This window comes from Cellulophaga sp. F20128, assembly GCF_023015805.1.
Taxonomy (GTDB): Bacteria; Bacteroidota; Bacteroidia; order Flavobacteriales; family Flavobacteriaceae; genus Cellulophaga.
This window is the reverse complement of the sequence record NZ_JALKBA010000009.1, coordinates 115,344-168,516: the sequence shown is the minus strand read 5'-3', so window position 1 is coordinate 168,516 and position 53,173 is coordinate 115,344. Positions and strand designations below refer to the sequence as shown.

Genomic DNA, 53,173 nt, shown 5'->3' with positions numbered 1-53,173 from the left:
ATCTGCGCCGATGGTACTGCATTTTTGTGGGAGAGTAGGCCGCTGCCTTTTTTTAAAGCCCTTATCTAACGATAAGGGCTTTTTTTATGCCCTATTTTTAATGAAATTTATACGTGATAATAGGTTGCTTATCTATAAAAACTTTTTATTTTTACACTCTATACGGGATGTAGCTTAGTCCGGTTAAAGTGCTGGTCTGGGGGACCAGAGATCGGAGGTTCGAATCCTCTCATCCCGACGAACCGCCATTGTGGCAATATCAAAGCACTGTTAATTTTATGATTATCAGTGCTTTTAATTTTTGTTGATGTCAAATGATATCATATAAAACCAATATAGGTGAACGATTCGGTGAACTCTCTGGTACACTAATTGTTGTAAATTTAAGGAGCTTTTAAAGCAATTTGATTTTCGTCTTTGTTAAAAACAAAGTTTAATCTAAAGACGTACAACATGCAGACAGACAACACTTTTTCCGTTCTTTTCTTTACAAGGAACACACGTAAAAATTCAGAAAACCTATCCATTTATGCCCGTATCACGGTCAATGGACAACGCACGGAAATCAGTTTAAAAAGAAGTGTTCCAGTGAACCATTGGGACGCTTCCAAAGGTAGGGCAAGAGGAAACACTCAAAACCTCAAAATGTTGAACAACTATTTGGATCAATCCTATGGTCAAATATTGAACAGCCAAAAGCAATTACTCGATGAACACAAAATGATTACCCCACAAGCCGTAAAAGCCCGTTATCTGGGTGAGGATGCCCAACACAAAACGCTTATGGAACTGGTGGAGTATCATAATACTACCATGCAAAGCGTTTTAAAGCCAGGTACAATGAAGAATTATTATTCCACCAAGAAGTACCTAGATATGTTTTTAATAGAAAAAAGAAAAACAAAGGATATTTACCTTAAACAATTGAATTACCGCTTTATAACAGACTTTGAACAATACATAAGAAGATACAAACCAAAAAAAGCAAGAAAGACCTGTACCAATAATGGTACGATGAAACATCTGGAACGGTTGATGAAAATGACCAATCTTGCAGTAAAGTTAGAATGGTTGGACAAAGACCCTTTTAGAAACTACAAGCTCAGCTATATTAAGAGTGAAAGAAGCTATCTGACCCAAAGAGAAATTGACCTTATTGTCAATACTAAATTTAGGAGTGAAACTTACGAACGTGTAAAAGATATATTTCTTTTTAGCTGTTATACAGGATTGTCCTATGTCGATGTAAAAGAACTGATGCCCATACAACTAATGATTGGCATAGATGGGAACTATTGGCTACATACCAAAAGGGAAAAGACCAATGAAGTTGTAAATATCCCTTTGCTTCCTAAAGCAAAACAGATTATAGAGAAATATAGGCAAGAAAGTGAAGCTACTGATAAACTACTTCCTGTACTTAGTAATCAAAAGACCAATAAATATCTAAAAGAAATTATTTCAGCTAGTGGAATCCACAAACATATTACATTTCATTCTGCAAGACACACCTTTGCGACAACTGTAACATTACCCAATGGTGTACCTATAGAAACGGTATCGAAGTTATTGGGACATACCAAATTATCTACTACTCAGATTTATGCACGGGTATTGCAAAAGAAAGTAGGAGAAGATATGAGCCTTTTGATTCATCACTATAAGAAAAGGGAGCAAAAGTTGAGCGAAGTAAAACAAAGCTTACCATAACTAATCTTGCACAAGGTTCCTGTCTGGTTTTTGCAGCGTTCGGAAAGATAAGCGTCATGCAAAAATCGGATAGGGTGCAATACTTAATACTAGGTTTAATTACACTTTGTTTTTGTATTCAAAATTTAGTAGCGCAGCGGATAAGATTTGAATAGCAAGAGGGTAACACGCTTCGCGATGTTACTGTTTATTCAAATAATTGATTTTCAGTTATTTACAAAATTATTTAATCTTTTTTGATTAATGAATTTTGCAACAATCTTCTTGGAAAGTACTATAAACATTGGGGGAATTTACAGTAATGAAATTTTATTGATTCAAAATAATTACGGCAAAATACTGATTATAAGACATTTATCTCGTTGTTGTTTTTTATAAGAAAGAGTTTATCATTTAAATTTTGCACTAAAAACATTGCAACCCATTATTAATATTGAAAATATTTACAGTAATGAAAGTAAAAAAACAGCAAAAAAACACATTTTCAGCAATTAGTATAAATCGTATCACGGCTGAACGGTTTCGGGAATATTCCAAGACCGTTGCTAAATCACATACAGAGACTATCGATACCATGATTGATTTCTTTGAAAAAGCTAACATCACTCCAAAAAGTAAATTTATGATGAGCTTCTATAAATTTCAGAAGTATATGGTAGGACGTTTAGATTATATCATTGAACTGCTTCGGGAACATGAACGTAAATATCACAAACCCACCCATGATATGCTAAAAGCTTTGTTCGAGGGTAATACTTGTTTGGAATGTGCAGAACGGAAAGAGCCACTATTCATTGAACCTATGTTTGAAAAACTCACTAGGGAAGAGTGGAATATAAAAGAAGAAACCGTACCTAAAAAGAAGTATGACACCGTGATAAATGAAAGAAATGAGGAGCGAAAAAAAATGTTTGAATTATTAGAAAAAATCACCCTAGTCAAACCTCGGTTTAGTAAAGCATACCATAAACTGGAAATAGATGCAACAGAACTTGCTATTTTTAAAAGGAATCTTAAAGATTATTGATTCTTTGTTTACATACCAATCTTTATTTATCAGCATTATGTGTCGCTGCCGCTAGGGCACATACCAAAACTTATCGAATCGGAGATTCGCCAAGTTTTGGTATGGTTGATAAATGCACTTGACAGCAAGTTCACGTTCTTAATTTTATCAAAAAACCAAGATCTTTTACTGCTTGGTCTTTTGATTCTTCTTCGTTTAAGATTGTATAATTTTTTGTTATTCAATAAGTATCTGATGGACTTCATCTACTTCTTTGCTCACAATACGAAGAAAGTAATTGCCTTTTGCCAAACTAGAAACATCCAATTTACTTTCCTTTGTTTTGTTAGAGTCTAAATCTAGATTCCGTACTTTGTTTCCCGTAAAATTATAAAGTTCCAGTTTAATGTTGGTAGGAAGGTCTTTAGACGTCAGATTTGTATTCTGAGAACGTTCGGACTGTATTTCGGAAACAAAAATATCCGATGATGCAGGATTGGGATATACAGAGTAATAATACCCTCCACTAGTGACATTTATAGCTACTGGTCCGCTCCAATTACTCCATCCACAACTTGTCTTGACCTTAGCTTGTATATTATATGTGCCAGGAGAATGGAATATGATACGTTTTTGGCTATTATTGTTTGATAGACAGGAAAAACTTCCGTTCATTATCGTTGAATTGGGCATATACCTCCACTCTACGTCCAATAAATCACAATGGAACATAGGAGGATAGCCTGCAACAGCTTCTATAGGGGTATTAACAGGTATGGAAGAAGGGACGTTCCCTATGGCAATGTTATTTTCATCTATACCTATTTTTATTAATTTTTGGACAATGTAGGTAGATTGTCCAATTATTTGGGCGCTTATCGTAGCATTTCCTGTGAATGAACCACTCCTATTAAAAACAGTCACTGTCCCGTTGGAGGAAAAAGTCCCAGCATTTGAAGGGCTGACAGACCAATTAATGGTATTAGTATTATTAGGAGTTGGGGATATTGAAAACGTAGCACTTGGACAGAACACATTCTCACCATTTATTTTAAACTCTGCCTTTTGCAAAGCTGCATGGGCATCAAGAAGACCATACCCCATTTCATCATCCCACTTTCCATTTGGACGACCAGTTGTGGTTGAGTAATTATAGCCCCCAACTTTTCGAGCCGTACTCTCAATTATGTCGTTCACTTCTTCTACAGTCAAATTGGAGTTTACGGATAATATCAAAGCGGCAACTCCCGCAACATGAGGTGTGGCAGATGATGTTCCATTGAACCAAGTTGTATAATCAGTATTTGCATAATCTGTAAGAACCAAATTTCCACCGTTATTTGTATGAATAGGTATATTTGGATTATAGCCATTATTGCCTTGTCTGTCAGTGGTAGGTATCAATACACCTGGTGCAACTATATCAAGATCAGTTCCAAAATTACTACCCCATGTATTCTCACCATCGCATGAACTAGGTGACTTTCTCTCACCACATTGGCTTATTGCCCCAACAGCTAGTATCTCTGGATTTGAATTTGCAGGATACGACACATTGCCATCATCATTACCAGTGGCGAATACAACTACACAGCCCAAGCCATTTCTTCCTTGATTAAGCGCATTTGTAATTGCATCATCTATCAATTGGCTTTGTAAGGCATTGGAGCCCCATGAATTGCTTATAACACTGGCACCATTCTGCCAAGCAAAATTCAAACCATTAGCAAGCTCTTGTCTAACATTAATGTCAAGAACTAATCCATTACTAATAGACATTAATGTGCAATCTGGAGCGACCCCGACGATTCCAATTGAATTGTCCGATGCACCAATTATGCCCGCACAGGCCGTTCCATGATCTCCTAAAACCACACTAGGAGCAGTATTTGATTCCGTATCAAAACTAATGGGTGAGATGTTCAATAAATCTGGATGATTTAATTCAACACCATGATCAATAACTGCAACAACTATATCAGGTTGTCCAGTAGAAATACTCCAAGCTTGTGGTGCATTTATATCAATTCCTGATGTACCATTATATTGACCAGTGTTGTTTAAGCCCCATTGGTTTGGGTAATTAGGATTAAGCATAATATCATCAACAAGAATATCTGGTTCTGATGCCGAAAATTTACCAGTTTCAAAGAAGTAATTAGCCATTTGTAAAGCGTTACCCTCTGAATCTTTTGAGCATGCTAGGGTATACCATAAAGGCATGAACTCATTGTGCCCCAAAACTTCAACATTTTTTTTCTTGGCTATTTGGTATAAAATTTCTTTGTCCTTTTCATTCTTTAATTTGACATAAAATAAATGAGATAGACCAACCTCAATATTGTCCTCCGTTTTGAAAAAAGGAGCTTTATAAATTATCCAATCATAATTTTCTAAAGTTCTTTCCCCTTTAATAATTGCCCAATTGCCATATTCGTTAGATTTCCTAGATTTTGAAAATGTTTCCTTTACATTATTTGGAATAATTTTTTCCAAAGCAAACCCATCTTGTCCCAATTTAAACTCTATTTCATTTAATCTTTTTCCCAGTTTTGTTAATATGTATTGGCGTGTATTTATTTTATTTAAGTTGACTTTTTTAGATTTATAATAGTAGTAATCCGAAGTTTGACTTGCTCCAATAATGGACATCATTAAAAATGCTGCAAGGACTAAAGTTTTTTTCATAATAGCCAGTTAATTGTTGGTTTTAGTTTCTTTTATAAATTTTCCTGATATAAGATTATTTGGAAAAGGTGTTTGTGCCAGAGTATAAATGAATTTATCAATAATTAATTCGTTTTCATTTTGAAAACTAAAGTTGACTTTAATAACACTAGTTTCGTTTCCGATTTGCCAAGTTAAATTCATTTCATTTGTATTTATTATTTCTATTGCGACAATTTTCTCTTCAAGCCCTTCAGAGGGAGAAATGACTTCAAAATTATTTGAGCTATCAATAACTAAAACGTAGTTAACTTTTGGATCATGGATATCAGCGTTTAATTGTCTATCGAAAAACACCCCATTCCACACTACTTCGTTGTTAGAATCATCATTAGAACAACCTAAAGAAGTAAAACATAATATTAAAAGCACGAATTTCATTTTTGTAAGATTTTCCATAGGAATAAAGTTAAGAATATTCTTTAAACAGAATAAGTTTATACTTAATAAGATGCTCTTTTCTTAAAAAGGTTGCGTGTTTTTGCAAAAAAACCTGTTTATAGAGGCTAAATTTAGTATTAATACAATTTGTTAAACTTAGAGTATTAAGGAGGTGAATTATTAAGCTTTGATGTATATTTACGGTAACAAAGCGGTAATACATTTTGTTTTAAAATAGTTCTTTTTGCATTTAGTGAACGATTCGGTGAATCGTTTTCAAGTTTGCAGTGTAAATTATTGATATATAGTTTATTGAGGGTGCGAGGAAGTTTCCTGCCACCCCGACAATAAAAAGCCTCAGGAAACTTAGTTTCTTGAGGCTTTTTATTGTTTAATACACTGCCACATTTAATAACTTTCAATAACGATTACTCATGTATGTATTAATTGTTCTCGCTACTTTAATTACGCGATTTCTTATTATAGCTGTAACAGAATCAGTTTTAATTTTTGGCCATGGTTTACCTAAGTAGTACCTCTAGCTCCAATAATTACTTTACCTTTTTATTGGTTCCTTTTGTCAATTACACCTATCATTTTATTCTATCTAGCTTTAGTTCTAAATTTTCTGAATTTTCAAACCAATATTTTTAAGATTTCTATTTTACGATCCATAAAGGCACTTCCAGATCCTGATTAAAGAGCTCCTCGGTAACGCTTCCTACAAGTAAGGAAGAGAAAGTGTTTCTACCTTTGTCTCCAACAATAATTAGATCTACCTGTGAAGTTTCGGCTTTGGATCTTAGTGTTTCTGCGACTCCTTTCTCCCTTCCAGGAATAATTTCAGAAGTTAAGTCACCTTTGTATGCCATCTTTTTTATAAATTTCTCATATTTTCCAATTAAATGACTTTCGATCTTCTTATCCAAATTTTCTTTAGGAATGTAAGGGGAGAATTGTACAGGAACATTGTATACGTGTATGGCTTTTACCATTGCCGTTGTGGCGTTCTGTAAGTTTCCTGCCAAATTAAAAATTTTATTGGAGACACTAGAAAAATCTGTTCCCACCCAGATATTGTTAATATGTGGTTGCACGTTTTTAGGGATAGACAAAATATCGCATTTAAGTAGACGCAATAGTTTTCCACTAACGACACCAGTACCTTTGGACCTGTTTTTATTTCCAATTAAAGCGAGCTGTACTTCATATTTGTTGACAATGTAGTTGATGAGGGATTCAGAATAGGGATCTTCAGAAATAAGTACTTCCCATTCTGTTGATGACCTAAATTTTTCTTCTACTTTTTCATTTAACTCATCCCCAATTATTTCATCCAGATTAATATCCTTTAACTGTTCATCAAATAATTCTGAAATCTCATATTTTTTAATATTATGTACAAAGTACACTTTATCAGCTTTAAGGGTATCCGCAATAAATGATGCATACTCAATTAAGGTGCCATCAATATCTGATAGGTCTAAGGCGACCAAGATGTTTTTTATTTCAGTCATTTTTTGAATTATTTAATTTTTGTTTGCTCATTCATATTTCGCTTTTTTACGATTGTAGAAACTATTTCCTCGTAATTTTCAAGTTCTTTTTGAGATTCCCTCTTTTTTAGTTTCCGCAAGTCTTCCTTTAAACCTTTGTATAGTGAAAAGCACATAATTATTAATATCACGGCAAAGGGCAATCCCGTAACTATTGTGGCCGTTTGTAATGCCTGTAATCCGCCCCCTAATAAGAGAACTGCAGCAACACTACCTTCTGCCAGGGCCCAAAAGATTCTTTGGCCTACAGGCGCATCCAATTTACCTCCGGAAGTTAAATTATCTACAACCAAGGATCCAGAATCGGAGGAGGTTATAAAGAATCCAGCAATTAAAATTACAGCAATAATGTTAAGAATAAATGCGAACGGATAATCTTCTAAAAACACGAACAAGGCTGTGGCAACATTATCATTTACTGCATTTACAATGGTTTCATTTCCTAAAATTGCCTCATGTATCGCTGTGCTTCCAAAGGCTGAAATCCAAAAAAACGTTACAATTGAAGGCACTATTAAAACACCTAAAATAAACTCGCGCACGGTACGCCCTTTAGAAATACGGGCAATAAACATCCCTACAAATGGAGACCAGGCAATCCACCATCCCCAATAGAAAATAGTCCAGGCATTTTGCCAGTTGGAACCTCTGAAACTTTCTGTCCAGGATGCAATTTCAAGAAAATCGGAGAGATAATTCCCTGTATTTTGCAAGAAGGATTTAAAAATAAAGATTGTTGGTCCTAATATCACTACTATCAGAAGAAAGAGCACTGCTACTCTCATATTCCATTCACTCAAAATTCTAACTCCTTTATCTACTCCCAAAACAACTGAAACCGTGGCAACTAGGGTTATTCCAATAATTAATATAATTTGCGTTTGCACTCCGCTATCTACATCAAAGAGGTGATTTAATCCTGCCGCAATTTGTTGTACCCCCATCCCTAAAGATGTGGCCAGACCAAATACAGTGGCAAGTACAGCGAAGATATCAATGGCATCGCCAATTTTCCCATAAATTCTATCTCCTAAAAAAGGATAAAAAACGGACCTAATGGTAAGTGGAAGTCCACGGGAATAGGTAAAATACGCTAGGGATAACCCTACCAATGCATACACTGCCCAGGCATGAAAACCCCAATGCAAAAAGGTGAATTTCATGGCTTCTTTGGCTGCTTCAGCAGTTCCGCCTTCCGCCATTGGTGGACTCAAAAAATGATAAATCGGTTCCGAAATACTCCAAAACAATAATCCTATTCCCATTCCCGCACTAAATAGCATTGCGAACCAAGATATGGTCTTAAATTCAGGTTTGGCACTTTGTCCTCCAATCCTTAAGTGTCCGTATTTACTAAAGGCCAGATAAATCATAAATATTAGAAAAACATTTACACTTAATATAAAAAACCAACCGGCTTGCTTAGCTACAAAATCTTGGATTGCGGTAAAATATTCTTCGGCCTCGTTTTTGAACATCAAGGTCAATGTTATGATAATGATGATGGTTATGGATGATGTAAAAAATACAGGACCATTCACTTGCAATCCAAAAATGGATTTTTTTTCATCACTTCTTATAATTTTCTTAGCCATAAAGCGTGTTGTTTTTTTTGGTAATTCAATTTTTGTGAAAGGTTAGAAACCTTCCTATTTATATCTTAAAAATAGTAGCCAATATTAATATTAAACCTTGCTTCCCATTTGGCATCTGGATTCCCTTTAGCGAAATCGTCCACAAAATTTCCTCCTAACCACGAATGATTGTATCCGGCGGCATAATCAATATAGGTATATACACCTCCGGCAGAGACTAAAACCCCGGTTACATTCATATAGGAATCTGTAAAACCTAATGCTTTTTTCTCCATAAAGCCAAAATCGTTATACAACTGTAAATTGGTTATAGGTCCCCATTCTACGGGTACATTTCTGGAGATTGCTAACGAATACAGATTAAAATTGGAAGCAACTTCATAAGGCGCTCCATAGGCGGCCATCGTAACCACTTCATTAGGTTCTTCAACTGCATTCTCCGGGTTATGGGAAGCAGTAATAAATTGTGTTTTTACATTCCATTTCCCTTTGGTTAATTCGTAATGCACGGCAAAAGCAGTGTGATTTCCAATTTCTTTGGTATCTAGATTATACAGTCCTCCATATTCCAAGGAAACCCCCAAATTACTTGCAGATTCTTTTTCAAAATTGTAGATAAATTTTCCGTTGAATTGATTTACTTCTTTGTTTCTGCCTGTGATATCATAAGAATATCGGTTTGGAGAAGTTTCGGTATTGTTTCCAAATCTCAATTCTTCCGCATTTTTGAAAAATGCAAGTTGATATTCAAATTTTTCTCCTGTATGTATGTATTTTACACCCATATCATGGTCATCTTCCAACCCTACGTAATATGTTAGGTTGAAAAACCAGTTATGAGAGTTGTATTGTTGAATTCCAAAAGGAACCTGAGTTAAACCAATATGAATTTGATTTAATTCATCGAAATTGTATCCTAACCAACCCTGCTTCAAAAAACCACCACCAAAACCTTCCGAATACAATCTGTATTCGGCATTCAGAAATATTCCTTGATATGCAGCTTCGGCATTTACCCTGAACATATCATAGCCAAAATCTCCCCCACGTTTTTTCTGACCTTCTTTCCAGGAAGATAAATTATAGTTGAAACGCAAGGCTCCTCCAATTTTGAGTTCCGGTTTTTCTTGTGCCATTATAGGAAATGCCAATAGCAAGGCTAATATTGCACAGCAATAAGATTTATTGAATTGTAAATACGTAATTTTTTCTATCATAAAGTGATTTAAAAAGATGGAAATAGTAGAGACTTAAGCTCTACGAATAAATGCAACTTTTTATGGTATGATGACGTAGTAATTTTTACAGAAGAAAGAAGAGGATTAACCGATCCTCTCCTAAAATGGAGGTTTATGTATATTGTGCTCCATGAAAAATTACAAAATGAGTCAAATAACTCTTGTGTAAAGATAGGGAATTTAAGTTCCGTGCTGTAAAGGATAAATAATGGAGGCCATCAGCAAGTGACAAGTGCACCATACGAAGGGAACTGAATAAGAAACCTGATACGGATAGAGGGGGAGTTAGGGTGCTAATCGCCGCGAAAAAGTGTATGATAAATCCATTATTAAGAGCTGGTACAATCCTAATTAAAAATAGAACTTCTATACAAAAGAAAACGATATCACTAAAAGGTTAATCAGGGAAAAACAAATAAAAATATTAAACAGAAAATAGGCAATTATCCCAAAGTTCCTCCATAAGGTATCGAAAGGATACGACGAATATTATTTTCACGGCCGCCTGAGCGCAGCAGGCACAATTATCCAATAAAAGACGATGGGATAAGTTTTGTTAGATACTTCATAATGCTTTGGAAGAGATACTCTTAGTTGTTTCTTCTCTTTTACTATTTTTGATTGGAGGCTGACTTTAATTTCAATTTTAACAGTAATATCTTGAGAGTAACCAATTCCTGATTTTAAAATTCAAAGAAGGACAAAAAATAAATTACAGTTTCTTCTTTTGGGAATTTTCAAGTTGTTACCAAGGTGTTTGTGTTTGGCAAAGCACTTAATTTAACAAATAATACCCGAATGGAATCTGGATGCCTTGAGATTTGGAAGTAGATAAGTACTAGGTAATTAATTAGTCACGGTGCTTTAGGGTGTTTAATTTCAGAAACATTGAAATGAGCTATACCATCAATGAAGTTGAATTGTTTTTGGGAATCAAATAATCATTCAGGTTAAATAAGGGTAAGTTTTTAAGGTAAAGTTTTCAAGGCTTCAATAATTTCATCAGGCTCTGAACGCGTTCTATAGTCAACATTAACATAACGCCATGAAACTACTCCGTTCCGTCCTACTATAAAGGTGGCTGGAATTGGTAATACATTAGCGTTACCATTATTTATTTTATCTAAGTCAAGTTTGCGACCTACACGCATGTGTTCCGCCAAAAACTCTGGCACTTCCCATGCAACACCATATTGTAAAGCAACTTTTGCGTCTTGGTCAGACAAGACAATAAAGTCCATCTTACTAATTTCATCTTTTGTCAATGATCCATCTGGAACTTGTGGGCTTATGGCAACCAGTGTAGCACCTAATGCATAAATATCATCTAGTCTAGCTTGCAAGGCTCTTAGCTGTAAGTTACAGTAAGGGCACCAATTACCTCTGTAAAAAGTAATAACAACAGGACCTTTCGCTAATAAAGCAGGTAATGATATAAATTTCCCTTGAGGATTTGGCAGCTCAAAACTAGGAGCTTTCTGTCCAATTTTAATGGCATTTTTTCCTTGTTCAAAGGCTTTTTCTTGTTTAATAATAGCATCAACACCACGCATAAACTCAGGATTAGCTTGTCGCCCAGATTCAATTTTGGCATCAGTAAGTTCTTTTAATTTTTTCATTGAATTGTATTAGTTATATATCCGTTTTTAGCTTAAAATTCTTTGTCGTTTGCCCTGCTAAATTTCAACGCCTCACTTCTAATAGCTACAATGTGTTTGTAAAAGGCTTGTTGCGTGTTTAATAAGCTAATTTAGCAAATAAAAACCGAAAAGAAAATGCGTAATTCCCTACGCTTCGGGGTTCTTAAGTAGGCTTGTCCCTGCCATAAATTTTAGGCAGGGTTGCTAGTATTTTTTATTATTTAAATTTATCAATTACTTTCTTTATTAACTCTGATATTCTATTGATGTCTTTTTTTATTGAATTCTTTTCAAATAAACTGACTTTATTTCTTTTGGTTTTAGCCCAGTTTTCTTTCAATGTAGCTATGTCTGAATTAATAGAATCTTTCTCGAATTGACTTACCTTTCCTTTAAATTCACTTATTAGCTGTGATACCTGAATATTAATTTTTTCAGATTGAGGTTGTTTATTCCAAGTATCTTTAATTTCTTGCCAAATATTTTTCTGTTCCCTATTCCACATGTTATTATATTTTATTCGTTATACAATCCAATAGAATTTTTTTAATTCTTTTCATTTTTACTGCAATATGATTTTCTGTTAACCCTGTTATTTCAGCAATTTCTTTATATTTCAATTCTTCTAAATAAAGGATAATGATTGATTTATCTTCATTGTTTAGTTTTGAGATACAAGAAGTCAAAGCATTATACTTTTCTTGCTGATTATTTTCAATTGGAATTTCTACAGGCATGAATTGAATAGATTCTAGTTGAAACGTCTTGTTGTAAATTTTATCTGATTTTTGTTTTGAACGAAGACAGACATTTAGTGTAATTCTATAAATCCAAGTGTCAACTGTTGAATTGCCATTAAAAGTTGGAAGAGATTTCCATATTGAAAAAATTACTTCTTGGAAGAGGTCTTGAGGTTCTAAAGGGGAAACTGCGTAAATTTTACAAATTCTATAAATTTTTTCTTTATTATTCTCAAGTAGCTGTTCAAATGTTTCTGTCATTGGTTTTTTATCTTTCATTATTACGCTCTACTTGTTTAGTGACAAGAATTTTCTAAATATGACAGATTTTTGAAATTATTTATGAATTTGTTTAAATTACTAGTAGCATGTTTGTATAAGGCTTGTTGCGTGTTATATAAATTAATTTAGCCAATAAAAACTGAAAAGTAAATTTGTAATCCCCGACACTTCGGGGTTCTAAAGTAGACTATAACTAGGGTTTAGTTATACACCTTATGAAAAAAGTTTTTACTTTATAGCAATGACAGCACTTGAAGGCCCGGTCAATGGTATTATGGATGTTTGTGTAAAACCGCATTCTCTTGCCCAACCATTAAAATCTGCCGCAGAAAAGTCGAACCCTTCGGAGGTTTCTATATTCATATTTAATGACATCATTAGACCAAAGGCATTTTCACTTCTATTATCATCTATAATATTTTCAATAACAACCAATGCACCGCCTTGTGGTAACGCTTTATATGCTTTTTTGATGAGTGCTTTTTTTTCTTTTGTTCCCCAATCATGCAAGACATTTCCCATGGTAATAACATCAGCTTTAGGAAGGTCTTCGGTTAAAAAATCACCCGATTGGACAGTTACCCGATCACTTAATCCCATCCTATTAATATTTTCTCTGGCAACCGGTTCTACCGGTGGTAGGTCAAATGTAATACAGCGCATATGTTTATTATTTATAGCTACTTGTGCGGCAAGATATCCGCCTGCACCTCCTGCATCACAAAGTGTATGGTAATCTTTAAAATCGAACACTTTAGAAAGCATCTGAAAATTAGCTATTTGGATACCGCCCATCGCGCTTAAAAATTCTCTTAACCTTGACTGATCTGCATATATCGCTTCAAAAATGGGTGCGTTACCTGTTTTGGTTTCATTCTGTGGTTTTCCTGTTTTTAAACCTTCCTCTAGGTTATTCCAGAAAGGATACAAACGATTATTTGCCATTTCTAGCATTCCTCCAATGTAACTTGGTTTGTTCTTATCAAGAAATAGATCGGCATCTTCGGCATTATTATAGACAGCAGTTTCCTTGATGCCAGTTCTTTTCAAAAAGCCTAAAGCAACCAATGTATCAAGGAAGTCATAAAGACCGCGAGTGTGTAGTCCTAATTTTTCTTTAATAGATTGCCCTGTTAAACCGGCCTTTGCCAGATGGGTGAATAATCCTAGGTTTACTGCGGTTAACATTGTTTTAGATGCGAAAAACCCCATGCCAATTTGCATTATTTTGGAAGGGTCTACTAGTGCTGTTGTTTTCATAATTGTATTGTTTTAGATGAATATTAAAGAACATTCATTTAAAATACAAAATCGTTGATCTACATCAAGACTATTCTGAAATTTTGAACTTTCTTAAACGGCAGAGTGCCTCTGGGGTGATTTGGAGAAATGAAGCAATTTGTTTTTGTGAAATCCTTTGTTGGATTTTGGGATATTTTTCAAGTAAAACTTTATAGCGGGTTCTAGCAGATTCAGATAATTCAGATAGTTTTAATACTGAAGCCGTCGTTGCTTTTGAACGTAATTTATTGGTGTATTCTCTAAAGCACTGAGATCTCTCTAATAAATCGAAATGGTTCTTCGCTGTAATTGTTAGCAGCGTTGTGCTTTCAAGAAATTGTGTATTAATTAGGGTCGGCGTTTGGTTTACAAAACTACTAACATCACCAAGCCACCAATTTTCAAAACCAAACCCAGTATTAACTTCTTTTCCTTCGGTAGAAAGCATATAATTTCTATAGCAACCTTCAATAACGAAACCGGCACGAGTGCAAGTGTAGCCTTGCATTAAAAAATGTTCTTTTTTTTCAAAAATCTTTGGCGTAAAATAAGCCTCTATAATTTGCTTCTCAATGCTGGCGCCTGGAACATTTTGTTTGATATGATCAATTAGCTTATTGTACATTAGTTGATACTCTAGGATATTTTTTGTTCTCGCTAAGGTGTTCGTATACCGTGGGTTACGTTGGATAGAGCTAAGTTAATAAAAAAATAAACATGAGGGAAATTCGTGGGATTTTCCGAGTAGGAAAGAACCAAGCCATTAATTATATACTTCTTAAGTTTGATCCTTATTAAATTGACAGTATAATCAGAAAGAACAAAAAAGAGAGAATTAAGGTTGTTATGTGTATTGAGACTTAATCCTGTATTCAAATTTTTGTGTGATTCTTGGTAAGGTATCCATAAAAATACAATACATCATCCTCTTATCACTTTCCCATCTTGAAGTTCAATGATTCGCCCCGTTTTCTCTGCAAAATCCATATCATGCGTTACAACCAATAATGTTTTGTTGTAATGCTCGGTAAGTTCTTTAAATATATTGAAAACAATGTCAGCGTTTTTACTATCTAAATTACCGGTGGGTTCATCACACATAATAATTAATGGATCGTTGATCATAGACCTCGCTATTGCTACGCGTTGTTTTTCACCTCCTGACAATTGATATGCCATTTTTTTAGCTAACTTTTCAATGCCTAAATCCTTTAATAATTCATACGCATTGTATTCTAGTTCTTCCTCGCTCAATTTGTTTCGTTTAAAACCTGGTAACATAACATTCTTTATGGCGGTAAACTCATTGAGCAAGTAATGGAATTGAAAAACAAAACCAATTTTCTCATTTCTTATCGCCGCAAGTTCCTTATCGGATTTTTCACGAACGCTGATGCCATCTAATAAAAGCTCACCTGTATAATCTGTATCCATGGTAGAAAGAATATAAAGTAGGGTTGATTTTCCGCTTCCTGATCTACCAATAATTGATGCATACTCGCCACTATTAAGTTTAAAGGAAACATCCTTTAGAACATCAATTTTAACCGGGTCGTGGAATGATTTGTAAATTGACCGTGCTTCAATTATAGTTTTTTTTGCCATTTACTTTCCTCTTATAATGTCTACTGGGTCAACCTTACTTGCTTTTTTAGCCGGCATCCAGCCTGCCAAAAATGTGGTTAGCATTGCGAAAATTATAGCAATAATATAGTATTGTAGGCCATAATCAATAGGATAGGTCTCTACCGCTGGGAGTGAAGGTGCGCTAAACGGTATGGCATCAATACCCAGTGACATCAAAAAGCCAATTAAAACGCCTCCAATAGCACCTGCAACACCGATACTAAGCGATATAGAGATAAATATTTTTTTGACATCACTCCCTGCAAATCCGGTAGCTTTTAAGATTGCTATTGTATCCATTTTTTCATAAATCAACATGTTTAAGATATTGTATATTCCAAAACCTGACACAATCAACAAGGTAATTCCAACAGCATATGAGATGATGGAGCGTACACCACTTCCAGTTTCAAACTGGGCGTTGGCCGTTTGAATATCTTCTGCATCAAGTTTAAAAAGTGATTCATAATCAGCCGCCAATTTAGGCGCCATATTTAGGTCTTTCAGTTTTATTTGAATGTCACTTATGTAATTGTTATTCACACCGAGTAATTTCCGTGCGGTAGACAAACTGGCAAAGCTTTGTACCTTGTCTATTTCTGAAATCCCGGATTGGTAAATACCAATCACTTTTAAGGAAAACTGCTCGCCTTCGGTAGAGGTAACGGTTATCATATCACCTAATTTAGCATTGATAACGTCGGCCACTCCTTGTCCAAGGATGATACTATTTGTAATAATTTCTAGCTCTTGGTAGCTTCCCGCTATGACATAGTCGCCAAATGCAAAAAGCTTAGCCTCTTGATCTACTTCTATCCCGTTAATAATTCCGTTTAGATCAACATTCCCAAGGTTGTAAAAAACTTGAGTAGCTATTTTGGAAGCTGTACCGGCGACATGTTCATCTGTTTTTAACTTACTTATTATTTGTTGAGCGTTGTATATCTCCTTCCGTGTATTAACGGGTTTTACGGAACTTATAAAATGGTGGTAACCGATGAATTCATCACTTAGATCTATAGGTTGTAGTTTAGAAGGCTTGATGTCATTGTACAGCCGAATATGCGGAGTTCGATTTAAAACGATACCATCTAACAACTGGTTTAAACCTTCCATAAACCCAAGAAGAGTTACAAAAAGTGCAATACTAAACGTAACACCAATGGCGGCTACCAGAGTTTGCCTCCATCTAGCAAGCATCAGTGCAATAGCAATTTCTGTTAGGTGTTTTGTTTTCATTTTTGCGGCAATTCTAGTAAGGTGGTTTTATCGATACCGCTTTTGATTTCAACAAGATCATAATCCATTAGGCCAACTTCTACTTTTTGAAGTTTACCTCCTTCCAAAATCACAGAAGAATCAGAAACCAAATAGTTTCTAGGTATGGTTAAGGCCTCTTGTTTTGTGTTGATTATAATATTTGCTTCTACCGTTAAATTAGGGTAGAGTTCATTTGGATTTTTGATAAAAATGGCTTCTGCTTTAAATGAGCGAGTTCTACTATTCATCATAGGGTAAATGGTTGTGATTTCTCCTTCAAAAACCTGAGACTCATAGCTATCCATTCGGATGATTACCCGTTGCCCCTTTTTAACTTTTACAATATCAAGTTCGTCAATACTTAACTCTATAATGAATTCTTTTGTTCCAAGGATCACAACGGGCTCTTGCGTATTACTTAATTCCCCTTCTTCATTATTAATCTGATATACCACACCATCTATCTCGCTTTTAACAACAAAATCATCTTCCATTAATAAGGCGATTTCCAAATTGTTTTTACTTTGATCTGATGCCAATTTAAGTTGGCGCTTAAGATCTTCATAGTTCGTTTTAGCTCTAGATAATTCAATGGTTGAATTTTGATAAATCAATTCTTTTCTTTCAAATTCAACCTTACTTCCAATGTTTTGATTCCAAATATTTTTTTGCCTTTGGTATTGTATGGAATCATTGATTAGATTTTTTTTAGCAAGTTCAATAGCTTTCTTAGCATCGAGAAGTTTGTTGGTATTTTTCTTATAGTCAGCAGAAGCAGAAGCAAGCCTAGCATTTTCGGTAGACAACTTTAAATTGCTATTGTCTAATTGAAAAATAGGATCTCCTTTTTTAACCACAGCTCCTTCTGTTACATATATTTTTTTAACAATACCATTGGTCTTGCCAAAAGCCTCATATTGGTTTTTACTTTTTATAAATCCTGATGCATAAACACTTTCGGTAATATTTTTAACTTCTGGGGTAATCAATTCAATTTTGTCAGTGCAGGATGTTATCATCATTGAAATTAATACTGAAAAGAGAAAAAGTACTTTATGGTTCATGTAACTTAGCATTTATTTTCGTTCGTTTAGAGTTCTAATAGTTAATCTTTTCTATATGTCTTGTCCTGAAATATGGCTACAGGTACAAATTGATTTACGCTGTTAATTGATATATCAATAAGTTATTTTAATATACGTCAAAGAAATCATTTTATCCTCAGTAAATTCTTTAATCATAGTTGCATTTCCGTAATTGTCGTAAATATATTTATAATTGATTTGTGTTGGTTGTTGGTTTTGGTTATAATTAATCTGCTTAATTAAGTTTCCTTCTTCATCATAGTCATATGTCACAGAACTTGTTATTTTATTTTCAGAATCTATAGACTCTCCTTTTATCTCAAGCCCTTTTTTATTGTAGTAAGTTTTAAAATAATCATTAGAACCATATTCGTTATTAATAGAATATTGTCTGTAAGTCCTGTCTTTGTAATTGTAAACATTTTTAAGAATTTCGCTCTTTTCGTCTTCTGTACTAACATTAAAAATACTTCTAATTTCAACGGGGTTGCTCCTAGAATCATATTTGTAAGTTTTATAAAATTTTAAGGTATCATTCTCAAAATCTTTATACTCAATTATAGTGCCTCTAGAATCATATTTATATTCTGTCCTATCTATTCTACCATTTATTTCAGATACCAAACTAATTAATAAATTATCTGCGTAATTAAAATTAGTGACATTCAAACCATTATAATACTCATCAATTTTCTTTGAAATTTTATTTTCATCATTTAAAATAATCGTGCTTTGTGTTTTTAACTCTTTTATTTCACTTGTCCCTTCTCCATTTATTTTAAAGCGTGAAGATGTAATTTCTAGCATTTTCACTTTCCCTTTTAACCCTTTTCCAGTATTCATTTCATTAACTTGTATTTTAAGAGGGCTACAAGACAATAAAAAAAAGATAGGAATAAAATAAATTTTTTTCATATGAATGTTATTAAATTCTAAGATACTTATGTAAATTACACCAACGTGTTTCTTTAGTTTGTAGTAAATAAAAACCGAATAGAAACTCCGCAATCCCCCATGCTTCGGGGTTCTAAAGTAGACTACAACTAGGGTTTAGTTATACACCTTATGAATTTTTTTTTTACTTTATAACAAGTACAGTACTTGCAGGCATTCTAAAAAAAAAGAATTATTCACTCACTTTAAAAAACAAACGGCCTTAAAAGGCGGTTATGTAAGTGCTTGCTTTAGTAATTAAGGACTTGTGCAACGGTTATCATTGTTATACCCAGTTATTTATTCTTAAGTGCCGGAATTATTCGGTCTTGCAAAACGCGCCAAGACGACTTTTCAGGCTCATCATTAATATTCCAGCCATTAAAGACGATTATTAAATTGTATTCAGGTGCCATCATCAAATACTGTCCACCATATCCATTTCCTGCATAAATTCTCGTTTTGCCATTATTAGAATATTCAGGAATCCACCATTGATATCCATATCCCATATTAGGTCGCCAGTCAGGTTTTACGTCTTTTATTTGAGGGCTCGTGGATGTTGTAACCCAACTTTTAGAAACTATTTGATTGTCATTCCATTTTCCATTGTTCAAAAGCAAGGAACCAATTTTAGCCAAGTCTTCTGCCTTAAGATATAGACCTCCTTCTGTATCAATTTCTCCATGAGGCGTTTCTTTCCAATAGTAATCTGTAATGCCGAGTGGCTCAAATAATTTTTCTTCTGCCCAATCGTCAATTCGTTTGCCTGTAATGGTTTTAACGATTTTACCTAGTAGTACTGTTCCTCCACCATTATACACGAATTTTGTTCCTGGTAGTGTATCCATAGGTTTGCTTAATACATATTCTATCCAATTGTCACTTGATTCCAATAAAAAACAGTCATTTGTATTGTCATTATGATCAGTCTCTTCATTCCATTGTAATCCACTTCTCATAGTCAATAAATCTTCAATGGATATATTTTGTTTTCGTTTATCTAAAAAGTCAGTATCATAGCCAGTCAATAAAGGCATTGCTTTGTTTCTAATATTATAATCCTCATTCAAATCTAAAGCAATACCTAAAAGGATTGAGGTGATACTTTTGGTTACCGATTGAAGGGTGTGCAATTCACTTTTCTTGTAGTAAGGATGCCAATCCGTATTATTGAAATTGAATTGATGATTGGTTGTGTCATATTTTTGAACAATGGTTTCATAGTCCTGTTCATATTTATAATCTGCCAATACCTCATCATTTTGTATGATCATAAAACGGTCAATTAATCCATAATCGCCATTATTTATTTCCGAATTAATAGAATCAATTACAGCGGAAATTACATTTTGAGAAGTTTCTATGGGTACTCCTTTTAAAGACTCCTTACTCTTGTTTTTTGTGTTACAGCCAATAAACACTATTATAAACAAAATTGGAAATGATAGGGATTGGATTTTATTTATAGTTGTTCTCATTATTTTTGTTTTATAATTGGGTATACCGCAGGGCTAAATGGATTTTCCCGACGTTTCGGTACTGGAATTTTTTAGAGCTGTGTATCTAAGATACGTAAAAACAAAAAAAGACAATTAGCTCTTGATCAAATTAAATTTTAGCACTTACGACAAAGAAGTTTGGGTAAAAGGCAACAGGAGAAGAAGTTTAGTAACCAACAAAAAAGGAAAGCCTACAAAGTGACCGAGTTTATTGTAACTTATAATCATTCAGATGCCGATGCCGTGTCTATTTTTGAATTGATCACACTTAGGAAGCGGAGCAAGTACTATAAAAAGTAAAAAAGATAGTTTAAAGTAAAAAAGAAAGTATTACTACTCTTTAAAGCACTGTACTAGGACTTTTCATAGGAGGCCTTGTTAGGCATAGTTTTTAATTTTCAATCCAACTGTAGAATTTAATATTATTCCAACTATATATTGAAATAGTAACTCCAGAATTTTCTTCAATATTTTGAGAAGAATAATCGTTCAGTAGATTAGCTAAATTGTTAAATTCTTCGAAATTTGAATATTTATAGTATTTAGAAGGGTGATTGACCCAATTTCCATTGGTCGTTTCAGGATATGGGATTCTTCCATCTCCTTCAAATTCGAATTCTATGAAATCAGGGATTTGCTCTATAATTTCTGAAAAATCAGAATAAATGTCAGTATTATTTGTGTTAGTTCCGCACACATAGGCAAATGAATTTTCAGGAATTCTAAAAGTTTTATCGTACAATGAACTTGTGAAATTATTTTCGATAAGCGTTATTGAAATTTTATCTTGATTAATTTTTAGTGAATATTTGTCAATTGTATTTCCATTTATAAAAGTTATCTCATTTATGTTTAGAGGTAAATCAATATAAGAAATAGCAGGCCCAAATGCCGTTAAACAAATTCCTGGTTCAATTATTTCATCAAACCTTATAATTAGTTCACTGCCCTTAGTAAATTCTGTTGTAGATAAACTATAATTTACACAAGGGAAAATTTCAGAACTCATTAATTTTAGTTTTAATGAAGGTTTTTGTAATTCATTAGTATTATATATTTCTTCAGGCATAAAATTTATTTCAGTTTCAATTAAGTTTCCCGTAATAAATTCAGAATATTCTGATTCATTTCTCACTTCATCATTTGTATTACAACTGAAAGTAATGATTGATAGGATTAATAGTATAAGTTTTTTCATTAGTGTTCTTTTTAGGATAGATGACTAAACTCCAAAATGGTTGCCTCAAATTATGCCCATCTTGTTTATATACGTAACTTAATTCCATATATCTTGGCATATAGCAAGGTATCGATGTTTTATAAATTATCAAACGCCTTTTTTGATTTTTAGAAAAATAAAGGGGAGGTAGTTTTTCGCTCATCCCAACGAAAAAAGCCTAAAGAAACGAATATTCTTTAGGCTTTTTATGTTTTAACTATCCGCTAGATTTAATCGCTTTCAATAATGGCTTCAATGGTTTTTGCCATTTTAAAATCTTTGTCGGTTATACCATCTGCATCGTGGGTGTTTAAACGAATGGTAAGCGTATTGTAGACATTACTCCAATCTGGGTGGTGGTTTTGTAACTCACACTCAAAAGCAATACGTGTCATAATACAAAAGGTTTCTTTAAAATTCTTAAATTCAAAAGTTGTTTCTATGGCGCCATCTACATAGTCCCATCCTTCTAATTTTTTTAATTCACTTGTTATTTCTTCTAAAGTATATTTTTTCATTGTATAAATTTTTAGTGCCTTATAAAGGTACTTGTTTTTTTGTAGAAATTATAGGAGGTAAATGGTATTAGACTACCCAAAAATATGATGGTCTATGGTATCTTGGTAGGTGGTGCGTAAGTGTTTTGGTAGTTTGTTACTCTTGGGTAATACTGCCAAATAACGGTCTTCATTGGAGGTATACACCCGTTTGTAGATAGGGTTGTATAACCCTATTTTTTTAATGATATCTTTAACAAAATCTTCATGATGAACCAAATCGTTACTACCTAAATGAAAAATACCAGTTTTGTTTTGGTTGATGATATAGTGTATTTGTTGGGTAAGTTTTTCTATATGGGTTACATTAAAAATTAAATTGGGAAAAACTTCAATGGGTTCTTTAGCGTTTAGCAAGGTTTTAATCTCTTTAATTCTTGGGGAATTATTTCCAAAAACCATAGGTAAGCGCACTATTATAGCTTTGCTTTTAGGCAAACGAAGCAACATGTTTTCGATCTTAATTTTTAAGCGGCCATAAATACTTAATGATAATGTTTTGTCTAGTTCATAGGATGGATATTTGCTATAGGCATCAAAAACATTGGCCGACGATAAATAGAGCAATTTGCAATTATAGGTAGAAATGAATTCTACGATGTGCTGATGTGCCAGCACTTGAGCCGCAAAATTACCACGGATGGCTGAAATGATATAATCTGGTTTAATACGGTCTAAAAGTTCATATATATCTGTCTGTTCCACATCGTATTTAAAAAATTGTCCATTGCCTTTAAACTCTTTTTCATTGAAACAGTAAGTGCCGTAGGTGTCGTAATAGGCGCATAGCTCTTTGTATATGGCATTGCCAATAAAACCACTAGCGCCTAGTATTAAAATTTTATTCTTTCTATCTCCATCCATTGCATCACAACACTTAGTACGGTGTTTGTATTAGCGTATTACCCTTTGTAAAACGGTAATTTAACCACAGTTGCCGCAACTGCTTTTTTTCTAATTTGTATGTGTATTTCTGTGCCAATACTAGACAACACCGTTGGTACATAACCAAGGCCAATTCCTTTGTTTAATGATGGGGACATTGTTCCTGAAGTTACCACCCCAATCTTTTTACCTTGGGTGTCTACAATGTCGTAATCCTGTCTTGGAATTCCTCTTTCCGTAAGTTCAAAAGCTATTAACTTGCGTTCTGGTCCGTGTGCTTTTTCTTTTGCTAGAGCTTCACTATTTACAAAGTCTTTTGTAAATTTTGTAATCCATCCTAAACCAGCTTCAAAGGGAGATGTGGTATCATTAATGTCGTTTCCGTACAAACAATAACCCATTTCTAAACGTAACGTATCTCTTGCTGCTAGGCCTATGGGCGCAATTCCGTAACTGGCACCTGCCTCAAAAATTTTGTCCCAGATCTGTTTTGCCTCTTCATTTTTGCAATAAATTTCAAAGCCGCCTGAGCCCGTATAACCCGTGGCAGAAATGATAACATTTTCTACTCCTGCAAAATCTGCAACTTTAAATGTGTAAAATTTAATGGCCGCTAAATCAACCGAGGTTAAAGACTGCATGGCCTCTATGGCTTTTGGACCTTGAATGGCCAATAGGGAATACCCTTCAGAAATATTACGCATTTCTGCACCTATGGCTTCATTGTAGGTAGAAATATGATTCCAGTCTTTGTCAATATTAGAGGCATTAACAACCAATAGGTATTGCTCCTCCTTTATACGATATATAATAAGGTCGTCTACAATACCACCATCTTCATTTGGTAAATAGCTGTATTGTGCCTTGTTTATTTCTAATTTCGAGGCATCGTTAGAGCTTACTTTTTGTATTAAATCGATTGCTTTGGGTCCGCTAATTAAAAACTCTCCCATGTGAGAGACATCAAAAACACCAACGCCCTTGCGTACAGTTTCATGTTCAATATTTACACCCGCATAAGAGACAGGCATGTTATAACCAGCAAAAGGAACCATTTTTGCTTGAAGCGCTTCATGTGTTTTTGTAAGGGCAGTATCTTTCATTTGTAAGTTATTTTTTGAAGCACAAATTTATTGAAAATAAGTGGACAATAATATTCTAGATATAATCTTTTTAAGGGAATGATGCTTTCTTATCCTTACCTTAAAAGGTACTCCTTTAATTCTTGGTAGGTAGAAATTTTAATGGATTTCTTTTCTTTATCCATAACCTTTTCTATTTGTGCAGGAATCCCTAATTTTTGGTTTATAGTTTCTTCAACCACATCTAAAAACTTAACGGGATGTGCAGTCTCAAGAAATATTCCGTACGTATCTGGATGCTTCTCTTGGTATTTTTTTAATCCTAAATAGCCAACTGCTCCATGGGGATCCGCAACATAGTTGTGCTCTTTATGCAATTTTTTCATCGCAACTTTTGTTTCTTCGTCTGTAAAGGAATACGAAGAGACATTTTTGCGAATGCTTTCTAAGTTGTTCTTATAAATATGCTGAATTCTAATAAAATTACTAGGGTCACCTACATCCATCGCATTAGATATAGTAGCCGTAGAGGGCTTAGGTTTGTAGTTGCCCGTTTCCATAAAATGGGGAACCACATCGTTAACATTGGTAGCAGCGATAAAGTGATGTACAGGCATCCCTAACTGTTGCGCCATAATACCGGCACAAATGTTACCAAAATTACCACTAGGAATAGAGAAAATTATTTCTTTTCCTTTGGCAATACTCTGCTTGTATGCAAATAAAAAATAAAACAACTGTGGTAGCCAACGCGCCACATTGATAGAATTGGCAGATGTTAATTGCATATTTTTTAGCAAATCACTATCCAAAAAGGCTTTTTTTACCATAGCCTGACAATCATCAAAAGTGCCATTAACTTCAAGAGCTGTTATATTTTTACCAAGCGTGGTAAGCTGTTTTTCTTGAATGTCGCTCACCTTTCCACTAGGATATAGTATCACAACATTTACACCTTTTACACCTAAAAATCCATTGGCCACAGCTCCTCCAGTATCTCCAGAAGTTGCTACTAATACTGTGACTTCAGAATTGTTTCCCTGAGAAAAGTAACCCAAGCATTGTGCCATAAAGCGTGCGCCTACATCTTTAAATGCCATTGTTGGCCCGTGAAACAACTCTAAGGTGGCTACGTTTTCTTCAATAGGAACCACTGGGAAGTCAAAATCGAGTACGGCGGCTATGATATCTTTTAATTTGCTTGCGGGGATGTCATCGCCTACAAATTGTTTTATGGCGGTATACGCAATTTCATGATTGCTCAAGGAATCTATAATCGAAAAAAATTCATGCGTCAGTGGGGTAATACTTTCTGGGAAATACAATCCTTTGTCTGGAGCAATACCTTTAATTACAGCATCTTTAAAAGATACACTTGGAGCTTTTTTGTTTAAACTATAATAATTCATTGCTAGTTATGTTGTTTTTATCGTGTTCACTATTCCAAATCTTCCAAGCTTCTTCGGCCTGGTATTCTAACATATGCTGCCCATTACATATACCAGTACCTTGGGTTTCACCAGCACTTAAAAAAGCTGTTTTTTCTGGATTGTAAATCAGGTCAAAAAGTAAATGTTTCTCGGTTAGAAACTGATAGGGAATGGCTGGTTTGTTTTGTATGTCTGGATATGTTCCTAAGGGTGTAGTGTTTACAATTACGCTATGTGCTTCCATTAGTTGCTTGTCTAATTGTACATAGCTAATTTGATTTTCCTTAGGAGTCCTAGAAACATAAGTGCACTGTATGCCTTTTTCTTCTAAAACATATTTGACCGCTTTTGATGCACCACCAGTTCCTAAAATAAGGGCTTTGGTGTGGTGTTTTTTTAAATGTGGCTCTATCGATTTCTGAAAACCATAGGCATCTGTATTGTAGCCTATGCGTCCATTTTCTGTAAAATGGATGGTGTTTACGGCGCCAATTTTTTCTGCTTTTGGATCTAATTTATCCAAATAGGGGATAACACTTTCCTTGTATGGAATGGTAACATTACAACCTTTAATGTTGTCACTGTCTTTTAGAAGGATTTTGAATTCTTCTATAGCTTGAAAATCGAAATTCTCATAAGAATGACTATCCAACCCTAATTCCTTGAATTTTTGAGTAAAATATCCTTTCGAAAATGAATACGAAATATTTTTCCCTATCAATCCAAATCTAAGATGTTGCTTTTCTATTTTTTCCATACCAATCTAGTCCTAATAAAATACTTATTCCAATAATAACAAAGAAAACGGCCCACCAAGTTTCAGAAATTCCAAAATCAGGAAAATAACGAGAATAATTTTTAATAATCTCATTTCCATTAGAATCCGTTAAAATAGTGCCAAGATCATCTGTTTTATAAACCGTTTTCTTCCATGGCCAAACAACACCTAAGGACCCGGTAATAAAACCTAAAAGAACAGCAGTAGTTATGTGTTTGTAGTGCTTTAATACATAGCTAATGATATGAGAAAGGGTCACTAACCCGGTTGCGGAGCCTAACGTAAATACCCCTAATATTTTTAAAGCACTGATGCGTTCTACATTTTTTGTAAAGCTAAAATCTCCCTTGATAATTTCTAAAAAAGTATCGTATAAGGCATTTACTGAATCCACCAATAGGAGCACGTAATTGCCGAGTAATATTAAAATAAAAGAGCCGGATAAGCCGGGTAGGGTCATGCCCGAAACACTTATGATACCACAGAAAAAAATAAAAATGAGATTGTCATTTTCTTTGGCTGGGCTAAGGAAACTTATGGATATGCCCACAGTTAACCCAATAAGAGCAGCAAATATTGTTCTCTTTTTCCAATGGTCAAAATCTTTCCCAATATAATAGATAGAACCTAATATCATTCCAAAAAAAGCCGACCACACATAGAGTTCTTTGTGCACCAAAAAATAATCGAGTACCTTGGATACACTAAAATAGCTTACCAACATTCCAAAGATTAAGAGAAATAAAAAAGACCCGTTAATATAAGCATAGAAGCTTTTAAATCTTCCGTTTACGAACAATTTAAAGGCCTTATAGTTTACTTTTTGTAAGGAGTAAATAAATTCTTCATAGAAACCGCCAACAAATGCAACAATGCCACCGGATACCCCGGGGACTTTATTGGCTGCACCCATACAAAGTCCTTTTATAACAAGGAAGATCTTGTCGATAAATGTTCTTGTACGTGCCATTGTTATTTTCTTATTTTTTGGAAGCTACTTTTTCTAAGATAAAAATAAGCGAAAACCCTACTAAGGCTAAAACTAGTGCAGCTATTAATTGATTATCTCCCGCAAAGGAAAATGGGGAAACATTTTGTTCAGAAACCGTTATTATTTTCTCTCCAAAAGTTTTGGTTTCCAAAACAGTTTTCCAAGGCCATATTTTTGCTAAGGAGCCAATAATAAACCCTGTTAGTACGGCTAAGGTTAGGTTTTTTTGGTGATGAAACATCCACTTTAAAACCCGGGCAAAACTCAGTAAGCCAAATATAGCGCCAGCTCCAACAATTGCAATTGTTTTTAGATCATATTCGTGTACCGCATCTAAAATAGTTTTGTACGACCCAAGTAATACCAGTATAAAGGCGCCAGAAATACCGGGTAAAATCATTGCACATATGGCTAAAGCTCCTGATAAGAACAAATAAGGAAGGCTTGTCATATTTTCACTAGGTGGTAATGTAGTAATGTAATAAGCAACTGCAGCACCTAAAATTAAGCCTATTACAGCAGCTATATTCCATTTTTCAATAGATTTAGCAACAATGATAATACTGGCCACTACTAGTCCAAAAAAGAAGGACCAAACCAATATAGGTTTGTTTTCTAATAGCCAACTAATGCCTTTTGCCAAAGACAATACACTAATGGCTATACCCAAAAAAAGAGCCGCTAAAAAATTTCCATTTAATTTCTTCCACATTGCCTTTAAACCCTCTGTTTTAAGAGTTTTAAAAAGTGAAAAATTGACATTGTTTATGGTTTCTATTAGCTCTTCATAAATTCCAGAAATAAAGGCAATTGTGCCACCAGAAACACCTGGAACAACGTCTGCCGCCCCCATCGCTAATCCTTTTAATGTAATATAAAAATACTGTAGTAAGTTACGCTCTCCCATGATTTATTTAAAAAAAGTAAAAATATGTATTTATTTGGAAGTGCTGTTGAATTCTTCAATAATGTTGTTAATCCAAGCATTATTTTTAAACTGTGGAAACTCCATCTTAAAAGTACCCAATTTTTTTGTGCTGTATTGCAATGCTTGAACCAAATATTCTTTCGCTTTTATAGTTTGATCTAAAATTAAATGGGATCCGGCAATCTTATATAAGATATCTGCATTTTTAGGATAGAACTCTAAGGCTTGTTGTAGTATTTGCAGGGCTGAACGGGAATCTCCCTTTTTAATAACCAAGCTACTCCACATGAGCCAAGTTTTTAATTCGCAGTCTCCCAAGTCTATCATTTTTTGATATGCCACTTCAGCTTCTTCATATTGGTTTAATGCTTCACTGATACGAGCGCTTTTGCTCCAATATACTAAATTCTCATCGTCTATATTGGTGGCCTTTGTAATGTATTCCTTGGCTTTAAGGTAATCTTTTTGTTTAATGTAAAAGTCGGTAATTGCCAACCACCCCTTGTCTAGTAGCGGGTCTTCATGTACGGTTTGGAAAAAATAGAACTTGGCCATTTCTACATTTCCTAATTTCTCATAACATTTGCCAATTCTTAAATAGGCAAAAGCAGAAGGGTCTTCAATTTCTATGGTAATTTCATAATTCTCAATGGCCTCTTCATAACGTTTCAATTTTTCTAATACTTTTCCTTTTTCAAAATAAGCGCCAATAAAAGTGTCTTCAGAGATGATAGCAAAATCAAAAGCAGCTAACGCTTCCTTGAACATTTTTTTAGAAAAATATTGGATGCCTAATTGCTGCCAAGCAACTTCGCAATATGGATTTTTCTCTAGGTATTCGTTGAGGAATAGGATGGCACCGTCAAAATCTTCTAAATATTCAAAACAGTAGATTATGTTGAACAGCGACGCATAATCGTATTCATCAAACAAAACACATTGAATAAAATGTTTTTTGGCTTCCTCAAAATTATCCATAAAAAGGTGCTCCATTCCTAATAAAGCATGAATGTCTATGGTGTCTTCTGAAAGAATCAAGGCTTTATTTAATAAGGCTATGGCCGTTTCGTGATCATCTTTTTTAGAAAAAATGTTGGCCCGCTGTATGTATATCTCTTCGTTATTACTATCTAAAATTTGTAGACTATCTAGCATTTTTTCAGCAACTTCTAGGTTGTTTTCAAAAACGTGAACTTCTACTTCTAATAACTTTAATTCTATAGTACTTGGGTGTTGGGTTAGTCCAATTTTAATGGCTTTTTTTGCCAAAGATACTTTGCCATTATTGAGATAGTGGTGAATAATATCTTCAAAATCTTCAGCGTCAAAGAAATAGACATCATCTGTCTTTAACATTGACTCAAATTTTGCAATTGGTCTATCAGGTCTTTCTTCAGCATCTAACGCCATAAATTCTTTCTTGCTTGTAAGATTAAAATAAAAGTAAGGTATTAGGGTACTTTTTTAAGCGCTATTCAGTGTATATTATTAACAATTTAGTTAACAACCTAATCATTGTACTGGTTTAATGCTTCAATAATTATCTCGCAACCCGCTTTAATTTCATCGGCTGAAATAGTTAAAGGAGGTGATATTCGGATCGCTTTCGGTTCAAATAACAGCCAAAAAAGGATTAGTCTGTTTTTTGCGCAATACATTACAACGTGATTCGCAATTTCGGCACTTTCTAAGAGGATAGCCAACATTAAACCTTTGCCACGAATTTCTGTGATATACTTATGGTTTAAAAGTGTTTTAAAAAGCTGTTCTTTTGCTAAGCAGTCCGTGATTAAGCTAGTGGTAGTAAGTTCTCTTAAGGTCGCTAAACTCGCTGCTGCAATAACGGGGTTGCCTCCAAAGGTTGTAATGTGCCCAAGCTTGGGGTTGTTTTGTAAGTTTTGCATCAAGGCATTAGAGGCTACAAATGCGCCCACCGGTAAGCCAGATGCCATGCCCTTGCCTATAACCAGAATATCGGGTATGCACTGGTAATGTTGAAAAGCAAAAAGCTTTCCTGTTCTCCCAAAACCAGGTTGTATTTCATCCAATATGAGGAGGGCGCCTACTTTAGAACAACGCTCCCTTACTTTTTTCAAGTAATTATTTTCAGGCACAATAAAGCCAGCACCACCTTGGATGGTTTCTAGCACTACGGCTGCAGTTTTTTCAGTTATTTGCAATAAATCTGCTTCGGCATTGAAAGTAATAAAAGCAATATCAGGAAGCAATGGCCTAAATGCACTTTTTTGACTTTCTACACCAGAAACACTCATACTCCCCATAGTATTGCCGTGGTATGAATTACGCGCTGCGATAATTTGTGATCTCCCAGTTGATCGTCTGGCTAATTTTAAAGCGCCCTCTATAGCTTCTGTTCCAGAGTTGACTAGATATGTAGTCTGTAAGGAATCTGGCAATAAAGAGGCTAGTAATTTAGAATAAGCAACTGCAGGTTGAAGTGCGAATTCTCCATACACCATAACATGCATGTATGCTGAGGCTTGTTTGGTAACTGCTTCAACAACTTTTGGATGGCAATGTCCTAAAGTACAAGCCGAAACTCCTGCAACAAAATCTAAATGAGCAGTATTGTTTTGATCATAGATATAGCTACCACTAGCCCTTGAAACTTGTAGTGATAAAGGGTGTGGACTTGTCTGCGCCTGATATTTTAAAAAGTCAGCGATCATGCCTTACTTTATTTCTTGTTGTGCAGCCTTATTTTTTGAAGATTGCTTGGTGGGTTGGGCTGTTTCTTTTTTTCTGTTAGCCTTGGAATTGGGAATCTTGTTCACCGGATCGTTTTCATTTTTAGTACGTGCCATCTCCTCAGCATCTATATCTATGGGGTGGCTAATACCTTGTATTACGGGTAAGACAAAATTTTTGTCATCTTCATTAAATATATCATCTTTGGTATAAATGCGTTGGTCTCCATACCAAACAAAACCTTCTAGTTTGGCTCCCTTTTCTGGTTCTTCACCTTCAGGATAGGTTACCCCGGCAGGGTTTAGGTAATAGGTGATAATGTCCATTTCATTATTCTCCATAATCATATTTACCTTACCGCAAATAGACTTATCTATACCAACCAAACGCTGATCGTCATTGTATGAATAATAAATTACTTCTACGTTTTGTACAAGATCAATGATTTTAAGTTTATTGTCTATGAATTTTCCAAACAAATTTTTTCCTTTGGCTTGGTTATATCCCGTTTTGCTAATGGTGTCTAATGAAACAATAAAAGCATTGTCTATAACCTTTAATGAATCTAATTTGTCTGTCTCTAAATCACTAATTAAATGAATGCTGTCGCCAGTCATCTGATTGTCTACATTCCACACTATTGGATTGGTAATGAGTTGGGTAATCCCTGTTTTTTGTTCATAATGAATAGAATCGCATTTGCCACTTAGGTCCGTTTTAAAAATTCGAGCGGCTCTAAATGCACGGATTACTCTATTTTCTGGCTTCCCTGTGATCATTAAAGTATCGCCATGAATGTAAACGGAGTCTTTTTCCATCACATTAACGGCTACTGCCTTCTTGGTTGCAAAGACAGAATCTAAGGCCTTGTATACTTCTGCATAATGGGCGCGTACAACACCGTTATTAATTGTATCTGTGACAACAATATTATTGGTTGCCGATGCAAATTGATTTTTTTTATTAAAAAACAAACTATCCCCAACTATAATCTTATTGTCGTAATCAATGCGGGTGTTTTTTATACCATATCCACTTTCTACCTTAGTGTCATAAAATCCGCGCTCACAATACATCTTATAATCCTCGCCTGTAATTGTTGTAGGGCCATACATGTATACGTTTTCTGAGGTGGTATAATAATCCAACCGATCAGAAACTATTTTGTAATCGGGATTGGTGATTTTTACACTATCCAAAAGTTGGTACTTTTTGGACGTCATGTAATACGTTCCAATTTTGCTAGTAGAAACATTAGAAGTGTCTACAATTGTTCCAAAATGTTTGTAGTAAGATTCTTGTTTTTCCCTGTCAAAATACAAGGTGTCTGTAGTTAAGGTGGCATCTGGACTTTGTAAAACCACTGCTTTGGAGGCTTTGGCAAGTTTTATGTCTCCAAAATATTCTAATTTGCCACTGTCCATCTGTATGGAGTCGCCTTGTTGCATACGGACATTGTCTATAGCAATAAGTCTGTTTTCTTGGGGATAAAATACGGCAACATCACACCATAAGGTTGCCCCTTGATGTTCAAATTCTACCTGTCTTTCACTATCTCTGCTAAAAATTGATGCCCCCGGGAAATTGGCTTCGTCTTTTGTGAAGTTTGCCCCGTGTACAATATTGATTAGTTTTTTTTCTGGGGGTTGCACTTGCGCACTAACACCAAAAACAAATAGCAATAAGCCTATGACTACATTTAATTTTAACAAGTCTAAAAGTTTTGTTCAAAAATAGGTTTTTTTTGATTGTTCTCTAATAGATTGGCATAGTTTTAAGAGTAGCAAGAAACACGGTCATACATTTGTGAAATAAAAAAAGCCGCTTTTTTTATAAAGCGGCTTTTTTGTTATCTGTTTATGGTTTGTTTTCTGTCGGGACCAACAGAAATAATTTTAATAGGAATTTCTAATTCTTTTTCTAGAAATTCTATGTATTGATTTAATTCCTTTGGGAATTGAGACGTTTTTGTCATTTTGGTTAAATCCTCTTTCCAGCAAGGGAATTCGGTATAGATTGGCGTTACACTCTCTGGTTCTATATTGTATGGAAAATGCGTAATTGTTTTTCCATTATACTTATATGCTGTACACACTTGTAAGTTGTCAAAACCAGAAAGGACATCTCCTTTCATCATGTTTAACTGTGTTACACCATTTACTTGACACGCATATTTTAAGGCAACCAAATCTAACCAACCACAACGACGAGGCCTGCCAGTTACTGCACCAAATTCATGACCAACCTTGGCCATTTTAGCACCTACTTCATCAAACAACTCTGTTGGAAACGGACCAGAACCTACACGTGTTGTGTACGCCTTAAAAATACCGTGTACCTCTTTTACTTTGTTTGGGGCAATTCCTAAACCAGTACAAGCACCAGCTGCGGTTGTATTGGAGGAAGTTACAAACGGATATGTTCCAAAATCGATATCTAACAATGATCCTTGAGCACCTTCCGCTAAGATAGTTTTGCCCTCTTTCATTGCTTGGTTTAAATACTCTTCACTATCTATAAAAGTTAGTTCTTTTAAGCGATCAACTGCTTCAAAGAATTCAACTTCCATTTCATCCAAATCATATTGCACATCAACATTGTAGAAGCTAATCATGGCTTCATGCTTGTCTGCAAGATTTCTATATTTTTCTTTCCAAGAATCTAATTCTAAATCCCCAACACGAATACCATTCCTGCCTGTTTTGTCCATATATGTAGGACCTATTCCTTTTAAGGTAGAGCCAATTTTTGCTTTTCCTTTAGATGCTTCAGAAGCGGCATCAAGCAAACGGTGTGTGGGTAAAATTAGATGGGCTTTTCTCGATATGATTAGTTTTGCTTTGTAATCAATTTTAAATTGATCCAAACCATCTAACTCTTTTACAAAAACAACAGGGTCTATTACAACACCGTTACCAATGACATTAATTGCTTTGTCGTGAAAAATTCCAGACGGAATTGTTCTAAGTACGTGTTTAATGCCATCAAATTCTAAAGTGTGACCTGCATTAGGTCCTCCTTGAAAACGTGCAATAATGTCGTAATCTTTCGTTAATACATCAACAATTTTTCCTTTTCCTTCGTCTCCCCATTGGAGCCCTAGTAGTAAATCTACTGCCATTTGCTGTAATTGGTTAGTTGTTTTCTTTATTATTTTTAGTGCCGTAGAAGTATAAGGAATGATTTGTTATTTTAATATCAAACACCTCTTCTATCGTTTTTTTTATGGATTGTATTCTAGGATCGCAAAACTCCATTACTTCACCGGTATCTGTTAGAATAACATGATCATGTTGTCTGTCAAAATACGACTTCTCATATTGAGCCTGATTTTTTCCGAACTGGTGTTTTCGCACCAATTTGCAATCTAGTAAAAGTTCAATGGTGTTGTATAAGGTTGCTCTACTTACTCTGTAGTTCTTATTTTTCATTTTGATATAGAGCGATTCTATATCAAAATGATCTTCATTTTCATAAATTTCTTGGAGTATAGCGTATCGTTCAGGAGTTTTTCTGTGACCGTTTTCTTCTAAAAAAGTTGTGAAGACATTTTTTACAATATCTTGATTTTTATTAGTACCCATAGTATTTTCTACAGCTTTCGATTTGCAAATGTAGTGTAAATTTTAAATTCTTACTACTTTATCTATGCCGTTAATTTTCTTTAAATTAGTAATTAGCTTGTTTAAGATAGAATTATTTTTCACCACAACCGTTATTTTTCCTGAAAAAGTACCACTATCCGTATCAAAATTAACATTTCTCATATTCACATGCATTTGTTGTGAAATTATTTTAGTTAAATCGCTAATAATTCCAATGTTATCTATTCCCGTAAGTTTTATATTGGCTGTAAATTCTTGTTGCGATGAATCTATCCATTTGGCAGGTATAATGCGATACGCATAATTTGATTGCAATGAAATAGCATTGGGACAATTTTTGGTATGAACTTTTACCCCTTCATTGACACTTACAAAACCAAATACATCATCTCCTGGAATAGGGTTGCAACACTGGGAAAGTTTGTATTTTAATTGTTCTTCCTCTTTTCCAAATACCAATTGATCGTACTTGGCTGTAACCTCATCCTTATCAATGTTTTCTGGCGCAGGGGATTTTCTAATCCTGTTTTTGAAAAAACTGATAAAAGCATTGCTGTATGAAGAGGCAAAATCTTTTATTTGAATATTGTCTATAGAGCCAGTTCCGACCCTATAAAATAAATCTAAACTTGTTTTTAACTTAAAATGAGAAACGAGTTTGTTTACCGTGTCTTCATTAAAGCTAATCTTTTGTGACTTTAATTTACGGCGTAAAATTTCTTTTCCTTCTTCTGCAACTTCTTTTTTATCTTCTCTTAATGACGATTTAATTTTGGATCGAGCACGGGCTGTAGTTGCATAATCTAACCAGCTTTGATTAGGCTTTGATTTATCTGACGTTATGACCTCTACTTGATCACCACTGTGTAGTACGGTATTTAATGGTACTAATTTGCCATTAACTTTGGTGCCTCTCGTTTTTAAACCAACTTCCGAGTGAATATGAAAAGCAAAATCTAAGGAAGTAGAGCCCTTTGGTAATGATTTTAAATCGCCCTGGGGTGTAAAGACAAATATTTCCTTAGAATAAAGGTTTAATTTAAATTCTTCAACAAAATCTACGGCATTTACATTGGCATTTTCCAAGGCCTCTTGCAGCCTGTTTAACCATACCTCGATCCCTTGCTCTTTTTGGTCCCCGTGTTTGTATTTAAAATGAGCTGCATACCCTTTTTCAGCAATTTCATGCATCCGCTCGCTACGTATTTGTACTTCTACCCATTTTGCTTTAAAACCCATTACGGTTATATGCAAGGCTTCATAGCCCGTAGATTTCGGGGAGGAAATCCAATCGCGCAAACGTACTGGGTTGGGTATAAAATTATCGGTAACGATGGAGTAAATTTTCCAAGCTAAGAATTTTTCATTGGCAGGATCAGATTTATATATAATTCGAATCGCAAATTTGTCATAAATTTCATCAAAAGGAACGTTTTGCATCGTCATTTTTCTACGAATAGAATATATAGATTTGGTTCTTCCTTTAATGGTGTAATTTAAACCTTCCTTGTCTAAAGAATCTTTTATCGTAGTAGAGAAGGCATCAATATAGGCTTGCTGTTCTTCTTTTGTTTCTTCAATTTTACTTAGAATATCATGATAAACTTCAGGTTCTGTGTATTTTAAGCTTAAATCTTCTAATTCGGTTTTAATATTGTACAATCCAATTCTATGTGCTAAAGGGGCATAGATGTATAACGTTTCTGAGGCTATCTTTAATTGCTTATGCTCTGGCATAGAATCCATAGTGAGCATATTGTGATAGCGGTCTGCAATTTTTATTATAATTACCCGAACATCATCATTAAGGGTCAACAACATTTTTCTAAAATTCTCTGCCTGTTGAGATACGTTCATATCTTTTTTAAGGTGCGCTATTTTAGTTAATCCATCTACTATTTTTGCAACTGTTTCCCCAAAAATCCTTTCAATATCTGCCAGGGTATAGCTTGTGTCTTCAACCACATCATGGAGCAAGGCCGAAGCAATGGAAACCGCATCTAGGCCAATTTCAGAAGCCACAATTCTGGCAACTGCAATGGGGTGAAAAATATAGGCTTCACCCGATTTTCTACGTTGATCCTTATGTGCGTCCATGGCAATTTCAAATGCGGAACGAATTAATTTTTTGTCTTCGTCTGAAAGCGTAAGGTAGCTAACGCGCAATAGCTCTTTGTATTGGCGTGTAATTTCCTTATTTTCTTTTTCTATGTCTGCTTCCGTCATCATAAATTTAAAATTACGTTAATCTTTGAAATTTTCGCTATTTTATTTTTTTAAATTCTTAATTCTGTCCAAAAGGGTAGGGTGGGAATAATTCATAAATACGTATGCCGCATGTGGTGTAAGGTTGCTTAAGCTGGTTTTTGATAATTTTTTTAGTGATGTTATCAGTGGTGTTGCAGCATATGTGTTTTTGGCATAATCGTCTGCCTGATATTCAAATTTTCTAGAGAGGAAGTTCATTATAAGTCCGGTTATTTCCGAAATAGGACTGTATAAAATTCCAAAACTTATAAGTGCTGCGTGAAAACTTGGAATGGATACGCCAATAGCTAAAGATACCGCTGGGGTATTAATAAAAAGCGATAAAATGTACAGCGTTACTCCCGTTAATAGGATGGATGCGGATAGGTTAAAAATAATGTGCTTGCGTTTGTAATGTCCAACTTCATGGGCTAAAACAGCTACTATTTCCTCTTCATTCAAATCATTAACCAAGGTGTCATAAAGTGTGACTCTCTTTTGTTTTCCAAAACCAGAAAAGTAAGCATTCGCTTTTGTAGACCGCTTAGATCCATCTATAATGAATATATTTTGTAACTCAAATCCTACTTTCCGAGTGTAATCTTCGATTTTGGTTTTAAGGCTTCCGTTGCCTAATGGGGCTTGTTTGTTAAATAATGGAACAATTAATTTACTGTAAAACATATTCATGAAAACGGATAATAAAGCAATAACGGCCCAGGCATAGATCCAAAAATTGGTTCCAGCCCATTCATAAAACCAAATGACTAGTGTTAAGATACCACCACCTAAAACAGCGGTTAACAGCCAACTTTTTAAAATATCAATAAAGAAAGTTTTTTTGGAGGTTTTATTAAAGTCAAATTTTTCTTCAATTACAAAAGTGCTGTAGTAGGAAAAGGGAATGTTTATAATACTACTACCAATCATTATGATGGCAAAAAAAATAATGGCAATTAAAATTGGATTTGTAGTGTAGTTCCGGGCTATGCCATCGGCCCATTCAAAGCCTCCGAAAATTAAAAAAGACAGGGTCAGAAGTAAAGAAAATGTTCCTGAAAAAATACCAAACCGATAGTTTGACGTTTTGTATTGTTGTGATTTTTTATACTCTTCGGTATCAAAAATATCACTTAATTCGGCGGGAATAGGATCTTTGAATTTTTTAGCATTTAGGAAATCTACAATGGCATCCACTACAAACTGAAGTATTATTATAGAAATTAATATGTAAAATAATGAACTCATATATCGGTTGTTAGTTTAGATAATGTAAAAATAACGAATGCTATTTTCGTTGTCGTTTGGCTTCAAAAATAACGATTGCAGCCGCCACAGAAACATTCATAGAATCTATTTCACCTTCCATAGGTATAATGATGTTTTGCGTAGCGCTTTTTAACCATTCTTCAGATAAACCAGTTGCTTCCGTACCTACCACAATGGCCGAACTTTTAGTGTAATCTATTTTTGTGTATTCCTTCGAGGCTGTTAGTGCCGCGCAATAAATCTGTATATTATTTGCTATTAAAAAAGAAATGATTTCTGTTGTGGTTCCCATAGCAATACTATTGGTGAATAAGCAACCTACACTAGACCTAATTGTATTGGGATTGTATAAATCTGTTTTGGGATTGGCAATAATTACTGCATCTAAGTGTGCTGCATCTGCAGTGCGCAGCAAGGCTCCAATATTTCCTGGTTTTTCAGGAGCTTCAGCGATTAATAGTAAAGGATTTTTTTTGGATAATTTTAAGTTCTTTAAAGAATGTTCCTTGCATTTCACAAGTGCTAAAACACCTTCTGTGGTTGTTCTGTAGGCTATTTTTTGATAGATATCAGTTGTAATTTCTATAAGATCTATGTTGGGATTAGTTAGGGCTAAGTCCATAACTAGCTGTTTAGAAACCAATTCTGGACAAAAAAACAAAGTATCTATTTCGTAATCTCCTTTTAAGGCAAGCTGTAATTCTCTAATGCCTTCCAATACAAAAAGATTGGCTTTTTTACGCTCCCTAGATTTGTCCTGTAACACAAGAGTTTTCTTTATAAGCGGATTCTGTAGGCTAGTGATTTGCTTTAAATTATTCATTGTTACAAAAGTAATGCAATATTGTAAACTATTTAATGGGAGTACGACAAATTGCGGAATGTTAATTGTATTTTTCAAAAAATAAATTTTAAAACAAATGAGGTATCTAGCGTTAGTCGTAATTTTTGTCTTTTTTATTGCCTGTAAGAAAGAGAAAAAAGCAGCTGTAAAAGAGGAGGTAAGTAAAGAAGCAATTGTAGTGTCAACTACCAGTAATTATCCAGATAAATTGCAACAAATATTTGATGCACACGGAGGGGTGACCAATTGGAAAAAGATGAAAACCTTAGTTTTTGATATTCCTAAACCAAATGCAAGAGAGGTACACACCGTAAATTTACAAACAAGGCAAGATAAGGTTCAGGCACCAACGTATACAATGGGTTTTGATGGGTCTAAAACCTGGTTGTTAGATGCAGAGAATAACTTTAAAGGTGATGCTGTATTTTACCATAACCTAATGTTTTATTTTTATGCAATGCCTTTTGTCTTATCAGATGATGGTATTGAATACGGTGCTGCCGATGATTTTATTTTTGAAGGAAAAGCATATCCAGGGATTAGTATTAATTTTAATCCAGGAGTAGGGACATCATATAAGGATAAATACTATATTTATTTTGATCAAGAAACCCATAGAATGGCCTGGTTAAGTTATTCAGTTAGTTATAGAAGTGGAGAGTCATCAGATAATTTTAGTTATATTCATTATAATGATTGGCAAACTATAAGTGGATTAGTATTGCCAAAATCTATAACGTGGTATAAAACTGAGGATGGTGTGCTTACGGAACCAAGGAACACCGTTTCTTTTGAAAATGTTGTGTTAGGTAAAGATGTACAACCAAATACTTTCTTTAATAAACCGGAAGCAGCTGTCTTTGTTGAGGGTAAAGTGCAGAATTAAAAAGAAATAGTTACATAAAAAATCCGTCTAAAAGTGTTTTTTTAGACGGATTTTTTATGTAATTCAATTGGTTATTGATCACTGTATTTCTTCATATACCTTTTGTGAAGTTCTGTTTGATGTGTTTCTAAGGAAACATTACGTCCGTCAATAAAAGCATGCAATAGTTTATTGGTACGCATATCTAAGGCATCCCCTTCAGAGATAAATAAAGTGGCACTTTTGCCAACAGCTAAAGTTCCATGTGATGCTCCAATTCCTAAAATTTCTGCGGTGTTTTTAGTGATTAATTGTAATGCGGCTTCCTTTTCCATGCCATAGGCGATTGCCTGACCAGCATAAAAAGGCAAGTTTCTATTTTGAAAATTCGCCTCTCCGTTATTTTGAATACCAACCAACAATCCGGCATCTGTTAATAATTTAGCCATCTTATACGGTAAATCATAATCATCATCATTACTATTAGGTAGGTTATGCATAGCTCTAACCAATACTGGGATATTGTGCTTCACTAGAAAGTCTGTTATTTTGTATGCGTTATAACCCCCTACTAACACTAAATTATCAATTCCGCTATCTTTTAATGTTGAAACAGCATCAATGATTTCCTTTTCACCATCGGCGTATACATATAATTTTTGATTGCCGTTAAAAAGACCTTGCATTGCTGCAAATTCTTGATGTAATTGTTTGTTAGTGGCATCCGTATAGGCTTTGGCATTTGTAATAAATTCTACAATGCTAGCGATATTTTTTTTGTATTCTTTATTGGGCTGCATCCCTCGAGGTTCACCCTGCCAGAAACGACCTCTTCTGTAGCTGTTTGGCCAGTGTAAGTGAATGCCATCATCTGTTTTAACAGCGGCGTCTTCCCAGTTCCAAGCATCCAACTGCACTACAGAAGAAGTACCTGAAATAACACCTCCTTTGGGTGCTATTTGCGCCATAAGCACACCATTGGGTCGCATGCTTTCTATTACTTTAGATTCCGAATTATAGGCGACAATACTTCTGATATGTGGTATCATTCCACCAATTTCCGCCTGGTCATTACTCGCTCTTACGGCATCTACCTCTACAAGTCCTAAAACGGTGCAAGCAGCAATAAAACCTGGGTATACATGTTTTCCTTTGGCCTCTATAATTTTTCCTTTACGTGCAATTTTCATTCGAGCATCGCCTACAAATGTGAGTTTGCCATTTTCAAACATCAATAGCGAGTTTTCTATTACTTGTCCATCACCTAAATGAGCAATAGCGCCTTCAATAGTGATAGCTTCTTCTTGTAGACTGCCAGGGGTTTGTTGTGCCAGCCCATTGGTAATAAAGCAAAATACGAGCAGTATGTATATAATATTTTTCATTTCTGTTTTTTTTATGTTGTCTATTAGGTTTACCATTCTGTATCCATTGTATCACAATGGAATTTAGGTTTTTGTTTCATAATAGGCTTTTGTGTGGGCTTGCCGCCATCCTTTTCTTCTAACATCATAGCGATAAGTTTATTTCGTTCTGATTTAATGGATGCTCTCTGTTGTTTGTCCTTTTCTAAGTCAAAATAAACAACCCCTTCAATTAGTGTTTTTTCAGCTTTGGCATACACAGATAAGGGGTGATTGTTCCAAAGCACTAAATCTGCGTCTTTGCCTTCCTTAATACTACCCACCCGCTTGTCTATATGAAGCAATTTCGCAGGGTTAATGGTGACCATTTTCCAAGCTTCTAATTCCGTCATATCACCATACTTTACTGTTTTTGCAGCTTCTTGGTTTAGTCTTCTAGACATTTCAGCATCATCACTGTTAATTGCAACAGTAATTCCTTGACTTTGCATTATGGCTGCATTGTAAGGTATGGCGTCGTTTACTTCAAATTTATAGGCCCACCAGTCACTAAATGTAGATGCTCCTGCACCGTGTTCTTTCATTTTGTCTGCTACTTTGTACCCTTCTAAAATATGGGTAAAAGTGTTTACGGTAAAATTGAATTTTTCAGCAACTTTTAATAACATATTAATTTCACTTTGAACATAAGAATGACAACTAATAAAACGTTCGCCATTTAAAATTTCGGCAAGAACCTCCATCTCTTCATCGTAGCGGAAGGGTTGCCCGCTTTTTTTCTTTTCATCGTATTCTTTGCCACGTTGAAAATAGTCGATAAACATTTGTTCAACACCCATTCTCGTTTGTGGAAAACGAGAATAACTACTCCAGTTGGATTGTTTTACATTCTCTCCCAAGGCAAATTTTATAAATTTAGGGGAATTGTCATAGATCATTGTATTTGCATTTTCACCCCATTTTAATTTTAGCAAGGCAGAGCGACCTCCAATAGGATTTGCGGAACCGTGTAGTAATTGGATGGTGGTTACACCACCGGCAAGGTTGCGGTAAATATCTACATCCTCATTGTCAACAACGTCTTCCATCTTTACTTCGGCAGAAGAATTTTGTCCGCCTTCATTTATGCTCAAACCTGCAATATGCGAATGCTCATCAATAATACCAGCGGTTAAATGTTTTCCTGTTGCATCTACAACTGTTGCTCCGCTAGCTCGTAAATTAGTTCCTATTTCAGCAATTTTTCCATTTTTAACTAGTACATCTGTATTGGTGAGAATACCAGCTTCTTCGCTAGTCCAAACGGTAGCATTTTTAAATAAAATATTTTCTTGGGTAGGCTTTTTGGCATAACCATAGCCAACATTAGGATAGGTAACGGGCACTACTTCTGGTGCGTTATCTTCCTTGCTTTCTTTCTTTTCTTTCGCTTTGGCATCTGCAATCCTAGAAGCTACAAAAGAAGATTCTTCTCCATTTGCAACGATAAGTCTACCGCTAATGTCCGAAGAGTTTGAAGCGACCAAGCCAGTCATTCTATACTTTTTTTCACCCTCATCTGTTGAAAAGGAAAGATCGATCCAATCTTCATTATAGGAAAACTTAGATTTTATAGTGGTAGAGTCTTGTTTTAAAATAGCGCTGGGTTTTTCTGCTTCTCCGGTAATGGATAGCTTATAGGTAGTACCCGCTACAACCAAGTTGTATTCGCCACTGATGTCTTTTATATCTTTATTGGTAATGATGTTTTTTTGTCCTTGAATCCAATTCTCATATAGCGTTGTGCTCTTGTCAAAAATATCCCCCGATGTAATTAAAAAATTAGCATAGGTACCTTGTTGTAAAGAGCCAATTTGTTCTGATTTTCCTAAAATTTTTGCTGGTGTAGTTGTTAGGGCTTCTAAGGCTTTTGTTTTAGATAATCCATATTCAATAGCTTTTAATAGGTTTTCCTTAAAGGCAGCAGGTGATTTTAGATCATGTGTTGTAAAAGTAAAAGGAACCCCGTTATCTGACAATACTCTAGGGTTAGAAGGCGCCTGGTTCCATTTCCTCATATCAGCTAATGACACATAACTTGCTTGGTATGGGTTAGAAACATCATATGCATTTGGGAAATTAATAGGTACAATATAGGTAGCATTGGTAGCTTTTATATCTGCAATGCTTTCGTATTCATTGCCACCAGCTAAAATTACATATTGTATGTTATTAGCGTCACCAATTTTATCTGCTCTTAGAGCATGACCCTTATCTCCAGCTGTGAATATTTGAACTAAACTTTTATTCTTGTTCAATGCTTCTAATGAAAGATCTTTTGTATCGCTGTTTCCTTGTGCATACCAATCTGCATCAGCGTACATTTGGCGTAATAGTGCCAATGAACCCATTAATGATGAAGGGTAGGATTGATTTTTTACCACACTTTTAGACAATGAAAAGTATTGGGCAGAGGTATCATCTAGAATACGATCACCGTCTGTGCCGTCATCGTTAAGTGCTACAAGTACTCCTGTTCCGCGAGCAATACCGTCTTGCATGTGAGTGTTTACAACACCAAATCCTGCTTTTTGGTATTCTGCTGCCTTTTTAGAATCGAACTGAAATGATGTAAGAGCGTTTGTTTCGGGCATGATATGGTCGTTCCAATAATAACCCTGTCTAGAAGCTTCATATTGCGCAGACCTTCCGCCAGAACTTTTAGGTTTTTCAATACCAAAATCGGAATAGAGATCAATAAAAGATGGGTAAATAGATTTCCCTTTGATATCTATAGTAATAGAATTTTTTGGGATATTAACGCGTTTACCTACTTGCACTACCTTGCCATTTTGAATGAGCAAAGTGCCATTTTCGACAATTTGAGTTGGTGTTACGTAAATTTTTGCGTTTGTAAATGCCGTGTAATTGTTGTTTTTAGATTTTACACCGGTGTTTGTAGGGAAATAATCCTGTGCAAACAACGTAGCACTTGCCAAGAATAAGGCAAGTGATAAAAGTCGTATTCTCATATCATTTTTTGATTAGTTAATTAGTCCGTCTAAAGATATGGAAACCTTGTAATGGAGAATTGTAATGAAATGTTAAAATTGTTAACATTTTGGATGAACCTAAGTAGTATTCTATAGTTAAAGCAAGCAGTTATAAAGGGTTTTTCATATGATAAGAAACCAATAGGGATACTATCCTGCTATAGCTCTTTATGCCATCTGCCTGATTGTTTGCCTTTAAGAAGGTACTGTAGATTGTTTTCATAGTTGGTTCTAAAGGATTGTTGTACGTCATCCAAAAGTCACTCAATTCTTGGTAGTTTTTTTTAACGCCTACATTAAGCTTGGCGTACAATGTGTTAAATAAGGCTTCATCGTTATACCTAATATCACTTAAACAATAGCTAAGCGCATAAGAATACGCAGCATATTTAAAATAGATATCGGTATTGTTAGCAGTGACAAGGTAGCCAATGAAATTGGTTTCGTTTTCCGCGGAATACCCAATTTGGTGTCCTGCTTCATGACCTGCAATCACAGGAAATCGGTACAGTGGTATTTTTCCATTTACCTGCGCTTCATTAGTAAAAGGATTTAGGTATCCTCCATATCCAGAATAACTTAGGCCTGTACTAAAAAGCGAAGTTTTTAGGCTAGAAGGAGTATAGCTTAAAAACGGATATTTTTGTTCCAATTGGGTATACCCATCCATAGTATGCTTAAAAATTTCTGCTTTGGTATAGGGAATGACAACTCTCTTGGTAGTGTCTTGGGTTATCGTATAATGAATAGTATTTGTTTTCTGTACCAGTAGATTTACAAAATCTTCCAATTCAACTAAGGTATGGCTGTTCTTAATTTGTAATGTTTTGTACAAAGGTTCGCGGTAATAATTAAACCCCCATGTAATATGGAATGTAAAATAAGCGATAGATAAAACCACAGTTATATTCCTTAAAAAGGATAAGGGTTTATGCTTTATGTAGTTGCGCTTTACAATGATATAGCGCACTGCTATTAAAACTAGTAGCGCATAGAGAATATCGCCAACAGAAAATGGAATCCATCCTAAAACAAATCGAAAAAATGTAGCTGTGTATTGGTAGATGCCATTACTATAATACTGTTCAATAAAGTCGGGGTAATTGGCCAGCCATTTTACCATTACAATTTGAATGGGTAGCAATAGTGCAATTCCGTTTTTTAATTTATTGTTCATTCTGTCAAAAGTAGGGAATATCAATATATAATCATTTTCTATTGTGTAATTTTGATGTTTAGAAAACACAATGAGATGAGTAAAACAATAAGAGAGTTAGAACCAACAGCAGTTTGGAATAAATTTGCAGATTTAAATGCTGTACCAAGGCCTTCTAAAAAAGAAGATCAAGTTATACAATTTATGGTAAACTTTGGGGCATCATTGCAATTAGAGACCATAAAAGATGCGGTTGGTAACGTCATTATTCGTAAACCTGCTTCACAAGGTTTGGAAGATAAAAAAATGGTGACCTTACAGTCTCATTTAGATATGGTGCATCAAAAAAACAATGATACTGTCTTTGATTTTGAGACGCAAGGAATACAAATGTATGTGGATGGTGACTGGGTTAGAGCAGAAGGGACAACCTTGGGAGCCGACAATGGAATGGGAGTTGCAGCTATTATGGCGTTATTAGAAAGCACAGACATTCCTCACCCACCCCTTGAAGCATTATTTACCATTGATGAAGAAACGGGAATGACCGGTGCAATGGGTTTAAAGGGAGGTGTTTTACAGGGGGATATTCTTTTAAACCTAGACACGGAAGAAGATGATGAAATAGACATTGGTTGTGCGGGTGGTGTAGATGTTACAGCGAGAAGAAGTTATGACACAGTAGCTGTTCCAGCTAATTTTATAGGGTATAAAGTAACTGTTAAAGGCTTAAGTGGAGGCCATAGTGGTATGGATATACACCGTGGATTAGGTAATGCCAATAAAATTATGAATAGGCTTTTGTACACTATTAGCCAACAGACAGGTACTTGTATTGCAACGATAGATGGTGGTAGCTTGCGAAATGCCATACCGAGAGAAAGTAATGCGGTACTTGCCATTAAAATTACAGCCGATTTTTTAGAGAATTTTGAGTCTTATGCGCGTTCAATAAAAGAAGAGTTGAGGTTTACAGAACCAAAACTACAAATTAGTATTACCGCAACAGACTTGCCTTCCACTGTAATGGAAGCAGATGCACAGGGTAAATTATTACGTGCAATGTATGCTGCTCATAATGGAGTGTATGCAATGAGTGCTAGTATAGCAGATTTGGTCGAGACATCTAACAATATCGCTAGAGTAATAGTCAAAGACGGAGCTATAAAAATAGGATGTCTAACAAGATCTTCTGTTGATTCCGGTAAAATGGATTTGGCAAATGCCTTAAAATCGGTTTTTGAATTGGCAGGTTTTGAAGTAGAATTTAGCGGGAGCTACCCCGGGTGGAATCCTAATCCAGATTCTGCTATTTTAAAAGTATTAGCGGCACAATATGAAACTGTTTTTGGAATGAAACCAAAGGTTGTTGCTTGCCATGCAGGTTTAGAATGTGGTATTTTAGGTCAAAATTATCCCGAAATGGATATGATTAGCTTTGGTCCAACCATAAAGGGTGCGCATTCACCAGATGAACGTGTAAGTATTTCTTCGGTTCAAAAATTTTGGAAGTTTACCTTAGAAGTATTAAAAAATAGTCCAGCAGCTTAAACTAAAAATCACCTTACCAGAAATATTTCTAGTAAGGTGATTAAATATTTCTTAACTTTAAAAGAATCAATAAAAGTAAAGTTATGGGAATAAAAAGTTTTCAAGGACCAAGAAAACCGGTTTCTCCTACGGATGTTGCATTAAAAGTGTGCGACTATATGACGCGCAAACTAATCACTTTTAAACCAGAGCAGCCCATAGAAGAAGTCATAGAAGCTTTAATTCAGTATAAAATTTCTGGCGGACCGGTTGTCAATGATAAAAATGAACTTGTTGGAATTATTTCAGAAGGAGATTGTATTAAACAAATTAGTGAAAGTAAATACTACAATCAACCCTCTGAAAAAGAAATCGTGGAACGGCATATGGTTAAAGATGTTGAAACCATAGATGGAGAAATGAGTATTTTTGATGCTGCAACTAAATTTATTACGTCCAAAAGAAGGAGGTTTCCTATTTTAGAAAACGGGAAACTTGTGGGGCAAATATCTCAAAAAGATATTTTAATAGCCACTATGGCATTAAAATCGCAAAACTGGAAATAATTATTTGGTAGCTGCGGTATGTATGGCTTCTAGTAAACCATTTTTATCGGTGGTATCCCCTCCTAATTGCCAAAACATAATGCCGCCAAGGGTGTTGTCTATGGCATATTTTGTTTTTAATGCTACTGATTTTGGATCGTCATATGATATAAAAATACTATCCTTTGCATTGTATAAATATGGAGCTTTGGCAATACTGTCCCAATACCTGATATATCCATTTTTATTTTCAAAATTTTCTCTAATAGTACTGTAAGAACCTGCACTGCGGTATGCCCCGTTGTTGGGTTGGTATAGCCCATTTAAAGCAGGTGGTACACCTTGCCAGGCTCTGCCATAAAATGCTCCGCCAATAATAATTTGTTCCGGTTTTACACCTTGCTCAATACAATAGGTAATAATCATTTCAGCGGATGAAGGCTCATAATCTTTGTTTTGAGCATATACGGCCGTTCCTGCAGGGGTACCTATGATGTCACGTTTGTTTATCCACCCCAATGCGGTATGATGGGCAGTATATGGAGAACCATCCGTTACCTGATCATAGGTCATAATGTTCATATAATCAACATACTTCATTACGTCATGAAGGTCTATGTTTTTATAATAAGGCTTCCATCCGGCGGATGCAAAAGTTAAGGTCATGGGTCTATTCAGACGATCAAGGTTCTCTCTTAATTCTTTCATTAATAATGTAAAATTCGTTTTGTCATGAACACTAGACTTGGTTCCTGCCGCTGGTATACCTGGATACTCCCAATCAATATCCAATCCGTCTAATTGATACGCTTCTATAAATTGAAGGGTGCTGTTTATGAATTTTTTCCGACTCTTTTCGGAGCTGGCCATTTCAGAAAATCCATCTGCTCCCCAACCACCACATGCAATCATTATTTTGATTTCTGGATTTCTGTGTTTTTGTAAAACAACTTGTTTTAGTTTTTTGCTATTGTCTGGGTTTTTAAATTTCATTTCCCCATCTATGATGTGGGAAAAAGAAAACAATAGGTGTGTAAGTCTTTCAACTGGTATTTTTTCTGGTTGAAATTTAGCCCTAGGCATGTAATAGGCCATAATAGCTACTGCTGTTTTAGTAGTGTTTTCTATTTTCTTTTGTTCTTTACATTGCAACAACGTAAAAATGAGAAGTACCAATGGCATTTTATAAAATATCTTTAAGCCCATAGAATTGTAGATAAGCGTTGGTTTGCTGTGTAATTTAGACAATTAGTTTTGAACAAAAAAATAGAGCCACCTCGGTACGAGGTGGCTCTATTTTTTCAGTTATAGTTGCAAATATTATTCTACAATCCCTGTAATTTCTAGGTCGAAAATTAAATCGGAATTGGGTGGAATAGGACCACCACCTTGGGCACCATATCCTAAATGAGGAGGAATGAATAAGCGAACCTTATCACCTACTTTCATTCGTAATAAACCTTCTTTAAACCCAGCTGTTAACCTAGATTCGGGGCTGTATTCCATTGGGTACGGATTCATATCACCACCGTGCATATTGTTAATTTGTTCAAATTTTCCAAATTTCTTAGCTATTTCACTATCTGTAGTATCAAATAAAACACCATTAGATAACCAACCTGCATAATTTACCAAGGCTTTTTGTCCTATTTTAGGTTTGGCTCCTTTGCTTTCATTTAAAACTAAAATCTTAAGTCCTGATGGTAAAACCTCTGCTTTTTTAATTTGTTCCGCTGTTTCAGCAGCAAAGGCATCTTCTACTTTTTTAGCTTCTATTCGTAAAGCTTCTAATTTTTTCTCTTCTTCTTTCTCTTCTTCAAAGTAGTTTTTCATAACCTCTACGGCGTCAAACTTTTTTGCTGCCTTGCCGTTTCTAATGATGTCAATTGTGGTGATTACAACATCTGTTACAGGTCTATCATTTGCACCTGTTTCCACAGTTGCAATGGAGTCTACAACATCTAATCCAACAACTACTTCACCAAAAACAGTATGTCTGCCATCTAAAAAAGAAGTTTCTTTATGTGTGATAAAAAATTGACTTCCATTGGTTTTTGGTCCTGAATTTGCCATAGATAAAATTCCTTTTTTACTATGACCTAAAGAATCTACAAATTCATCTTTAAATTTGTATCCAGGATTACCACTACCGCTAGCTGTTGGGTCGCCACCTTGAATCATAAAATCTTTTATGATTCTATGAAAAATAATACTGTCATAATATTTTTTCCCTTTAAATTCTTCGCTAACGAAGGGGTTTTTCCCTTCAGAAAGGGAAACAAAATTAGCTACAGTAACAGGAGTTTTTTCAAACTCTAGTTTTACCACCATATCTCCCTTATTGGTTTTTATATTCGCATATAAACCGTCATCTAAATCTGCATATTGTCCAGATTTACAGCTAACCATTGTTACAACAGCAGTTAATAAGATTAGAAAATTCTTTTTCATTTTTACTTTTTTAATTGTTTTAATTTTGAATACTATCTTTATTTTTCTCGATGTTAAAAATAGAAACCGTTGCCTTTAAGGGAATATTGGTTCCAATTTTTTTATTGTCTCCGTGATATCCATACCCTAAAGATGACGGGTATAGAAATGTTGCGGTTTCATTTACTTTTAAAAGTTTTACACTGGTGCGCAGCCCTAAAAATAAATCTTGTTTGTCTACTTTGTATTTGAAAACACCTATTTCTTCCATACTATAAATAGTGTCATTGTTAAAATCTACCAAATTGTAGGTCATAGTTACCAAATCCTCTGATTCTGGCAGGTAGGTTTCTTCCTCATTTTTTACATCGTAATAGAACCAAGATCCGTTTGGGCTATGGGTATAGTTGTGTACGGTATCTCCTTTTATTATGTGTGCTATCAGTTTTTCTTCCTTTGCTAATAAGGCTTTATTTCGCGCTATAGACTGTTTAAAATAACTGCCAGTTTTTACTTTTATTGGACGTCTTGCTTCTGGGCCATCGCAGCCTATAAAGCAGAGAACCACTAGGATGTAAAAAAACTTCTTCATTCTTTTAATTTGTCTTTGTAATTGTCTAATAAACCAACAAACCTTGCTGTCGTTTCTTGTAAAGTTTCATCGCTCTTTCCGCCAGCTGCATTGGTATGACCGCCACCTTGAAAATGTGCTCTTGCGAATTCATTCACAGAAAACTCTCCCTGAGATCTAAATGAAATTTTTACGATTCCTTCTTCCTTATTTTCAATAAAAATTACTGCAAATATAATAGAGTCTAGTGTAAGTCCATAATTTACGATGCCTTCGGTATCTCCTTTTTTAAAATTGAATTGGTCTAATTCAGCCTGACTAAGCGTAATATAAACCGTATTAAAGTCCTCAAGTATTACCATGTTTTTAAGAGCACAACCTAATATGTGCAACCGACTCGGTGAATTGGTGTCGAACACTCTATTGTGAATAGCCAAGTTCTCTGCACCTTTGTCTATTAAATCTGCTACAACTCTATGTGTTCTGCTTGTCGTTGATGAATATTTAAAAGAACCTGTGTCCGTCATAATTCCTGTATACAAGCAGTTGGCTATGTTTGCTGTTATTTTGGAGGTGCTGTCTAGCGCTTCAATAAAATTATAAACCATTTCGCAGGTAGAACTCATGCTTACATCAGAATAAGTGACTTTGGCATAATCAGCAGGTTCCTGGTGGTGGTCTATCATAATAAAAGTAGCCTCGGCCTCCTCTAAACTTTTTTGCATGGAGCCAACCCTTGATAAATGATTAAAATCTAAGGTAAAAATTAAGGTTGCCGCATCTATATGACTTTTAGCAGATAATGTGTCCTTTTCAAAAATTATGATTTCCTCAAAACCGGGCATCCATTTTAAAAATTTTGGAGAATCATTGGGAGCAATTACAACGGCTTCATGTCCTAAGTTTTTTACATAATGTAGAAGGCCTAAAGTTGAGCCAATGGCGTCTCCATCAGGATTTTTATGGGGAATGATAACTATTTTTTGGGTAGTGCTCAATAAGGCTTTTACCACAGATGTATCTTCTAAATTCATAGCTGCCAAAGATAGTGTTTTTAGTAAATGCTCAAAATAAGATCCTACTTTTCTAATGGAAAGTAATAGACGAGGAGGAGAATTGATTTAAAATACCTTATAATCCAAAAAATATCCTTAAAATTGAAAAGATATTTTAAAAACTTTTTGCCTTGAAAAAAATCCTTTTTATACTGGGGTGGCTGCTTGTTATTACAGCTTGTAAAACCACGAAACCGGTTCAAAATAATAGTTCAGATAAATGGAAGTCTGATTTTACAATTGCTTTTGGTTCTTGCAACAAGCACAACGTTTCTAATCTTTTATGGGATGATATTATAGCTGTGCAGCCCAATATTTGGATATGGGGTGGGGATATTGTTTATGCAGATACTGATAATATGGATAAACTAAGGTCTATTTATACTGCCCAGAATTCTGTAAAAGGGTACCAAAGGCTAAAGGAAATCGTGCCCGTTATTGGTACTTGGGATGATCATGACTACGGATTACAAGACGGAGGTGTGGAATTTGCCGCCAAGCAAGAAAGTCAGCAAGAATTTTTAGATTTTATGGGGGTTCCAAAAGATAGCCCCCGGAGAAATAGGGAAGGTGTTTACGCAGTGCATAATTATGATTTGCCTGAAGGCAAAATTAAAATTATAGTTTTGGATACCCGTTATTTTAGAACTGCACTCACACCATCTTCAAAAACAAAAAAGAGGGTACAGCCTAATGTGTATGGACAAGGAACCATTTTGGGAGAACGGCAATGGCAATGGTTAACGGAAGAGCTTACTAATTCTAAGGCTCATTTTAATATCCTTGTAAGTAGTGTGCAGTTTTTGTCTAACAAACATGGATTTGAAAGTTGGGGAAATTTTCCGCATGAGGTAGATCGACTGCGAGAATTAGTGGTAGCCACAAAGGCAAAGGGCGTAATGGTGCTTTCTGGAGATAGACATATATCTGAGTTTTCTAAAGAAGAAATTAATGGGTTAAAGTATCCATTGGTCGACTTTACAAGTAGTGGGCTTACGCATACTTATACCGGTTTTTCTGGGGAAGAAAATCCGTATAGGGTAGGGGAAGTAGTTTTTGTGAAGAGCTTTGGTACTGTAGATTTTAGCTTTAAAACCAATAGCGTACATTTAAAAATGATCGGTGATGGTGAAAAAGTACTAGGGGAATTGGATCAGGCTTATTAGGTTTTATTAGGATTATGGTGAAATGTTGTAAATACAAAGTCTATAGTATGACGTACAAGGTTCAATGTCTAATATGAAAGGCTATTGATCAACAGAGAGCAGTGGATGTATTTTTGTTGTAGTATTTTGCATTTTCACCCCACTGCCGTTTACTACCTTTTATCTTTATTTCTTGTAGGTTGATTTAAAAGGATTATTTTTGCACAAAAATTAAAACAAGATGATTACGAACAGAACTTTTACAATGATTAAGCCAGATGGTGTAGAAAATGGTCACGTTGGTGCTATTTTAGAAAAAATCACATCAGCAGGTTTTAAAATTGTAGCAATGAAGTATACACAGTTAAGCAAAA

General features: G+C 34.9%; 45 protein-coding genes and 1 tRNA gene (1 of these 46 running past the window's edge). 8 read left to right on the top strand and 38 right to left on the bottom strand.

Annotated elements, in window-relative coordinates:
• Positions 1 to 163: 163 nt before the first annotated feature.
• The 3 genes from MWU65_RS10785 (at position 164) to MWU65_RS10775 (ending at position 2,737) form a co-directional block, all read left to right on the top strand.
• Positions 164 to 238, top strand: a tRNA-Pro gene (locus tag MWU65_RS10785).
• Positions 239 to 453: 215 nt separating this feature from the next.
• Complete coding sequence (locus MWU65_RS10780) at positions 454 to 1,710, top strand: site-specific integrase (protein ID WP_247077861.1); 1,257 nt, start codon at positions 454 to 456, stop codon at positions 1,708 to 1,710.
• A 451-nt stretch (positions 1,711 to 2,161) separates the two neighbouring features.
• Positions 2,162 to 2,737, top strand: a complete 576-nt coding sequence (locus MWU65_RS10775) for a BfmA/BtgA family mobilization protein (protein WP_247077859.1) — start codon at positions 2,162 to 2,164, stop codon at positions 2,735 to 2,737.
• A 216-nt stretch (positions 2,738 to 2,953) separates the two neighbouring features.
• On the opposite strand, the gene MWU65_RS10770 is transcribed toward MWU65_RS10775, so the two are convergent.
• The 31 genes from MWU65_RS10770 to MWU65_RS10620 form a co-directional block, all read right to left on the bottom strand.
• A complete protein-coding gene (locus tag MWU65_RS10770) occupies positions 2,954 to 5,404 on the bottom strand; it encodes a S8 family serine peptidase (protein ID WP_247077857.1) in 2,451 nt (816 codons plus the stop codon).
• Positions 5,405 to 5,413: 9 nt separating this feature from the next.
• Positions 5,414 to 5,842, bottom strand: a complete 429-nt coding sequence (locus MWU65_RS10765) for a hypothetical protein (RefSeq protein WP_247077856.1) — start codon at positions 5,840 to 5,842, stop codon at positions 5,414 to 5,416.
• 641 nt (positions 5,843 to 6,483) lie between these two features.
• Positions 6,484 to 7,341, bottom strand: a complete 858-nt coding sequence (locus MWU65_RS10760) for a universal stress protein (protein ID WP_247077854.1) — start codon at positions 7,339 to 7,341, stop codon at positions 6,484 to 6,486.
• 8 nt (positions 7,342 to 7,349) lie between these two features.
• Entirely contained in the window at positions 7,350 to 8,975 is a 1,626-nt protein-coding gene (locus tag MWU65_RS10755) for a BCCT family transporter (protein WP_247077852.1), read from the bottom strand.
• 65 nt (positions 8,976 to 9,040) lie between these two features.
• Complete coding sequence (locus MWU65_RS10750) at positions 9,041 to 10,192, bottom strand: hypothetical protein (protein WP_247077851.1); 1,152 nt, start codon at positions 10,190 to 10,192, stop codon at positions 9,041 to 9,043.
• Positions 10,193 to 11,181: 989 nt separating this feature from the next.
• Complete coding sequence (locus MWU65_RS10745) at positions 11,182 to 11,832, bottom strand: peroxiredoxin-like family protein (protein WP_247077850.1); 651 nt, start codon at positions 11,830 to 11,832, stop codon at positions 11,182 to 11,184.
• Between the two features lie 238 nt (positions 11,833 to 12,070).
• The gene (locus MWU65_RS10740) at positions 12,071 to 12,358 is read right to left on the bottom strand and encodes a hypothetical protein (protein WP_247077849.1); all 288 of its coding nucleotides are present in this window, start codon (positions 12,356 to 12,358) and stop codon (positions 12,071 to 12,073) included.
• A 4-nt stretch (positions 12,359 to 12,362) separates the two neighbouring features.
• Complete coding sequence (locus tag MWU65_RS10735; RefSeq protein ID WP_247077848.1) at positions 12,363 to 12,872, bottom strand: sigma-70 family RNA polymerase sigma factor; 510 nt, start codon at positions 12,870 to 12,872, stop codon at positions 12,363 to 12,365.
• A 231-nt stretch (positions 12,873 to 13,103) separates the two neighbouring features.
• Positions 13,104 to 14,135, bottom strand: a complete 1,032-nt coding sequence (locus MWU65_RS10730; RefSeq protein WP_247077847.1) for an acetylserotonin O-methyltransferase — start codon at positions 14,133 to 14,135, stop codon at positions 13,104 to 13,106.
• A 70-nt stretch (positions 14,136 to 14,205) separates the two neighbouring features.
• Positions 14,206 to 14,781, bottom strand: coding sequence for a Crp/Fnr family transcriptional regulator (locus tag MWU65_RS10725; protein WP_247077846.1), 576 nt, complete (start codon positions 14,779 to 14,781; stop codon positions 14,206 to 14,208).
• A 296-nt stretch (positions 14,782 to 15,077) separates the two neighbouring features.
• A complete protein-coding gene (locus MWU65_RS10720; protein ID WP_247077844.1) occupies positions 15,078 to 15,761 on the bottom strand; it encodes an ABC transporter ATP-binding protein in 684 nt (227 codons plus the stop codon).
• The gene (locus MWU65_RS10715) at positions 15,762 to 17,021 is read right to left on the bottom strand and encodes an FtsX-like permease family protein (protein ID WP_247077842.1); all 1,260 of its coding nucleotides are present in this window, start codon (positions 17,019 to 17,021) and stop codon (positions 15,762 to 15,764) included.
• Positions 17,018 to 18,106, bottom strand: coding sequence for an efflux RND transporter periplasmic adaptor subunit (locus MWU65_RS10710; RefSeq protein WP_247077840.1), 1,089 nt, complete (start codon positions 18,104 to 18,106; stop codon positions 17,018 to 17,020). The genes MWU65_RS10715 and MWU65_RS10710 overlap by 4 nt, the downstream gene beginning before the upstream one ends.
• A 114-nt stretch (positions 18,107 to 18,220) precedes the next feature.
• Positions 18,221 to 19,042, bottom strand: coding sequence for a hypothetical protein (locus MWU65_RS10705; RefSeq protein ID WP_247077838.1), 822 nt, complete (start codon positions 19,040 to 19,042; stop codon positions 18,221 to 18,223).
• A 314-nt stretch (positions 19,043 to 19,356) separates the two neighbouring features.
• Positions 19,357 to 20,541 carry a serine hydrolase gene (locus MWU65_RS10700; protein ID WP_247077836.1) on the bottom strand — a complete coding sequence of 395 codons (1,185 nt, stop codon included), beginning with the start codon at positions 20,539 to 20,541 and terminating at the stop codon, positions 19,357 to 19,359.
• A 412-nt stretch (positions 20,542 to 20,953) separates the two neighbouring features.
• Positions 20,954 to 21,760, bottom strand: coding sequence for a hypothetical protein (locus MWU65_RS10695; RefSeq protein ID WP_247077835.1), 807 nt, complete (start codon positions 21,758 to 21,760; stop codon positions 20,954 to 20,956).
• Between the two features lie 251 nt (positions 21,761 to 22,011).
• Complete coding sequence (locus MWU65_RS10690; RefSeq protein WP_247077832.1) at positions 22,012 to 22,299, bottom strand: 4a-hydroxytetrahydrobiopterin dehydratase; 288 nt, start codon at positions 22,297 to 22,299, stop codon at positions 22,012 to 22,014.
• Between the two features lie 72 nt (positions 22,300 to 22,371).
• Complete coding sequence (locus MWU65_RS10685) at positions 22,372 to 23,202, bottom strand: sugar nucleotide-binding protein (RefSeq protein ID WP_247077830.1); 831 nt, start codon at positions 23,200 to 23,202, stop codon at positions 22,372 to 22,374.
• A gap of 38 nt (positions 23,203 to 23,240) precedes the next feature.
• The gene (gene gcvT, locus MWU65_RS10680; protein WP_247077829.1) at positions 23,241 to 24,326 is read right to left on the bottom strand and encodes a glycine cleavage system aminomethyltransferase GcvT; all 1,086 of its coding nucleotides are present in this window, start codon (positions 24,324 to 24,326) and stop codon (positions 23,241 to 23,243) included.
• Positions 24,327 to 24,421: 95 nt separating this feature from the next.
• Positions 24,422 to 25,714, bottom strand: a complete 1,293-nt coding sequence (thrC, locus tag MWU65_RS10675; RefSeq protein ID WP_247077828.1) for a threonine synthase — start codon at positions 25,712 to 25,714, stop codon at positions 24,422 to 24,424.
• On the bottom strand, positions 25,701 to 26,492 hold the full coding sequence (locus MWU65_RS10670) for a shikimate dehydrogenase (protein WP_247077826.1): 792 nt from the start codon (positions 26,490 to 26,492) through the stop codon (positions 25,701 to 25,703). The genes thrC and MWU65_RS10670 overlap by 14 nt, the downstream gene beginning before the upstream one ends.
• The gene (locus MWU65_RS10665; protein ID WP_247077824.1) at positions 26,464 to 27,483 is read right to left on the bottom strand and encodes a DUF368 domain-containing protein; all 1,020 of its coding nucleotides are present in this window, start codon (positions 27,481 to 27,483) and stop codon (positions 26,464 to 26,466) included. The genes MWU65_RS10670 and MWU65_RS10665 overlap by 29 nt, the downstream gene beginning before the upstream one ends.
• Positions 27,484 to 27,493: 10 nt before the next feature.
• Complete coding sequence (locus MWU65_RS10660; RefSeq protein WP_247077822.1) at positions 27,494 to 28,411, bottom strand: DUF368 domain-containing protein; 918 nt, start codon at positions 28,409 to 28,411, stop codon at positions 27,494 to 27,496.
• A 30-nt stretch (positions 28,412 to 28,441) separates the two neighbouring features.
• Positions 28,442 to 29,842 carry a tetratricopeptide repeat protein gene (locus MWU65_RS10655; protein ID WP_247077820.1) on the bottom strand — a complete coding sequence of 467 codons (1,401 nt, stop codon included), beginning with the start codon at positions 29,840 to 29,842 and terminating at the stop codon, positions 28,442 to 28,444.
• Positions 29,843 to 29,940: 98 nt separating this feature from the next.
• Positions 29,941 to 31,122, bottom strand: coding sequence for an aspartate aminotransferase family protein (locus tag MWU65_RS10650; protein ID WP_247077817.1), 1,182 nt, complete (start codon positions 31,120 to 31,122; stop codon positions 29,941 to 29,943).
• Between the two features lie 3 nt (positions 31,123 to 31,125).
• Entirely contained in the window at positions 31,126 to 32,853 is a 1,728-nt protein-coding gene (locus MWU65_RS10645; protein ID WP_247077815.1) for an OstA-like protein, read from the bottom strand.
• Positions 32,854 to 32,990: 137 nt separating this feature from the next.
• The gene (locus MWU65_RS10640) at positions 32,991 to 34,262 is read right to left on the bottom strand and encodes an adenylosuccinate synthase (RefSeq protein WP_247077813.1); all 1,272 of its coding nucleotides are present in this window, start codon (positions 34,260 to 34,262) and stop codon (positions 32,991 to 32,993) included.
• Between the two features lie 13 nt (positions 34,263 to 34,275).
• The gene (locus MWU65_RS10635) at positions 34,276 to 34,725 is read right to left on the bottom strand and encodes a transcriptional repressor (protein ID WP_247077811.1); all 450 of its coding nucleotides are present in this window, start codon (positions 34,723 to 34,725) and stop codon (positions 34,276 to 34,278) included.
• Between the two features lie 42 nt (positions 34,726 to 34,767).
• A complete protein-coding gene (locus MWU65_RS10630; RefSeq protein WP_247077866.1) occupies positions 34,768 to 36,972 on the bottom strand; it encodes a RelA/SpoT family protein in 2,205 nt (734 codons plus the stop codon).
• Between the two features lie 42 nt (positions 36,973 to 37,014).
• Complete coding sequence (locus MWU65_RS10625) at positions 37,015 to 38,241, bottom strand: M48 family metallopeptidase (RefSeq protein ID WP_247077808.1); 1,227 nt, start codon at positions 38,239 to 38,241, stop codon at positions 37,015 to 37,017.
• Between the two features lie 40 nt (positions 38,242 to 38,281).
• Positions 38,282 to 39,085, bottom strand: coding sequence for an RNA methyltransferase (locus tag MWU65_RS10620; RefSeq protein WP_247077865.1), 804 nt, complete (start codon positions 39,083 to 39,085; stop codon positions 38,282 to 38,284).
• Between the two features lie 97 nt (positions 39,086 to 39,182).
• On the opposite strand from MWU65_RS10620, the gene MWU65_RS10615 reads away from it, so the two are divergent.
• The gene (locus MWU65_RS10615; RefSeq protein WP_247077806.1) at positions 39,183 to 39,992 is read left to right on the top strand and encodes a DUF6503 family protein; all 810 of its coding nucleotides are present in this window, start codon (positions 39,183 to 39,185) and stop codon (positions 39,990 to 39,992) included.
• A 71-nt stretch (positions 39,993 to 40,063) separates the two neighbouring features.
• On the opposite strand, the gene MWU65_RS10610 is transcribed toward MWU65_RS10615, so the two are convergent.
• The 3 genes from MWU65_RS10610 to MWU65_RS10600 all read right to left on the bottom strand — a co-directional run bounded on the left by MWU65_RS10610 (position 40,064) and on the right by MWU65_RS10600 (position 45,544).
• Positions 40,064 to 41,356 carry an amidohydrolase family protein gene (locus MWU65_RS10610; protein ID WP_247077804.1) on the bottom strand — a complete coding sequence of 431 codons (1,293 nt, stop codon included), beginning with the start codon at positions 41,354 to 41,356 and terminating at the stop codon, positions 40,064 to 40,066.
• A gap of 29 nt (positions 41,357 to 41,385) precedes the next feature.
• Positions 41,386 to 44,346, bottom strand: a complete 2,961-nt coding sequence (locus MWU65_RS10605) for an amidohydrolase family protein (RefSeq protein WP_247077802.1) — start codon at positions 44,344 to 44,346, stop codon at positions 41,386 to 41,388.
• A 130-nt stretch (positions 44,347 to 44,476) separates the two neighbouring features.
• Positions 44,477 to 45,544: a DUF3810 domain-containing protein gene (locus MWU65_RS10600; RefSeq protein WP_247077800.1), complete on the bottom strand. Its 1,068-nt coding sequence runs from the start codon at positions 45,542 to 45,544 to the stop codon at positions 44,477 to 44,479.
• 75 nt (positions 45,545 to 45,619) lie between these two features.
• On the opposite strand from MWU65_RS10600, the gene MWU65_RS10595 reads away from it, so the two are divergent.
• Both MWU65_RS10595 and MWU65_RS10590 read left to right on the top strand, forming a co-directional pair.
• Positions 45,620 to 47,074 carry an aminoacyl-histidine dipeptidase gene (locus MWU65_RS10595; RefSeq protein ID WP_247077798.1) on the top strand — a complete coding sequence of 485 codons (1,455 nt, stop codon included), beginning with the start codon at positions 45,620 to 45,622 and terminating at the stop codon, positions 47,072 to 47,074.
• 83 nt (positions 47,075 to 47,157) lie between these two features.
• Entirely contained in the window at positions 47,158 to 47,619 is a 462-nt protein-coding gene (locus MWU65_RS10590) for a CBS domain-containing protein (protein WP_247077796.1), read from the top strand.
• Here MWU65_RS10590 and MWU65_RS10585 read toward each other — a convergent pair whose 3' ends face one another.
• The 4 genes from MWU65_RS10585 to MWU65_RS10570 all read right to left on the bottom strand — a co-directional run bounded on the left by MWU65_RS10585 (position 47,620) and on the right by MWU65_RS10570 (position 51,633).
• The gene (locus MWU65_RS10585; RefSeq protein ID WP_247077794.1) at positions 47,620 to 48,846 is read right to left on the bottom strand and encodes a glycoside hydrolase family 18 protein; all 1,227 of its coding nucleotides are present in this window, start codon (positions 48,844 to 48,846) and stop codon (positions 47,620 to 47,622) included. It abuts the gene before it with no gap.
• Between the two features lie 72 nt (positions 48,847 to 48,918).
• Entirely contained in the window at positions 48,919 to 50,049 is a 1,131-nt protein-coding gene (locus MWU65_RS10580; RefSeq protein WP_247077792.1) for a peptidylprolyl isomerase, read from the bottom strand.
• 19 nt (positions 50,050 to 50,068) lie between these two features.
• Positions 50,069 to 50,620 (bottom strand): gliding motility-associated peptidyl-prolyl isomerase GldI, encoded by a 552-nt coding sequence (gene gldI / locus MWU65_RS10575; RefSeq protein ID WP_247077791.1) that lies wholly within the window; start codon positions 50,618 to 50,620, stop codon positions 50,069 to 50,071.
• Positions 50,617 to 51,633: a bifunctional oligoribonuclease/PAP phosphatase NrnA gene (locus tag MWU65_RS10570; RefSeq protein ID WP_247077790.1), complete on the bottom strand. Its 1,017-nt coding sequence runs from the start codon at positions 51,631 to 51,633 to the stop codon at positions 50,617 to 50,619. Before MWU65_RS10570 ends, gldI begins: the two co-directional genes overlap by 4 nt.
• 152 nt (positions 51,634 to 51,785) lie before the next feature.
• Here MWU65_RS10570 and MWU65_RS10565 point away from each other — a divergent pair, with 152 nt between their 5' ends.
• Both MWU65_RS10565 and MWU65_RS10560 read left to right on the top strand, forming a co-directional pair.
• On the top strand, positions 51,786 to 52,820 hold the full coding sequence (locus MWU65_RS10565) for an alkaline phosphatase D family protein (protein ID WP_247077789.1): 1,035 nt from the start codon (positions 51,786 to 51,788) through the stop codon (positions 52,818 to 52,820).
• 220 nt (positions 52,821 to 53,040) lie between these two features.
• A protein-coding gene (locus tag MWU65_RS10560) for a nucleoside-diphosphate kinase (RefSeq protein WP_247077788.1) crosses the window boundary here: on the top strand, positions 53,041 to 53,173 show its 5' end (the start). The gene runs 287 nt beyond the window's last position; 133 of the gene's 420 nt are visible here — the first part of the coding sequence; its start codon is at positions 53,041 to 53,043; its stop codon lies beyond the right edge, outside the window.

Coding starts and splice junctions, on each gene's coding strand:
- MWU65_RS10780 (WP_247077861.1), top strand. CDS start 454: ATGCAGACAGACAACACTTTTTCCGTTCTTTTCTTTACAAGGAACACA.
- MWU65_RS10775 (WP_247077859.1), top strand. CDS start 2,162: ATGAAAGTAAAAAAACAGCAAAAAAACACATTTTCAGCAATTAGTATA.
- MWU65_RS10770 (WP_247077857.1), bottom strand. CDS start 5,404: ATGAAAAAAACTTTAGTCCTTGCAGCATTTTTAATGATGTCCATTATT.
- MWU65_RS10765 (WP_247077856.1), bottom strand. CDS start 5,842: ATGGAAAATCTTACAAAAATGAAATTCGTGCTTTTAATATTATGTTTT.
- MWU65_RS10760 (WP_247077854.1), bottom strand. CDS start 7,341: ATGACTGAAATAAAAAACATCTTGGTCGCCTTAGACCTATCAGATATT.
- MWU65_RS10755 (WP_247077852.1), bottom strand. CDS start 8,975: ATGGCTAAGAAAATTATAAGAAGTGATGAAAAAAAATCCATTTTTGGA.
- MWU65_RS10750 (WP_247077851.1), bottom strand. CDS start 10,192: ATGATAGAAAAAATTACGTATTTACAATTCAATAAATCTTATTGCTGT.
- MWU65_RS10745 (WP_247077850.1), bottom strand. CDS start 11,832: ATGAAAAAATTAAAAGAACTTACTGATGCCAAAATTGAATCTGGGCGA.
- MWU65_RS10740 (WP_247077849.1), bottom strand. CDS start 12,358: ATGTGGAATAGGGAACAGAAAAATATTTGGCAAGAAATTAAAGATACT.
- MWU65_RS10735 (WP_247077848.1), bottom strand. CDS start 12,872: ATGAAAGATAAAAAACCAATGACAGAAACATTTGAACAGCTACTTGAG.
- MWU65_RS10730 (WP_247077847.1), bottom strand. CDS start 14,135: ATGAAAACAACAGCACTAGTAGACCCTTCCAAAATAATGCAAATTGGC.
- MWU65_RS10725 (WP_247077846.1), bottom strand. CDS start 14,781: ATGTACAATAAGCTAATTGATCATATCAAACAAAATGTTCCAGGCGCC.
- MWU65_RS10720 (WP_247077844.1), bottom strand. CDS start 15,761: ATGGCAAAAAAAACTATAATTGAAGCACGGTCAATTTACAAATCATTC.
- MWU65_RS10715 (WP_247077842.1), bottom strand. CDS start 17,021: ATGAAAACAAAACACCTAACAGAAATTGCTATTGCACTGATGCTTGCT.
- MWU65_RS10710 (WP_247077840.1), bottom strand. CDS start 18,106: ATGAACCATAAAGTACTTTTTCTCTTTTCAGTATTAATTTCAATGATG.
- MWU65_RS10705 (WP_247077838.1), bottom strand. CDS start 19,042: ATGAAAAAAATTTATTTTATTCCTATCTTTTTTTTATTGTCTTGTAGC.
- MWU65_RS10700 (WP_247077836.1), bottom strand. CDS start 20,541: ATGAGAACAACTATAAATAAAATCCAATCCCTATCATTTCCAATTTTG.
- MWU65_RS10695 (WP_247077835.1), bottom strand. CDS start 21,760: ATGAAAAAACTTATACTATTAATCCTATCAATCATTACTTTCAGTTGT.
- MWU65_RS10690 (WP_247077832.1), bottom strand. CDS start 22,299: ATGAAAAAATATACTTTAGAAGAAATAACAAGTGAATTAAAAAAATTA.
- MWU65_RS10685 (WP_247077830.1), bottom strand. CDS start 23,202: ATGGATGGAGATAGAAAGAATAAAATTTTAATACTAGGCGCTAGTGGT.
- gcvT (WP_247077829.1), bottom strand. CDS start 24,326: ATGAAAGATACTGCCCTTACAAAAACACATGAAGCGCTTCAAGCAAAA.
- thrC (WP_247077828.1), bottom strand. CDS start 25,714: ATGAATTATTATAGTTTAAACAAAAAAGCTCCAAGTGTATCTTTTAAA.
- MWU65_RS10670 (WP_247077826.1), bottom strand. CDS start 26,492: ATGGAAAAAATAGAAAAGCAACATCTTAGATTTGGATTGATAGGGAAA.
- MWU65_RS10665 (WP_247077824.1), bottom strand. CDS start 27,483: ATGGCACGTACAAGAACATTTATCGACAAGATCTTCCTTGTTATAAAA.
- MWU65_RS10660 (WP_247077822.1), bottom strand. CDS start 28,411: ATGGGAGAGCGTAACTTACTACAGTATTTTTATATTACATTAAAAGGA.
- MWU65_RS10655 (WP_247077820.1), bottom strand. CDS start 29,842: ATGGCGTTAGATGCTGAAGAAAGACCTGATAGACCAATTGCAAAATTT.
- MWU65_RS10650 (WP_247077817.1), bottom strand. CDS start 31,122: ATGATCGCTGACTTTTTAAAATATCAGGCGCAGACAAGTCCACACCCT.
- MWU65_RS10640 (WP_247077813.1), bottom strand. CDS start 34,262: ATGGCAGTAGATTTACTACTAGGGCTCCAATGGGGAGACGAAGGAAAA.
- MWU65_RS10635 (WP_247077811.1), bottom strand. CDS start 34,725: ATGGGTACTAATAAAAATCAAGATATTGTAAAAAATGTCTTCACAACT.
- MWU65_RS10630 (WP_247077866.1), bottom strand. CDS start 36,972: ATGACGGAAGCAGACATAGAAAAAGAAAATAAGGAAATTACACGCCAA.
- MWU65_RS10625 (WP_247077808.1), bottom strand. CDS start 38,241: ATGAGTTCATTATTTTACATATTAATTTCTATAATAATACTTCAGTTT.
- MWU65_RS10620 (WP_247077865.1), bottom strand. CDS start 39,085: ATGAATAATTTAAAGCAAATCACTAGCCTACAGAATCCGCTTATAAAG.
- MWU65_RS10615 (WP_247077806.1), top strand. CDS start 39,183: ATGAGGTATCTAGCGTTAGTCGTAATTTTTGTCTTTTTTATTGCCTGT.
- MWU65_RS10610 (WP_247077804.1), bottom strand. CDS start 41,356: ATGAAAAATATTATATACATACTGCTCGTATTTTGCTTTATTACCAAT.
- MWU65_RS10605 (WP_247077802.1), bottom strand. CDS start 44,346: ATGAGAATACGACTTTTATCACTTGCCTTATTCTTGGCAAGTGCTACG.
- MWU65_RS10600 (WP_247077800.1), bottom strand. CDS start 45,544: ATGAACAATAAATTAAAAAACGGAATTGCACTATTGCTACCCATTCAA.
- MWU65_RS10595 (WP_247077798.1), top strand. CDS start 45,620: ATGAGTAAAACAATAAGAGAGTTAGAACCAACAGCAGTTTGGAATAAA.
- MWU65_RS10590 (WP_247077796.1), top strand. CDS start 47,158: ATGGGAATAAAAAGTTTTCAAGGACCAAGAAAACCGGTTTCTCCTACG.
- MWU65_RS10580 (WP_247077792.1), bottom strand. CDS start 50,049: ATGAAAAAGAATTTTCTAATCTTATTAACTGCTGTTGTAACAATGGTT.
- gldI (WP_247077791.1), bottom strand. CDS start 50,620: ATGAAGAAGTTTTTTTACATCCTAGTGGTTCTCTGCTTTATAGGCTGC.
- MWU65_RS10570 (WP_247077790.1), bottom strand. CDS start 51,633: ATGAATTTAGAAGATACATCTGTGGTAAAAGCCTTATTGAGCACTACC.